The 54,351-nt window shown below is 66.3% G+C and carries 54 protein-coding genes and 1 pseudogene (2 of these 55 only partly in view); 22 read left to right on the forward strand and 33 right to left on the reverse strand.

Annotated features, from left to right (window positions below; translation table 11 throughout):
* The 3 genes in view from kduD to uxaC are tightly spaced (each overlapping or abutting the next) and all read right to left on the reverse strand, a layout consistent with a single transcriptional unit that may run on beyond the window.
* On the reverse strand, nt 1–289 hold the 5' end (the start) of the coding sequence (gene kduD / locus AC3RCC_RS06145) for a 2-dehydro-3-deoxy-D-gluconate 5-dehydrogenase KduD (RefSeq protein ID WP_492257919.1). It extends 476 nt beyond the left edge of the window; the window shows 289 of its 765 coding nt (coding positions 1–289); it begins with the start codon at nt 287–289; the stop codon falls past the left edge of the window.
* The gene (gene kduI, locus AC3RCC_RS06150; RefSeq protein WP_492257920.1) at nt 289–1,140 is read right to left on the reverse strand and encodes a 5-dehydro-4-deoxy-D-glucuronate isomerase; all 852 of its coding nucleotides are present in this window, start codon (nt 1,138–1,140) and stop codon (nt 289–291) included. The genes kduD and kduI overlap by 1 nt, the downstream gene beginning before the upstream one ends.
* Nucleotides 1,137–2,540 (reverse strand): glucuronate isomerase, encoded by a 1,404-nt coding sequence (gene uxaC / locus AC3RCC_RS06155; RefSeq protein ID WP_492257921.1) that lies wholly within the window; start codon nt 2,538–2,540, stop codon nt 1,137–1,139. Before uxaC ends, kduI begins: the two co-directional genes overlap by 4 nt.
* A 126-nt stretch (nt 2,541–2,666) precedes the next feature.
* On the opposite strand from uxaC, the gene AC3RCC_RS06160 reads away from it, so the two are divergent.
* The 3 genes from AC3RCC_RS06160 to AC3RCC_RS06170 all read left to right on the forward strand — a co-directional run bounded on the left by AC3RCC_RS06160 (nt 2,667) and on the right by AC3RCC_RS06170 (nt 6,306).
* On the forward strand, nt 2,667–3,446 hold the full coding sequence (locus AC3RCC_RS06160; RefSeq protein WP_492257922.1) for a GntR family transcriptional regulator: 780 nt from the start codon (nt 2,667–2,669) through the stop codon (nt 3,444–3,446).
* Between the two features lie 307 nt (nt 3,447–3,753).
* Nucleotides 3,754–5,139 (forward strand): ABC transporter substrate-binding protein, encoded by a 1,386-nt coding sequence (locus tag AC3RCC_RS06165; protein WP_492258755.1) that lies wholly within the window; start codon nt 3,754–3,756, stop codon nt 5,137–5,139.
* 228 nt (nt 5,140–5,367) lie between these two features.
* Nucleotides 5,368–6,306, forward strand: a complete 939-nt coding sequence (locus AC3RCC_RS06170) for an ABC transporter permease (RefSeq protein WP_492257923.1) — start codon at nt 5,368–5,370, stop codon at nt 6,304–6,306.
* 25 nt (nt 6,307–6,331) lie between these two features.
* On the opposite strand, the gene AC3RCC_RS06175 is transcribed toward AC3RCC_RS06170, so the two are convergent.
* Nucleotides 6,332–6,658: a type II toxin-antitoxin system HicB family antitoxin gene (locus tag AC3RCC_RS06175; protein ID WP_492257924.1), complete on the reverse strand. Its 327-nt coding sequence runs from the start codon at nt 6,656–6,658 to the stop codon at nt 6,332–6,334.
* A gap of 107 nt (nt 6,659–6,765) precedes the next feature.
* Between AC3RCC_RS06175 and AC3RCC_RS06180 the strand changes: the two genes are divergently transcribed.
* Together AC3RCC_RS06180 and AC3RCC_RS06185 are read left to right on the forward strand one after the other, a co-directional pair.
* Nucleotides 6,766–7,629 carry an ABC transporter permease gene (locus AC3RCC_RS06180; protein WP_492257925.1) on the forward strand — a complete coding sequence of 288 codons (864 nt, stop codon included), beginning with the start codon at nt 6,766–6,768 and terminating at the stop codon, nt 7,627–7,629.
* 286 nt (nt 7,630–7,915) lie between these two features.
* A complete protein-coding gene (locus AC3RCC_RS06185; RefSeq protein WP_492257926.1) occupies nt 7,916–9,313 on the forward strand; it encodes an amidase in 1,398 nt (465 codons plus the stop codon).
* Here the strand turns inward: AC3RCC_RS06185 and AC3RCC_RS06190 are convergent, their stop codons facing one another.
* Genes AC3RCC_RS06190 through AC3RCC_RS06210 form a run of 5 tightly spaced genes read right to left on the reverse strand, consistent with a single transcriptional unit; the run spans nt 9,314 to nt 11,227 of the window.
* Nucleotides 9,314–9,727, reverse strand: coding sequence for a DUF1801 domain-containing protein (locus AC3RCC_RS06190; protein ID WP_291640944.1), 414 nt, complete (start codon nt 9,725–9,727; stop codon nt 9,314–9,316).
* Nucleotides 9,728–9,749: 22 nt separating this feature from the next.
* Nucleotides 9,750–10,202, reverse strand: a complete 453-nt coding sequence (locus tag AC3RCC_RS06195) for a DUF1801 domain-containing protein (RefSeq protein ID WP_492257927.1) — start codon at nt 10,200–10,202, stop codon at nt 9,750–9,752.
* A gap of 10 nt (nt 10,203–10,212) precedes the next feature.
* Nucleotides 10,213–10,470, reverse strand: coding sequence for a hypothetical protein (locus tag AC3RCC_RS06200; RefSeq protein ID WP_452117159.1), 258 nt, complete (start codon nt 10,468–10,470; stop codon nt 10,213–10,215).
* Between the two features lie 2 nt (nt 10,471–10,472).
* A complete protein-coding gene (locus AC3RCC_RS06205) occupies nt 10,473–10,904 on the reverse strand; it encodes an SRPBCC family protein (protein ID WP_291640938.1) in 432 nt (143 codons plus the stop codon).
* The gene (locus AC3RCC_RS06210) at nt 10,901–11,227 is read right to left on the reverse strand and encodes an ArsR/SmtB family transcription factor (protein ID WP_291640936.1); all 327 of its coding nucleotides are present in this window, start codon (nt 11,225–11,227) and stop codon (nt 10,901–10,903) included. Before AC3RCC_RS06210 ends, AC3RCC_RS06205 begins: the two co-directional genes overlap by 4 nt.
* Nucleotides 11,228–11,427: 200 nt before the next feature.
* Here AC3RCC_RS06210 and AC3RCC_RS06215 point away from each other — a divergent pair, with 200 nt between their 5' ends.
* The gene (locus AC3RCC_RS06215) at nt 11,428–12,228 is read left to right on the forward strand and encodes an SDR family NAD(P)-dependent oxidoreductase (RefSeq protein ID WP_492257928.1); all 801 of its coding nucleotides are present in this window, start codon (nt 11,428–11,430) and stop codon (nt 12,226–12,228) included.
* A 60-nt stretch (nt 12,229–12,288) separates the two neighbouring features.
* Here the strand turns inward: AC3RCC_RS06215 and AC3RCC_RS06220 are convergent, their stop codons facing one another.
* Together AC3RCC_RS06220 and AC3RCC_RS06225 are read right to left on the reverse strand one after the other, a co-directional pair.
* Complete coding sequence (locus tag AC3RCC_RS06220; protein WP_492257929.1) at nt 12,289–12,870, reverse strand: DUF4337 domain-containing protein; 582 nt, start codon at nt 12,868–12,870, stop codon at nt 12,289–12,291.
* An 85-nt stretch (nt 12,871–12,955) separates the two neighbouring features.
* Complete coding sequence (locus AC3RCC_RS06225) at nt 12,956–13,879, reverse strand: tyrosine recombinase XerC (RefSeq protein ID WP_492257930.1); 924 nt, start codon at nt 13,877–13,879, stop codon at nt 12,956–12,958.
* A gap of 493 nt (nt 13,880–14,372) precedes the next feature.
* Here AC3RCC_RS06225 and AC3RCC_RS06230 point away from each other — a divergent pair, with 493 nt between their 5' ends.
* The 3 genes from AC3RCC_RS06230 (at nt 14,373) to AC3RCC_RS06240 (ending at nt 17,833) form a co-directional block, all read left to right on the forward strand.
* Nucleotides 14,373–15,428, forward strand: coding sequence for an MBL fold metallo-hydrolase (locus tag AC3RCC_RS06230; RefSeq protein WP_492257931.1), 1,056 nt, complete (start codon nt 14,373–14,375; stop codon nt 15,426–15,428).
* 105 nt (nt 15,429–15,533) lie between these two features.
* Nucleotides 15,534–16,520 carry a UbiA family prenyltransferase gene (locus AC3RCC_RS06235; protein ID WP_492257932.1) on the forward strand — a complete coding sequence of 329 codons (987 nt, stop codon included), beginning with the start codon at nt 15,534–15,536 and terminating at the stop codon, nt 16,518–16,520.
* Between the two features lie 11 nt (nt 16,521–16,531).
* Nucleotides 16,532–17,833, forward strand: coding sequence for an FAD-binding oxidoreductase (locus tag AC3RCC_RS06240; protein WP_492257933.1), 1,302 nt, complete (start codon nt 16,532–16,534; stop codon nt 17,831–17,833).
* A gap of 1 nt (nt 17,834) precedes the next feature.
* On the opposite strand, the gene rnk is transcribed toward AC3RCC_RS06240, so the two are convergent.
* The 5 genes and pseudogenes from rnk to AC3RCC_RS06265 form a co-directional block, all read right to left on the reverse strand.
* Nucleotides 17,835–18,257 carry a nucleoside diphosphate kinase regulator gene (gene rnk / locus AC3RCC_RS06245; protein ID WP_291640920.1) on the reverse strand — a complete coding sequence of 141 codons (423 nt, stop codon included), beginning with the start codon at nt 18,255–18,257 and terminating at the stop codon, nt 17,835–17,837.
* A 321-nt stretch (nt 18,258–18,578) separates the two neighbouring features.
* On the reverse strand, nt 18,579–20,033 hold the full coding sequence (locus AC3RCC_RS06250) for an aspartate aminotransferase family protein (protein ID WP_492257934.1): 1,455 nt from the start codon (nt 20,031–20,033) through the stop codon (nt 18,579–18,581).
* Complete coding sequence (locus AC3RCC_RS06255) at nt 20,030–21,034, reverse strand: NAD-dependent epimerase/dehydratase family protein (RefSeq protein WP_291640915.1); 1,005 nt, start codon at nt 21,032–21,034, stop codon at nt 20,030–20,032. Before AC3RCC_RS06255 ends, AC3RCC_RS06250 begins: the two co-directional genes overlap by 4 nt.
* Nucleotides 21,035–21,071: 37 nt before the next feature.
* Nucleotides 21,072–21,197 carry a hypothetical protein gene (locus AC3RCC_RS06260; protein ID WP_492257935.1) on the reverse strand — a complete coding sequence of 42 codons (126 nt, stop codon included), beginning with the start codon at nt 21,195–21,197 and terminating at the stop codon, nt 21,072–21,074.
* Nucleotides 21,198–21,208: 11 nt separating this feature from the next.
* Nucleotides 21,209–21,574: pseudogene (locus AC3RCC_RS06265) on the reverse strand (DMT family transporter); the annotation flags it as partial.
* A 284-nt stretch (nt 21,575–21,858) separates the two neighbouring features.
* Between AC3RCC_RS06265 and AC3RCC_RS06270 the strand changes: the two are divergent.
* Nucleotides 21,859–22,797 (forward strand): pentapeptide repeat-containing protein, encoded by a 939-nt coding sequence (locus AC3RCC_RS06270; RefSeq protein ID WP_492257936.1) that lies wholly within the window; start codon nt 21,859–21,861, stop codon nt 22,795–22,797.
* A 27-nt stretch (nt 22,798–22,824) separates the two neighbouring features.
* Here the strand turns inward: AC3RCC_RS06270 and AC3RCC_RS06275 are convergent, their stop codons facing one another.
* A complete protein-coding gene (locus tag AC3RCC_RS06275; RefSeq protein WP_492257937.1) occupies nt 22,825–23,430 on the reverse strand; it encodes a glutathione S-transferase family protein in 606 nt (201 codons plus the stop codon).
* A gap of 215 nt (nt 23,431–23,645) precedes the next feature.
* Here AC3RCC_RS06275 and AC3RCC_RS06280 point away from each other — a divergent pair, with 215 nt between their 5' ends.
* Nucleotides 23,646–24,203 carry a L,D-transpeptidase gene (locus AC3RCC_RS06280; protein ID WP_291645693.1) on the forward strand — a complete coding sequence of 186 codons (558 nt, stop codon included), beginning with the start codon at nt 23,646–23,648 and terminating at the stop codon, nt 24,201–24,203.
* Here the strand turns inward: AC3RCC_RS06280 and AC3RCC_RS06285 are convergent.
* Nucleotides 24,200–25,513 carry a DUF3422 family protein gene (locus AC3RCC_RS06285; RefSeq protein WP_291645692.1) on the reverse strand — a complete coding sequence of 438 codons (1,314 nt, stop codon included), beginning with the start codon at nt 25,511–25,513 and terminating at the stop codon, nt 24,200–24,202. The genes AC3RCC_RS06280 and AC3RCC_RS06285 overlap by 4 nt on opposite strands.
* 103 nt (nt 25,514–25,616) lie before the next feature.
* Between AC3RCC_RS06285 and AC3RCC_RS06290 the strand changes: the two genes are divergently transcribed.
* The 4 genes from AC3RCC_RS06290 to AC3RCC_RS06305 all read left to right on the forward strand — a co-directional run bounded on the left by AC3RCC_RS06290 (nt 25,617) and on the right by AC3RCC_RS06305 (nt 28,526).
* Nucleotides 25,617–25,751 carry a hypothetical protein gene (locus AC3RCC_RS06290; RefSeq protein WP_492257938.1) on the forward strand — a complete coding sequence of 45 codons (135 nt, stop codon included), beginning with the start codon at nt 25,617–25,619 and terminating at the stop codon, nt 25,749–25,751.
* A 145-nt stretch (nt 25,752–25,896) separates the two neighbouring features.
* Nucleotides 25,897–26,523 (forward strand): hypothetical protein, encoded by a 627-nt coding sequence (locus AC3RCC_RS06295; RefSeq protein ID WP_492257939.1) that lies wholly within the window; start codon nt 25,897–25,899, stop codon nt 26,521–26,523.
* A 303-nt stretch (nt 26,524–26,826) separates the two neighbouring features.
* Nucleotides 26,827–27,753: an ABC transporter ATP-binding protein gene (locus tag AC3RCC_RS06300; RefSeq protein ID WP_492257940.1), complete on the forward strand. Its 927-nt coding sequence runs from the start codon at nt 26,827–26,829 to the stop codon at nt 27,751–27,753.
* A gap of 11 nt (nt 27,754–27,764) precedes the next feature.
* Nucleotides 27,765–28,526: an ABC transporter permease gene (locus tag AC3RCC_RS06305; protein WP_492258756.1), complete on the forward strand. Its 762-nt coding sequence runs from the start codon at nt 27,765–27,767 to the stop codon at nt 28,524–28,526.
* A gap of 62 nt (nt 28,527–28,588) precedes the next feature.
* Here the strand turns inward: AC3RCC_RS06305 and AC3RCC_RS06310 are convergent, their stop codons facing one another.
* The gene (locus AC3RCC_RS06310) at nt 28,589–29,542 is read right to left on the reverse strand and encodes a carbon-nitrogen hydrolase family protein (RefSeq protein ID WP_492257941.1); all 954 of its coding nucleotides are present in this window, start codon (nt 29,540–29,542) and stop codon (nt 28,589–28,591) included.
* 114 nt (nt 29,543–29,656) lie between these two features.
* Between AC3RCC_RS06310 and AC3RCC_RS06315 the strand changes: the two genes are divergently transcribed.
* A complete protein-coding gene (locus AC3RCC_RS06315) occupies nt 29,657–30,511 on the forward strand; it encodes a LysR family transcriptional regulator (protein ID WP_492257942.1) in 855 nt (284 codons plus the stop codon).
* Nucleotides 30,512–30,630: 119 nt separating this feature from the next.
* On the opposite strand, the gene AC3RCC_RS06320 is transcribed toward AC3RCC_RS06315, so the two are convergent.
* A complete protein-coding gene (locus tag AC3RCC_RS06320; protein ID WP_492257943.1) occupies nt 30,631–32,307 on the reverse strand; it encodes a methyl-accepting chemotaxis protein in 1,677 nt (558 codons plus the stop codon).
* A gap of 174 nt (nt 32,308–32,481) precedes the next feature.
* Between AC3RCC_RS06320 and AC3RCC_RS06325 the strand changes: the two genes are divergently transcribed.
* On the forward strand, nt 32,482–34,104 hold the full coding sequence (locus AC3RCC_RS06325) for a peptide chain release factor 3 (RefSeq protein ID WP_291642256.1): 1,623 nt from the start codon (nt 32,482–32,484) through the stop codon (nt 34,102–34,104).
* 378 nt (nt 34,105–34,482) lie between these two features.
* On the opposite strand, the gene AC3RCC_RS06330 is transcribed toward AC3RCC_RS06325, so the two are convergent.
* The 3 genes from AC3RCC_RS06330 to AC3RCC_RS06340 form a co-directional block, all read right to left on the reverse strand.
* Nucleotides 34,483–35,190 carry a hypothetical protein gene (locus AC3RCC_RS06330; RefSeq protein ID WP_492257944.1) on the reverse strand — a complete coding sequence of 236 codons (708 nt, stop codon included), beginning with the start codon at nt 35,188–35,190 and terminating at the stop codon, nt 34,483–34,485.
* A gap of 134 nt (nt 35,191–35,324) precedes the next feature.
* The gene (locus AC3RCC_RS06335) at nt 35,325–36,557 is read right to left on the reverse strand and encodes a serine/threonine-protein kinase (RefSeq protein ID WP_492257945.1); all 1,233 of its coding nucleotides are present in this window, start codon (nt 36,555–36,557) and stop codon (nt 35,325–35,327) included.
* Nucleotides 36,558–36,588: 31 nt separating this feature from the next.
* Nucleotides 36,589–37,881 carry an adenylosuccinate synthase gene (locus tag AC3RCC_RS06340; protein WP_291642268.1) on the reverse strand — a complete coding sequence of 431 codons (1,293 nt, stop codon included), beginning with the start codon at nt 37,879–37,881 and terminating at the stop codon, nt 36,589–36,591.
* 477 nt (nt 37,882–38,358) lie between these two features.
* Here AC3RCC_RS06340 and AC3RCC_RS06345 point away from each other — a divergent pair, with 477 nt between their 5' ends.
* Complete coding sequence (locus AC3RCC_RS06345; protein ID WP_291642251.1) at nt 38,359–38,937, forward strand: tyrosine phosphatase family protein; 579 nt, start codon at nt 38,359–38,361, stop codon at nt 38,935–38,937.
* An 8-nt stretch (nt 38,938–38,945) separates the two neighbouring features.
* Here AC3RCC_RS06345 and AC3RCC_RS06350 read toward each other — a convergent pair whose 3' ends face one another.
* Nucleotides 38,946–39,689 carry a peptidoglycan-binding domain-containing protein gene (locus AC3RCC_RS06350; RefSeq protein ID WP_291642249.1) on the reverse strand — a complete coding sequence of 248 codons (744 nt, stop codon included), beginning with the start codon at nt 39,687–39,689 and terminating at the stop codon, nt 38,946–38,948.
* Between the two features lie 338 nt (nt 39,690–40,027).
* On the opposite strand from AC3RCC_RS06350, the gene AC3RCC_RS06355 reads away from it, so the two are divergent.
* On the forward strand, nt 40,028–41,239 hold the full coding sequence (locus AC3RCC_RS06355; protein WP_492257946.1) for an amidohydrolase: 1,212 nt from the start codon (nt 40,028–40,030) through the stop codon (nt 41,237–41,239).
* Nucleotides 41,240–41,401: 162 nt separating this feature from the next.
* Here AC3RCC_RS06355 and AC3RCC_RS06360 read toward each other — a convergent pair whose 3' ends face one another.
* The 3 genes from AC3RCC_RS06360 to AC3RCC_RS06370 all read right to left on the reverse strand — a co-directional run bounded on the left by AC3RCC_RS06360 (nt 41,402) and on the right by AC3RCC_RS06370 (nt 45,821).
* On the reverse strand, nt 41,402–43,090 hold the full coding sequence (locus tag AC3RCC_RS06360; RefSeq protein ID WP_492257947.1) for a mucoidy inhibitor MuiA family protein: 1,689 nt from the start codon (nt 43,088–43,090) through the stop codon (nt 41,402–41,404).
* 416 nt (nt 43,091–43,506) lie between these two features.
* A complete protein-coding gene (locus tag AC3RCC_RS06365; RefSeq protein WP_291642303.1) occupies nt 43,507–45,129 on the reverse strand; it encodes an ABC-F family ATP-binding cassette domain-containing protein in 1,623 nt (540 codons plus the stop codon).
* Between the two features lie 83 nt (nt 45,130–45,212).
* The gene (locus tag AC3RCC_RS06370) at nt 45,213–45,821 is read right to left on the reverse strand and encodes a TetR/AcrR family transcriptional regulator (protein WP_492257948.1); all 609 of its coding nucleotides are present in this window, start codon (nt 45,819–45,821) and stop codon (nt 45,213–45,215) included.
* A gap of 76 nt (nt 45,822–45,897) precedes the next feature.
* Between AC3RCC_RS06370 and AC3RCC_RS06375 the strand changes: the two genes are divergently transcribed.
* A complete protein-coding gene (locus AC3RCC_RS06375) occupies nt 45,898–46,503 on the forward strand; it encodes an NAD(P)H-dependent oxidoreductase (protein WP_492257949.1) in 606 nt (201 codons plus the stop codon).
* 126 nt (nt 46,504–46,629) lie between these two features.
* Here AC3RCC_RS06375 and AC3RCC_RS06380 read toward each other — a convergent pair whose 3' ends face one another.
* On the reverse strand, nt 46,630–47,511 hold the full coding sequence (locus AC3RCC_RS06380) for a type 1 glutamine amidotransferase (protein ID WP_492257950.1): 882 nt from the start codon (nt 47,509–47,511) through the stop codon (nt 46,630–46,632).
* A gap of 113 nt (nt 47,512–47,624) precedes the next feature.
* Here AC3RCC_RS06380 and AC3RCC_RS06385 point away from each other — a divergent pair, with 113 nt between their 5' ends.
* Entirely contained in the window at nt 47,625–48,530 is a 906-nt protein-coding gene (locus AC3RCC_RS06385) for a DMT family transporter (protein WP_291642312.1), read from the forward strand.
* Nucleotides 48,531–48,533: 3 nt separating this feature from the next.
* Here the strand turns inward: AC3RCC_RS06385 and bla are convergent, their stop codons facing one another.
* The 5 genes from bla to AC3RCC_RS06410 form a co-directional block, all read right to left on the reverse strand.
* Complete coding sequence (bla, locus tag AC3RCC_RS06390; RefSeq protein ID WP_492257951.1) at nt 48,534–49,550, reverse strand: class A beta-lactamase; 1,017 nt, start codon at nt 49,548–49,550, stop codon at nt 48,534–48,536.
* Between the two features lie 59 nt (nt 49,551–49,609).
* On the reverse strand, nt 49,610–49,804 hold the full coding sequence (locus AC3RCC_RS06395) for a type II toxin-antitoxin system HicA family toxin (RefSeq protein WP_492257952.1): 195 nt from the start codon (nt 49,802–49,804) through the stop codon (nt 49,610–49,612).
* On the reverse strand, nt 49,804–50,016 hold the full coding sequence (locus AC3RCC_RS06400) for a DUF1902 domain-containing protein (RefSeq protein WP_492257953.1): 213 nt from the start codon (nt 50,014–50,016) through the stop codon (nt 49,804–49,806). The genes AC3RCC_RS06395 and AC3RCC_RS06400 overlap by 1 nt, the downstream gene beginning before the upstream one ends.
* Nucleotides 50,017–50,070: 54 nt before the next feature.
* Nucleotides 50,071–51,660, reverse strand: coding sequence for a phosphoglycerate dehydrogenase (serA, locus tag AC3RCC_RS06405; RefSeq protein ID WP_492257954.1), 1,590 nt, complete (start codon nt 51,658–51,660; stop codon nt 50,071–50,073).
* Nucleotides 51,661–51,976: 316 nt separating this feature from the next.
* Complete coding sequence (locus tag AC3RCC_RS06410) at nt 51,977–53,155, reverse strand: phosphoserine transaminase (RefSeq protein ID WP_492257955.1); 1,179 nt, start codon at nt 53,153–53,155, stop codon at nt 51,977–51,979.
* Nucleotides 53,156–53,320: 165 nt separating this feature from the next.
* Between AC3RCC_RS06410 and AC3RCC_RS06415 the strand changes: the two genes are divergently transcribed.
* On the forward strand, nt 53,321–54,351 hold the 5' portion of the coding sequence (locus AC3RCC_RS06415; RefSeq protein ID WP_492257956.1) for an ATP-dependent nuclease. Its footprint extends 628 nt past the window's final position; 1,031 of the gene's 1,659 nt are visible here — the first part of the coding sequence; it begins with the start codon at nt 53,321–53,323; its stop codon lies beyond the right edge, outside the window.

The following is a 54,351-nucleotide window of genomic DNA, read 5'->3' on the forward strand; positions in this document are numbered from 1 at the left end:
TGATGCCGGCATTGTTGACGAGGATGTCGAGCGGGCCGGCGAGCGCCCCGGCCTCGTCGATGACGCGGCTTGCGGTGCCGTTCTGCTGGAGATCGGCCTGGAGCGGCAGGCAGGTTCCGCCGGCATCGGCGATCAGTGTCTGCGTTTCGGCCATGCTCGATCGGCCCGCTGCGATCACGGTCGCGCCGGCCTGCGCCAGCGCCAGGGCGATGCCCTGGCCGATGCCGGTATTGGCGCCTGTGACCAGCGCCCGGCGGCCTTCCAGCGAGAAGGGCGAGCGCGTCGGCATCAGCGCAGGGTCTCCACCGGGGCAGCGTCCATGTCGGTGAACTCGACATTGTCGCCGGCCATCGCCCAGACGAAGGCGTAGTTCGAGGTGCCGCAGCCGCAATGGATCGACCAGTTCGGCGAGATCACCGCCTGCTCGTTGGCGACGAGGATGTGGCGGGTCTGCTGCGGCTCGCCCATGAAGTGGAAGACGCGATGGGCGGGATCGAGGTTGAAGTAGAGATAAGCCTCCATCCGCCGCGTATGGGTGTGGCAGGGCATGGAGTTCCAGACCGAGCCCGGCTCCAGCGCCGTCATGCCCATCACCAGCTGGTTGGTGCCGGTCGAGTTCGGCATGATGTATTGCCGGATGGTGCGCTTGTTCGAGGTCTCCGCCGAGCCGAGATGCAGGGTGTTGGCCTCGTCCTTGCGGATGAGCTGGTGCTTCGCCTCGCGATGCGCCGGGGCGCTGGTCAGGTAGAACTTGGCCGGATCAGCCGGATCGGCGCTGGCGAAGGAGACTGCCCTAGCGCCGAGGCCGACATAGAGCGCGTCGAGGCCCGGCAGGTCGAAGCGCTCGCCGTCGATGTTGACCGCGCCGGCGCCGCCGAGATTGATCACGCCGAGCTCGCGCCGCGCCAGGAAGAAGGGCGTCCCGGTCGGCGCGAACGGGTCGAGCGTCAGGGGCTGGCCGAGCGGCATCGCGCCGCCGACGATCATGCGGTCGTAGTGGCTATAGGTCAGCGCGACCTCGCCTTGCACGAAGATGCGCTCGATCAGGAAATCCTGGCGCAGCGTTTCGGTGTCGTAGCCGCGCACATCGCGCGGATGGGCGGCCTGGCGTTCGTCGATCCTGCTGGTCGCGGCGGTCACAGCTTGTAGGCCTCCTTGGCCAGGCGATAGGCGAGGTCATGGGCGAGTTCCGCCGCCTCGTCCTCGTCGAGCCGGTGCTCGGCGACGAGCTTGGCGAGGTAGTGGCAGTCCATCCGGCGGGCGACGTCGTGGCGCGCCGGGATCGAGAGATAGGCGCGGGTGTCGTCGTTGAAGCCGACGGTGTTGTAGAAGCCGGCCGTCTCGGTGGTGAGCTCGCGGAAGCGCAGCATCGCCTCGGGCGCATCGAGGAACCACCAGCCCGGCCCGAGCTTCAGCGCCGGGTAATGGCCGGCGAGCGGGGCGAGTTCGCGCGAATACACGGTCTCGTCGAGGGTGAAGGCGATGACGGTGAAGCCGGGTTCGTTGCCGACCGCGTCGAGCAGCGGCTTCAGCGCCGAGACATAGTCCAGCCCGCGCGGGATGTCGCAGCCCATGTCGCGGCCGAACTGCTCGAACAGATGCGGGTTGTGGTTGCGGTAGGAGCCGGGATGGATCTGCAGGACGAGCCCGTCATCGAGGCTCATCTTGGCCATCTCGGTCAGCATCTGGCCGCGGAACAGGTCGGCATCCTCGGCCGAGAACTTGCCCTTCAGGATCTTGGCGAAGAGCTTCTCGCATTCGGCCTGGGTGAGGTTGGCGGTGCGGGCCGTGGCGTGGCCATGGTCTGAGGAGGTCGCCCCGCGCGCGATGAAATAGGCGCGGCGCTTGCGGTGGGCCTCGAGATAGCCGTTCCAGCTCGTGACATCCTCGCCGGTCAGCTCGCCGAACTGCTCGAGATTGCCCTTGAATCCCTCGAATTCGGGATCGACGACGCTGTCGGGGCGATAGGCGGTGACGACCTTGCCGCCCCAGCCGGACGCCTTGATCATGTCGTGCCATTTCAGCGGGTCGAGCGCGCCTTCGGTGGTCGCGATCGCCTCGATGTTGAAGCGCTCGAACAAAGCGCGCGGGCGGAGCTCGTCCTGCTCCAGCTGCTCGGCGATGCGGTCATAGATCTTGTCGGCATTGTCGGCGCTGAGCCGCTCGCGGATGCCGAAGATCGTATTGGCGGCATGCTCGAACCAGAGCCGGGTCGGCGTGCCCCTGAACAGGTGCCAGTTGCTGGCGAAGAGCTTCCAGATCTTGCGCGGATCGCTCTCGACCTCGCCGCCATCCTTGCGGGCGATGCCGAGCTGTTCGAGCTTGATGCCCTGGGAATAGAGCATGCGGAAGATGTAGTGGTCGGGCTTGACGAACAGCGTCGCCGGATCGGGAAACGGCTTGTCCTCGGCGAACCAGCGCGGGTCGGTGTGGCCATGCGGCGAGATGATCGGCAGGTCGCGAATGCCGGCATAGAGGCGGCGCGCAATGCCGCGCGTCACCGGTTCGGCAGGCAGAAGACGATCGTCGTGCAGCAGCATCGCTGGCGTTTCCTCTTATGGCCGTGACCATAGGCACGGCGCTGTATCATGGTCAATATACTAATATACTAGTACGTCAAACGGAGTCGTGTTAGTCGATGTCAACGACAGGCGCCGACTCGCGTCATGTCCTATTCGGGAGGCGACAATCATGGCCGGGGCGAGGCGATGTCGGAAGCCGTGAGTGGTCGCGAGGCCGGTGCGGGCCGGCGCGAGCGGCGGCCGCAGCGCATGGCCGCCGTTCCCGCGGGGCGAGCGACCGCCGCCGCGATGGTGCAGGACGAGCTCCGGCGCGAGATCCTCGACATGGAGCTGCGGCCGGGTGCGCCGCTCTCGGAGAAGGATCTGACCGCCCGTTTCGGGATGAGCCGCACGCCGGTGCGCGAGGCGCTGATCCGGCTGAAGGAGGAAGGCCTCGTCGAGATCTTCCCGCAGGCCGGCACTTTCGTCGCGCGCATCCCGGTCGGTGCGATCCCGGAGGCGGTGTTCATTCGCCAGGCGCTGGAATGCGCCACGGTCGAACTGCTGGCGGAGCATGCGAGCGCCGAGGACATCGCCCGGCTGGATGCGACGATTGCCCGCCAGCACGAGGCCTTCGACAGCGGTGACCAGGAGAGCTTCCACCGCGCCGACGAGGCCTTTCACGAGGCGCTGGCGCAGGGCGCCGGCTATCCCGGCGTCTGGAAGCTCGCCCAGGCGGCCAAGAGCCAGATCGACCGCTGCCGGCGCATGACCCTGCCGGTGCCCGGGCGCATGGAGATGGTGATCCGCGAGCACCTCGCCATCGTCGACGAGGTCCGGCGCCATGACGCGCCGGCCGCGATCGCGGCGATGCGCCAGCATCTCGGCACGCTGCTGCCTGATCTCGTCCATCTGCAGGCGAGCAATCCGGATTATTTCGTCTAGAAACCTCCGCGAGCCCTCATCCTGAGGAGCCGCGAAAGCGGCGTCTCGAAGGATGCTCCAGATGACTCCGGCGCCTTATGGGCCATCCTTCGAGATGCGGCCTTGCGGCCGCTCCTCAGGATGAGGGCTGATAGGTAACCCCGCTCTTGCCTCCCGCTTCGTTCCCGCGCCATCTTGCGCCGCCAAATCAGGGAGGCGGACGATGACGACGCGGCGCGATCTTCTGGCGGGGGCGGGTGCCGCCGCGCTCGCCACCCAGTTTCCGCTGCAGGCCTTCGCGCAGGTGAAGGACAGCGTCGTGATCGGCATGACGCTCGAGCCGCCGACGCTCGATCCGACATCGGGCGCGGCGCAGGCGATCCGCGAGGTCGGGCTGCAGAACATCTTCGAGGGCCTCGTCGCCATGGACCGCACCGGCAAGATCGTGCCGGCGCTGGCCGAAAGCTGGACGGTCTCGGCGGACGGGCTGACCTATACCTTCAAGCTGCGGCCCAATGCCCGTTTCCATGACGGCACGCCGTTCTCCGCACGCGACGTGAAGTTCTCGTTCGAGCGTGCGGTGGCGCCCGATTCGACCAATGCGCAGCGCTGGATCTTCACGCCGATCGCCGCGATTGAAGCGCCGGACCCGGTGACGGTTACGATCACGCTGAAGCAGCCGACTGCGAATTTCGTTTACGGCCTCGCCTGGGGCGACGCGATCATCGTCTCGCCGGCGACGGCGGCGGACAACAAGACCAGGCCGGTCGGCACCGGGCCGTTCAAATTCGCGCGCTGGAACCGCGGCGACCGGCTCGAATTCGAACGCAATGTCGAGTATTGGGGGCCGAAGCCGGCGCTCGCCAAAGCGGTGTTCCGCTTCATCGGCGATCCGCAGGCGCAGGTCGCGGCGCTTCGGGCCGGCGACATCGACGCCTTCACCAATCTCTCGGCGCCGGAGGCGATCCCGCAGCTCAAGGCCGACCCCAAGCTCAAGGTTACGCTCGGCAAGACCGAGGGCGAGACCATCCTCGCCATCAACAACGCCAAGGCGCCGTTCAGCGATATCCGGGTGCGCCAGGCGATCTCGCATGTGCTCGACCGCAAGACCATCGCGCTCGGCGTCTACGGCTTCGATCTCGACTATATCGGCAGCCATTTCTCGCCGCTGCACCCGGCCTATGTCGATCTGACCGGCACCTATCCGGTCGACATCGCCAAGGCCAAGAGCCTGCTCGCGGCGGCGGGCTTCCCGAACGGTTTCTCCTGCACGCTGCGCCTGCCGCCGCCGGCCTATGCGCGCCGCGGCGGCGAGATCATCGCGGCCTTGCTGGCGCAGATCGGCATCAACGCCGCGATCGAGCCGCTGGAATTCCCGCAATGGCTGGAGCGGGTGTTCCGGGGGCGGGATTTCGACCTCACGGTGATCGCCCATACCGAGCCGCTCGACATCGGCAACTATGCCCGCGACGACTACTACTTCCAGTACAAGAACCCCGAGTTCAAGGCGCTGATGGCCAGGATCGACACGACGCTCGATGAGGCCGAGCGCAACAGGCTCTATGGCGAGGCGCAGCGCATGCTGGCGCGCGACGCGGTCAACGGCTTCTTGTTCATCCTGCCGAAGCTGACGGTGACCAAGGCTGACCTCGAAGGCATGTGGACGGACTGGCCGCTGCCGCTGACGCCGCTGGCGGAGGTGCGCTGGCGGTAGGTGTTTTTCGATGGCGATCGGGATATCCGCGGGGAACCCCTCTCCCGGATGGGAGAGGGGCAGGGGTGAGGGACCGCCGCTGATCGATAAGTGGAGCGTCGCCGTTGCGCCCTCTGTGGTTAGGGCAGGCCCTCATCCCTGCCCTTCTCCCACACGGGAGAAGGGTTCCCCGCGGCTCTCAGGCCCGTTTCGCGTCGCCTCGTCCGGGCAGAGCCAGCGGAGCGCCCCGTGACCGCCTATCTCCTGCGCCGGCTCCTGGCCCTGGCCGCGACCCTGATCGGCGCTGCGCTGGTGATCTTCCTCGTGCTCGAAATCCTGCCGGGTGATCCGGCGGCGGTGACGCTCGGCCTCAACGCCGCGCCCGAGGCGCTGGCGGCGCTGCGCACCGAGATGGGGCTCGACCGGCCGGCGCCGGTGCGTTTCCTCACCTGGGTTGGCGGGCTCCTCACCGGCGATCTCGGCCTCAGCTACACCTATCGCGTGCCGGTGACGCAACTGATCGGCGAACGCATGGTGGTGACGCTGCCGCTGGCCTCGATGGCGATCCTGCTGGCAATGGCGATCGGCATTCCGCTTGGCGCCGTCGCGGCGGCGCATCACAACCGGCCGGGCGATGCCGCTGTGATGGTCTTCGCGCAGGTGGGTCTCGCCATCCCGAACTTCTGGTTCGGTCTCCTGCTGGTGCTGGTCTTTGCGGTCGGCGCCGGCTGGCTGCCGGCCGGCGGCTTCCCGGGCTGGAGTGCCGGGCTGGTGCCCGCCTTCAAGGCGCTGCTGCTGCCGGCGATCGCGCTCGCCCTGCCGCAGGCGGCGATCCTGGCGCGCGTCACCCGGGCGGCGATGCTGGAGACCATGCAGGAGGATTATGTCCGGACCGCCCGTGCCAAGGGGGTGAGCCGGCGCCGGACCATGCTGCGCCATGTGCTGCGCAATGCGCTGATCCCGGTCGTGACCATTCTCGGGCTGCAGTTCTCGGTGCTGATCGCCGGGGCGATCATCATCGAGAATGTCTTTTCCCTGCCGGGGCTCGGGCGGCTGGTCTTCCAGTCGATCGCCCAGCACGACCTGATCGTGGTCAAGGACCTCGTCATGCTGTTCTGCACGCTGGTCGTGCTGGTCAATTTCCTGGTCGAGCTGCTTTATGGCGTCATCGACCCGCGCCTGCGGTAGGCGGATTGACGCGATGGCGCGACTTTCAATGCCAGCCGAGACCGATGCGGGCGGCGCCGGCCGGGACGAAGGGGCGCGGCTCGGGCACCGGCAGCTCGACCGCCACGATGCGGACAGCCTCGGCGATGTCGTCGGCGAAATCAGGATCGGTGCGCAGCGCCGCCAGCGGGCGCGGCGCGGGGATGGCAAGCCCGTCCGCGACCATCGCCGCCACATGCCGGGTCAGCGCGCGCGTGCCGCGGCGCAGGGCTTCGTCGAGGCTGTCGGCGGAGCAGAGGCAGCCCGGGAAATCCGGGAAGCTGATGCCGAAGACGCCGGCCGACTGGTGAATGAGCGCGATCACGCGCGGCATAGCCTGAACCTCCTCGCGAACGGACGAATGCCCAGCCCATTGGCTTGCCCGAGCATAGCCGAGTTCACCGCGCCGGGGTGGCACTCATGCGGCGGGAGCCGTGCGACATGAGGCCGCCGCCGCTCGTAGTGCCGGGGCGTCCGCGGCGCTGGTGGGCGAGCCCATCCTTCCTTGTCGGTCTTATCCTCGCCGGGCTGGTCGTCGCCGCGGCGCTGATCTCCTATGTCTGGACGCCCTATGATCCCAAGCAGATGGCGATCCTCAAGCGTCTGCGGCAGCCCTCTGCCGAGCACTGGTTCGGCACCGACCAGTTCGGCCGCGACATCTTCTCGATGATCATGGTCGGCGCCCGCAATTCGCTGGCGGTGGGGCTTGGTGCAGTGGGGCTCGGCCTGACCGTCGGCAGCGCGCTCGGCCTGCTCGCGGCGATGCGGCGCGACGGGCTGCTCGACAATCTGATCATGCGCATGGCCGATTTCAGCCACGCCTTCCCGGCGGTGCTCTCGGCGATCATGATCAGCGCAGTCTGGGGACCGGGCATGATGAATGCGGTGATCGCCATCGCGATCTACAGCCTGCCCTATTTCGCGCGGCTGGCACGCGGGGCGGCGCTGCAATGCTGGGCGCTCGACTATGTGCTGGCGGCGCGCGCCGCCGGGCTGAGGGAGATCACCATCACCCGGCTGCACATCCTGCCCAACATTGCCGGCGTGCTGGTGGTGCAGGCGACGATCCAGTTCGCGCTCGCCATCCTCGCCGAGGCCGGTCTGTCCTATCTCGGCCTCGGCACGCAGCCGCCGAACCCGTCCTGGGGGCGGATGCTCAACGAGGCGCAGACCTTCATGGCGGCCCAGCCCTGGCTCGCCATCTTTCCGGGCATGGCGATTGCGCTTTCGGTGCTGGCCTTCAACCTGCTGGGCGACGGCCTGCGCGACGCGGTCGATCCACGCACGCGGCGTTCGCGGGATTGAGGACGATGATCCGGCGTGGAACCTCCTTGTCTTTCCGGGGCAGGCCAAGAGGCCTGAGCATGAAACACCCGAACACGATTTCCCTCCGTCATGGTCGGGCTTGTCCCGGCCATCAACGCCTTCGCTGGCCGAGTGCCGTGTTCAAGACGTGGATGCTCGCCACAAGGGCGAGCATGACGAAATGGAAACCTGTCGTGTTCCTGGGTTTCGGGCTCTTCGCTGGCGCGAAGCCCCGCAATGACTGTCGCGGTTCGTTTGCTTCAACACTGACTGTGGGAATCTCCCGATGATCGAGTTCGCCGATCTCAGCGCCGTCGACATGCTGAACGCCTTTCGCTCGCGCGAGCTCTCGCCGGTCGAGGTCACCGAGGCGGTGATCGCGCGGATCGCGCAATGGGAGCCGTCGCTCAACGCGCTCTATGCCTATGATCCAGAGGGGGCACGCGCCGCCGCCAAGGCGAGCGAGGCGCGCTGGCGCCGGGGCGAGGCGCTGGCGCTCGACGGCGTGCCCTGCACGATCAAGGAGAACATCGCGACGCAGGGTGTACCCGTGCCGCTCGGCACGGCGGCGATGGAACTCGCCCCTGCTGCAGCCGACGCGCCGCCGGCGCAGCGCCTGCGCGAGGCCGGCTGCGTCATCCTGGGCAAGACCACCATGCCCGATTACGGCATGCTCTCCTCGGGCCTGTCGAGCTTCCACAAACTGGCGCGCAACCCGTTCGACCTCTCGAGAAACCCCGGCGGCTCCTCGGCCGGAGCGGGCGCGGCGGGGGCGGCCGGTTACGGCCCCTTGCATGTCGGCACCGATATCGGCGGCTCGATCCGCCTGCCGGCCGGCTGGTGCGGGCTCGTGGGGCTGAAGCCGAGCTTCGGCCGGGTGCCGATCGACCCGACCTATTACGGCCGTGTCGCCGGGCCGATGACGCGCACCGTCACCGATGCGGCCCTGATGATGCGCGAGCTTTCGAAACCGGACGAGCGCGACCCGATGAGCCTGCCGCCGCAGGAGATCGCCTGGCTCGATCTCGAGCGCGAGCCGCGCGGGCTAAAGGTCGGGCTGCAGCTGGAAGCCGGTATCGGCCTGCCGGTCGAGCCGGAGGTAAGGGCTGCGATCGTTCGGGCGGCCGAGGCCTTTCGCCAGGCTGGCGCGATCGTGGAGACAATGCCGCCTTTCCTGACGCAGGATATGCTCGACGGGCTCGACGATTTCTGGCGCCAGCGCGCCTGGGCCGAGATCGGCGGCTTGCCAAAGGAGAGACGAGACAAGGTGCTGCCCTACATCTACGCCTGGGCAGAGCGCGGCAGTGTCCTCAGCGGCGCGCAGGTGCATCGCGGCATGAGCCAGATGCTGGCGATCCGCCATGCGGCGCTGAAGGCGGCCCAGCCCTTCGATTACGTGCTCTCGCCGGTCTCGCCGGTGCCGAGCTTTGCCGCCGAACTCGCTTCGCCGCTCCACGATCCCGAGCGGCCCTTCGAGCACATCGTCTTCACCGTCGCCGCCAACATGTCGGACCAGCCTTCGGTCTCGGTCCATGCCGGCATGACGGCATCGGGCCTGCCGATCGGCCTCCAGATCACCGGGAAACGCTTCGACGATCTCGGCGTGCTGCAGCTGGCGCGGGCCTGGGAACAGCTGCGCGGGCAGGGGCCGGAATGGCCGCGCGCTCCCCAGCATGCGGTTTGATCAGGCCTTTTGCGACTTCTTCCCAGCCGTGTTCAGCGCCACTGCGGCGCGGATCAGCGCAGTAAGTGCCACTTCGTCGATCGTCTCGCCTTCATGAATGTCGATGGCGCGCCTTGTGTTGCCGTCGAGGCTCGCATTGAACAGGCCGGCGGGATCGGGGAGGGAGGCGCCCTTGGCGAAGGTCAGCTTCACCGCGATTTTGTAGGTCTCGCCGGTGCAGAGGATGCCGGCATGCTCCCAGACCGGGACGCCGCGCCATTTCCAGCTCTCGATCACCTGCGGATCGGCCTGCCGGATGATGGCGCGGACTTTTGCCAGCGCCGCACCGCGCCAGTCGGTCAGTTCCGCGATCCGGGCATCGATCAACGCGGAGGCGGAGGCGACATCGCCGGGCTTGTCGTTCTCCTGCTGCATCGACCGATCTCCTTGTCGCGCTTCACATCTTCTCGCCCGGCAAGGCGGCTGCCTGCTTTACCCAGGCGGTGAACTGGGCCTCGTCGAGTTCGTCTTGCTCGTAGATATCGAGATAGCGCACCTCCTTCTGCTTGGAGGGGCCGGGCGGCAGCGGGTCGAGCGAAGCGCCGCGGAAGAAGGAGATTTTCACGTATTTCGCGAAACAGTGCAGGCCGAGGAAAAAGCTCTGTTCGTCGGCGCCGTAGAGCGGCGAGTTCCATTTCACCGCCTTCCTGACGCCGGGGACAGCGGCACTGATCAGCGCATCGAGCCGGGTGCCGAGACCGCTCTTCCAGCCCGGCATGGCGGCGATATAGGCCTGGATCGGCGCCTCGCCATAGCCTTTGGCGATCTGCGGATTGCCGCCCGAAAGGAGCACGGGCTGCGCGTCTTCGGCTTTCGGCTTCGTAGCCGCCTTCGAACTCTTGCCGGCCATAGCTTCGCTCCTAGCCTTCCGCCCGCCGTCCTTGCCGCCGACCGGCAGCATAGGGCAGCACGAACATGTAGAGCCCGGAGACCATCATCAGGAAAAGCGGCAGCAGCGGGGAATAGACGATCCAGGCCGGCGGCTCGCCCAGCGCCATGGCGACGAAGTTGGCGATGACGGTCGCGGTGAAGATGATCGACAGCCAGCGATGGGCCAGCCGAATGGAGCCGTTCAAGGTCAACGAAGCCTCCTTCCTGAAACCGGAGTGGGGCGACATGGCTATTCGGCTTTTGCGAGCAGCTCTTCGAGCTTGTCGAAGAAGCGCGGCCAGCCGCTCCTTGCGCCGCCATAGGCCAGCTTCTGGTCCGGCCGGAAGCCGACCTGTTCCATGCGCAGCAGCGTGCCCTTAGGGGTCGGAGAGAGCGTGAAGGTGACCACGCTCTTCAGGCTGAAGGCCGCCTCCTCATGGGCGAGGTCCCAGCTGTAGGACAGCGTGCGGTTCGGCTCGATGGCGAGGACTTCGCAATCGAGCACGCCACCCCAGTCGCCATGCAGCTTGAAGCGGTGGCCGAGGCTCGGCACGAAATCGTTCCGCATCAGCCATTCCGCGATCAGATGCGGCTGGGTCAGGGCGCGCCAGAGTTTCTCCGGTGGATGGGCGATCTCGCGCTCGACGATGACTGAGCGCGTCTGCGGGGTGGTGGTGCTCACTGGTCCATCCTGTCGAGCAAATTTTCGAGGTCGTCGAAGCGTGCTTCCCAGAAGCCGATCATCTGGCTGGTCCAGTCGATCATGGGGCTGAGCGCCCCGATCTGGGGGCTGTAATGGGTCTGGCGACCTTCCTGGCGGTCGCGCACCAGGCCGGCCTGTTTCAGCACGCCAAGGTGCTTTGACACGGCCGGCTGCGAGACCCCGGCCTGGGCCGTCAGGGCGCCGACGGTCTGTTCGCCGTCGCGGCAGAGGCGTTCGAAGATCGCCCGCCGGGTCGGGTCGGCGAGCGTCCTGAACAGGATGTCGTGAGCAACCGGTGTCATGATATATAACTCATTGGCTATGATTTAATTCATAACCATAGAGATATGAATTGGTCAAGCGCATGCGTCGACGGTGCAGGGCGGAGGCGCGTCGCGGGTGCTGGACCGCATCGTGGCGGTCCAGCACGATGCGCTGGAAAACGCGGGGGCGACGGCGCTGCCGGCGCCGCGCTGCGGTCCGCCTTCTGGGGAACCTCACCATGGATCTGAAGCTCAGCGGCAAGCGTGCCCTCGTTACCGGGGGCAGCAAAGGGATCGGTCGTGCGATTGCGCGGCAATTGGCGCTGGAAGGCGTCGATGTCGTCATCGCCGCCCGCAATCGGGCGGAGCTCGACGCTGCCGCGGCCGAACTGGCGCGGGAGAGCGGGCGCAAGATCGTCGGGCTCGCCGTCGACACGCAGCTCGATGCCTCGGTGAAGGCGCTCGTCGCCGGCACGGTCGCGGCGCTCGGCGGGCTCGACATCCTGGTCAATGCCGCGGCGCGGCCGGCGAGCCAGGCGGCGCCGCCCAAGCTCGCCGAGATCACCGACGCGCTGTTCTGGGACGACGTCAACGTCAAGGTGATGGGCTATCTGCGCACGGCCCGCGAGGCGGCGCCGATCATGGCCGCCAATGGCTGGGGCAGGATCATCAATATCAGCGGCCTCAATGCGCGGATGACCGGCTCGGCCATCGGCTCGATCCGCAATGTCGCCGTGGCGGCGCTGACCAAGAACCTCGCCGACGAGCTCGGCCCGAAGGGGATCAATGTCACCGTGGTGCATCCCGGCGTGACGCGCACCGAGAAGACGGCGGGCATGTTCGCGGCGCGGGCCGCCGATGCCGGCGTCGATGCGGCCGAGATGGAGCGCCGCGCGGCCGCCAATGTCTCGATCGGCCGCCTGGTCGACGCGGCGGAGATCGCCGACCTCGTCGCCTTCCTGGCCTCGCCGCGCAGCGTCGCGGTGAATGGCGACGCCATCGCCGCCGGCGGCGGCACGCGGGGGGCGATCCACTACTGAGCGGCCGCATCCCGGCCCGTCAGCTCCTCAGGATGAGCGGTGAGGGGAGGCGAACGGCCTTCAGAACAGCGCGGTCGGCGCGAGCTCGGCCAGCACCATCAGGCCAAGGCCGAGCAGGCCGAGGGCGCCGCCGGTCCAGGCCAGCATGGCGACGCCGGTGATGATCGCCGCCGAGGAGATCACGATGGCGATCTGGAGCAGGCCGGAGACGATGTCGTATTTGTCGTCGCGGGCGCTGGAGATGTCGCGCCGGGCTTCCGCCGCCTTGGCGCGGGCGATCAGCTCCTTGCGGCCTTCCTGGGTTTCGGGTTCGGTGTCGTAGCGGGCGATGGTCGCCTTCCAGCCATCGATGCGTTTCTGCAACCGCTCGCGGGTGGCCGGCTCGGTCGTGCCGGCGAGCTCGACCTCCATCGCCTCGGCGGCGGTGCGCAAGGTGGTGCCGCGAATGGTCTTGGCCTGGAAGAAGGCCCAGAGATTGGAGGCCTCGATGTTCCTGGCGAGCGCATCCTGCTCGGCGTTCTTGCCGCCGATCTCGGCGAAGGCCAGCATCAGCGCGAGGATCGCGATCAGCAGGGCGATGCGCTTGTTGACCCTGCTCCCGGTCGTGCTCTCCTCGGTGACGTCTTGGGTAGCTGAAGCCATGGACCTGATTCCCCGGGGACCGCGCAGCGCAGATCAGCTGGTTGCGGCGCGGAATCAAGCGGGATTTCCGTAGGGTCAGGCGTTATCAACGGGCGCGGGGGTGGGCGGCGTCATAGGCGGCGAGCAGCCGGCTGGAATCGATGCGGGTGTAGACCTGCGTCGTCGAGAGCGAGGCGTGGCCGAGCAGTTCCTGGATTGCGCGCAGATCGCCGCCGCGGCCGAGCAGATGCGTGGCGAAAGAGTGGCGCAGCGCATGCGGGGTTGCGCTGCCGGGCAGGCCGAGCGAGCCGCGCAGGCCTTCGACCGCGAGCTGGATGATGCGCGGCGAGAGCGGCCCGCCCTTGACCCCGACGAAGAGTGGCCCGTCCGGCTCGAGCCGCCAGGGGCATTGCGCGAGATACTGCGCAACGGCGTCGACGACGACCGGCAGCACCGGCACCATTCTGGTCTTGCCGCCCTTGCCGAGTACGGTCAGGGCGTCGCCGGTGCTCGCCGGGGCTTGGGCGCGCTTCAGGCCGAGGGCCTCGGAAATGCGCAGGCCGCTGCCATAGAGCAGCGAGAGCACGGCGGCGTCGCGCGCCAGCACCCAGTCGGGCCGGTCCTCGCCGATGCGGGAATCCGCCTTGGTGACGGCGGCGGCTGCCCTCGCATCGAGCGGGCGCGGCAGGCCCTTGCCGAGGCGCGGGCCGCGCGTCGCGGCGAAAGCGGCGGCGCTGAGCCGGCCGTCGCGTTCGCCGAAGCGGGCGAGCGAACGCAGGGCCGCGAGCTGGCGCATCAAGGTGCGGTTGCCGGCACCGTCGCGGCGGCGCTGGCCGAGAAAGGCGCGCAGATCGGCGGGCTTCAGCGCCGCGGCGGCCTTGAGGTCGGGCGAAGCACCGAGATGTTCATCGAGGAAGGCGCGGAACTGGTTGAGATCGCGGCCATAGGCTTCGAGCGTCTTCGGCGAAAGCCGGCGCTCATGCCCGAGATGGGCGAGCCAGTCGCGCTGCAAGGTGTCGAAATCGCTCATGCCTTCGGTTCACATCTCGCTGTCATCCCGGGCGACCGCAGGGAGACCCGGGATCCATGCCGGAACGGTTCAGGCATGGATCCCGGATCGGCGCTGCGGAGCCTGTCCTTGGGCCGGCCAAAGGCCGGGCCAGAGGGCGGCTTGTCCGGGATGACAGATCCGGGCCTGTCACTCCGCTTCGATGATGCGCGGCTGAGCCTTAACAAGCGCTATGCGTGGGCTTCGCCGGGCCGGAGTATCGCGAGTTTCCTCAGCCCTCATCCTGAGGAGCCATTCCGCAGGGAATGGCGTCTCGACGGATGTTCGGGAGGCGCGGGAGACATCTGGAACATCCTTCGAGACGCTGCTGCGCAGCTCCTCAGGATGAGGGGAGGCATTCCAGATCGGCTTCCCGCAGCCTCTTCATAACCAGGAGCGATGGCCGCCATCGTGTTTGCCGGCATTCCCGCGGCCTGCGACCGCTGCTATGAGCCAGAGCGGAGATTGTTCAGGGGTGACCATTTTGAACGCGATCGACAGCCAGGGCCTGAGCTTTCCCTTTCCCGAACCGCCGGCTCCGGGGCAGGTGATCGAGGTCGCGCCCGGCGTGCTCTGGGCCCGCATCGCGCTGCCTTTCCGGCTCGACCACGTCAACATCTACCTGATCGAGGACGGTGACGGCTGGGCGGTGATCGATACCGGCATCGGCGATGCCGCGACCAAGGCCGCCTGGCTCGCCTTGACCTCCGGCCCGCTCGCCGGAAGGCGCCTGACGCGGCTCTTCGTGACGCATTACCATCCGGACCATATCGGCCTCGCCGGCTGGCTTCACGAGCAGTTCGATACCCCGCTCCTGACCAGCCAGACCAGCTATCTCGGCTGCCTCAACATCTCGCTGAGCCCGGGCGCCTCCGAGGCACCGGTCTACAAGGATTTCTACCTGCGCCATGGTCTCGACGCGCAGGTCACCGAAGTCGTCTCGACGCTGGGCCACGGCTATCTGCGCATGGTGACGCCGCTGCCGCCGACCTTCACCCGCGTCGTCGCCGGCGATGTGCTGAGGATCGGCGGGCGCGATTTCTCGGTGCTGGCGGGCGACGGGCATGCGCCGGAGCAGTTGATGTTCCATTGCGCCGAGGCCGGCATCTTCCTCGCCGCCGACCAGGTCCTGGCCAAGATCACGCCGAACATCAGCGTCTGGGCGGTCGACCCCGAGGGCGATCCGCTCGGGCTCTATCTGCGCTCGCTACGCGCCATCGCGGCGGCGATCCCGCCGGAGACGCTGGTCCTGCCCGGGCATCAATTGCCGTTCCGTGGCCTGCAGGCACGCTGCGCCGAGCTCGCAGAGCATCATGGCGAACGCTGCCGGCTGATCGAGGAAGCCGTGGCGCACGGGCCGCATTCGGTCGCCGCGCTCGTGCCGGTGATGTTCACGCGCCCGCTCGATCCGCACCAGCTCAGCTTCGCCTTCAGCGAGGTCTTCGCCCATGTGAATGCGATGCTGCGGCTGGGCGAGCTGCGCTGGGCGGCGCCGAAGGACGGCATCATGCGGGTCGAGCCCGGTCGCTGAGCCATCTCCGGCTGCGGCCGTTCGGGCAAAAACATTAAGTATGATGGCCGAAGCTTGACCGCTGACGGTTGGTCACTACGTGGAATTAGGATTTTCTCGCCATTGATGCACGCCAATGGAGGCGTGATTTCGGTGGGTACTGACGCTGTTGGACCGTCGGAGGCGCGGAATGCCGCGAAAACGACGGGAAAAAACAGAGCCATGGCGATTCCGGCGATCATCCGGGCGATGCGACCGCATCACTGGCTCAAGAACGGCCTCGTCTTCGTCCCGATCCTGCTCAATCACGACGTCTTCGACGTCCACGCCGTCGCCTATGGCGCAATCGCCTTCATCTCGTTCTCGCTGCTGGCCTCCTCGATCTACCTCCTGAACGACATCGTCGACGTCGAGGCCGACCGGCGCCACCCGACCAAGTGCAAGCGCCCGCTCGCAGCCGGCGAGATCACCAAGGCGCAGGCCTATGCGATGGTGCCAGGCCTGATGATCGTGGCCTTCGGGCTCGCCTGGTTCCTGCCGCGCCCGGATCTCTATCTTTTAGCGCTCGGCGCCTATCTCGTGCTGGCGCTGACCTATCTGTTCTTCCTCAAGCGCAAGCTGCTCGTCGATGTGCTCGGCCTCGCGGCGTTGCACACGCTGCGCATCCTTGCCGGCAATGCGGCGGCTGCTATCCCGCTCTCGTCCTGGCTGCTCGCCTTCTCGATGTTCCTTTTCCTCAGCCTGGCGCTGGTGAAGCGCTATGCCGAATTGCGCATCACCCAGGACCAGTCCGGGTTGAAGAAGGCCGGGCGTGGCTATCATGCCGAGGATGTCGAGGCGCTCTCCCAGCTCGGCATGGCCTCGGGCTGCACCTGTGCGCTGATCATGGCGCTCTATGTCGACAGTGCCGCGGTCAAGGAGCTCTACCGCTATCCGCAGCTGATCTGGCTGATCTGCCCGATCGTGCTCTACCAGATGGCGCGGATCTGGTTCATGGCCCGGCGCGGCCAGATGCCGGACGATCCGCTGGTGTTCATGATCCGTGACTGGCGCAGCCAGCTGATGGGGGCGGTCGTCGTCGTCATCATGGTCGCCGCCTCGGTCCTGCCGTGAGCCGAAAAGCTGTGGAGCTGCGTTCCTGGGGCGGCTTGCGCGCCCGGGGCTCGGTGCTTGTCGAGCCGGGGGACTGGCTCGCCGCTCCGGCCGCACAGGAAGGCCAGGTACTGGCTTATGGCAATGGCCGCTCCTATGGCGATTCCTGCCTGAACGATGGTGGCGGGCTGATCGCGGCGCGCCGGCTCGGGCAGATCCTCTCCTTCGACACGACGAGCGGCGTCATGGTCTGCGAGGCCGGCGTCCTGCTCGACGAGGTGTTGGAGCGCGCAGTGCCCCTCGGCTGGTTCCCGCCGGTGACGCCGGGCACCTGCTTCGTCACCATCGGCGGGGCGCTCGCCAACGACGTCCACGGCAAGAACCACCACCGCGCCGGAACCTTCGGCCGGCATGTGCTGTCCTTCGAACTTGCCCGCTCGGACGGGGCGCGCCTGACCTGCTCGCCGGCCGAGCACGCCGACCTTTTCGCCGCGACCATCGGCGGCATGGGGCTGACCGGCCTCGTCACGCAGGTGACGCTGCAATTGATGAGGGTCGAATCCGGCGAGATGCTGCAGGAGGCGATCCGTTTCGAGGGGCTGGAGCGCTTCTTCGAGATCGCGGCGGAATCGGATGCGACGCATGACTACACCGTCGCCTGGATCGATTCAGCTGCCGGCGGCCGGAGCTTCGGGCGCGGGGTGTTCTTCCGGGCCAATCATGCTCCGGCCTCTTCGGCGCCGCCGCCCAAGGCTGCGCGGACACTGCCTTTCCCGATCACGCCGCCGGTCTCGCTGATCAACCGGCTGACGCTCAGCGCCTTCAATGCGCTGTACCTCGCCGCCCAGCCGAAGACGGCAGAGTCCCGGCGCATTCCCTACCGGCCGTTCTTCTACCCGCTCGACCGGGTGAGCAACTGGAACCGGGCCTATGGGCCGAAGGGGCTGCGCCAGTTCCAGTGCGCCGTGCCGATGGCCGATGCCCGCGCCGCCGTCGAGGCGATGCTGCGCCGGACGCTCGACGCCGGCGAGAGCTCATTCCTGACGGTGCTGAAGCTGTTCGGCGACGTGCCGTCGCCGGGGATGATGTCGTTTCCGGTCGCCGGGGCGACGCTGACGCTCGACTTTCCGCATCGCGGCGAGCGTACCTTGCGATTGCTCGACGAGCTCGACCGCATCGCGATCTCGGCCGGCGGGCGTGTCAACCCTTACAAGGATGCGCGCATGTCGCCGGCCACTTTTGCAGCGTCCTTCCCGCACTGGCGGGATTTCGCCCGCCATATCGATCCCGGCTTTTCCTCCGGGTTCTGGCGGCGGGTGACCGAGGGCGTCTGAGTCAGGCCGGGGTCTTCTCCGGCGTGGCGGCCGGCTGCTCGACCGTCAGCACGGTCAGGGTGTGCTGGCGCCCGTCGCGCGCCGTCCAGGCGATGGACTGGCCGGCCGCGAGCCCGATCAGGGCGGTGCCGATCGGGGTCAGGATCGAGATCCGGCCCTGCTCGATATCGGCCTCTCCGGGGAAGACGAGCTGGACGCGGCGCTGCTGGGCCGTGTCGGAGCTGAACTCGACGATCGAGCCCATGCGCACGACATCGGCCGGCATCTGCTTGGGGCTGACGACCTTGGCGCGGTCCATTTCGTTCAGCAGTTCCTCGGCGACCTCGGGAATGCGCTCGAGGGCGGCGGTAGCGAGACCGGTCAGGCGCTCGAGATCGCTTTCCGTGACGACGATCTTGGGCTTGCGGGGCGGCTTCTGGGTCATGATGACGCGAATGTCCTGTGGTGGCGCATGCCGACGCGCGGCGCTGCTTCGAAAAACGTGAATGTGGAGGTTGCGCCTGTAAGATCGTGCTGCGGACAGCGTAGACAGCACCCCTGAACTCGGGGCGCGTAAGGCCGAGTCCGGGGCTAAACGTCCGCGATCGGGAGGATCCGGAGAACGGTGCTGCGCAGCGTGGTCATGCCTATAAAGTTGGTTTGTTCCGAGGTTCTGTCAAGCCTCGCTTGGGGATGAGACGGCGCACGGCAAAAAGGGCCGGCTTTCGCCGGCCCTCAGGCATCCGGGAGATGTCGTCGCAGCGTCTCAGCCCTTGCTGACGGCGACCTTGCGCAGATAGTCGGTGACGATCCGGGTGATGCCACGCGAGAGCAGGTCGTCGAGTGCCGTGATGAACTGGTCGCACTGCTCGCGGGTGACGATCAACGGCGGTTCGAGCCGGATGACGTTGCGGTTGTACTCGGTGAAGGCGACGAGCACGTCGTAATCCTTCAGCAGCAGCGCCCCGATGAAGCCGCAGAGCGAGCCCTTCAGCTTGTCGTCGAGCAGCGCGACCATGTGCTTCAGCCCGAAGGGCATGGTCTCGCTGATGTCCTGGAACTCGACGCCGATCATCAGCCCGCGGCCGCGAATCTCCTTGAGCAGGCTGGGGTGCTTGGCGCGCAGCTCGTTCAACCTTGCGAGCAGATAATCGCCCTGGCGCTGCGCATTGCCCATGAGGTCTTCCTCATAGAGCACGTTGAGCCCCTCGATCGCGCTGATGCAGGCCTCGCCCATGCCGCCGAACGTGGCCTGGGCGTGGATCAGCGCAGCCTTCGGCTTGCCATAGGCCTTCATGTAGATCTCGCGGCGGGCGATCATCGCGCCGACCGCGGCCTTGGAGCCGCCGAGCGCCTTGGCGAGGGCGGTCACGTCCGGCACGACGCCGTCACGCTCGAAGGCGAAGAACTGGCCGGTGCGGCCGAGCCCGCACTGGACCTCGTCGGCGACCCAGAGCACGCCATGCTTGTCGCAGAGCGCACGCAGCTCGCGCCAGAAGCCGAGAGGCGCCTCGACGATGCCGCCGCCGCCCTGGATCGTCTCCATCACGACGATGCCGATCGCCGGATCGCTCTCCAGTGCCAGCCGCACCGCCTCGATATCGCCGAAGGGCACCTTGACCCGGTTGTCGACGAGCTTGAACTGCGACTGGTAGAGGTTGGAGTCGGTGACCGAGAGCACGCCCTTGGTCTTGCCGTGGAAGGAGTTTGCGGCGTGCAGGATCTTCGATCTGCCGGGCCCCTGAGCCTGTTCGGCGACCTTCAGCGCCGCTTCCATCGCCTCGGAGCCGGTCGAGCCGAGGAAGACCATGTCGAGATCGCCGGGCGCGATCTGGGCGAGGTTGTGGGCGAGCGCCGAAGCATATTGCGACATGAACGCCATGCAGATCTCATGGCGATTCTCGGCCTGGAACTTCTGCCGGGCCGCGATGATGCGCGGATGGTTGTGGCCGAAGGCGACCGAGCAGAAGCCGCCGAAGAAATCGAGGATCTTGCGGCCGTCCCTGGTGATGTAGTGCATGCCCTCGGCGCGATCGACGATGATCTTGTCGAAGCCGAGCAGCTTCAGGAAATGCACCTGGCCGGGATTGATATGGCTGGTGAAGAGGTCCTTCACCTGGGTGGCGCCGAGCTGCTTGGCGGCCTCGACGCTGATCAGCTTCGGGCGGGCGGGAGTGGCGGGGGCCATGTCGTCCTCGTTCCGGTAAGCGGGCATGCTCATGCTGCGAGGCTCCTTTCGGCCTTGGTCCCTGCGGTCTTTGCTTTGCGGTATTCGGTGTAGGCGGCGAGCAGCATGTCCTCGTCGCGGTATCTGGGCGTCCAGCCGAGCTCGCGCTTGGCCTTGCTGGTGTCGAGGATGCAGACCTCGTTGGCGATCTTGTACTGCTCCGGGTCCATGATCGGCAGGTTGACCGCGTCCAGCGTGTCGAGCGCGAACTTGACCAGAGGCGCCGGGGTCGGCAGCAGGATCGATTTCGAGCCGGCATGCCTGATCAGGTCGCCGAGCAGCTTCTTCACCGGCGGCGGATCATCCGAGCCGAGATTATAGGCGCTGTTGGGGAAGTCCGCCTTCCAGGCCGCGATGCAGGCGCTGGCGCAGTCGAAGACCGAGATGAACTGATAGGGGTTGGTGCCTGCGCCGATCATCGGCACCGGCAGGTTGAGGTCGATCAGCCGGAAGAGCTTGACCAGGATGCCGAGCCGGCCCGGCCCGATGATCAGGCGCGGCCGGAAGATCGGGATCTGGAAGCCCCGGTCGCGATAGCCCTGGGCGAGCTTCTCGGTGGCGAGCTTGCTCTCGCCATATTCGCCGAGCGGGTTCGCCGGATGGGTCTCGTCTTGCGGCACGGTCACGGCATGGCCGTAGATCATGTCGGTGGTGAAGTGGACGAGCTTGCGGGCGCCGTTCTTCTCCATCCATTTCAGGATGTTCTCGGTGCCATGATAGTTCACCGGCCAGAAGAAATCGTGGCGTTCCTTGCGGGTCACGATCGGCGACAGCATCTTGGCCGAGAGGTTGTAGACGAGGTCGTCCGCAGTCAGCGCGATGCTCTCGACGCTGCCGGCGTCGGTGACGTCGATCTTCTGGAACGGCACCTTGTCGTAATGGGCGTGGCCGCTCTTGTGGATGTCGCAGACGAGGACCTCCTCGCCCATGGCGGCGAGGTCGGCGGCCAGATGCGAGCCGACGAAGCCGTCGCCGCCGATGATGATGTGTTTCATGTCCGGGGAGCCGCTGGTTCGAAGATCAAGGGCTGCATCAACGCGGCGCGTCGGGCAGGCGAGGGCGGGTGCGCGTCGGCACCGGGATCGGCTTCAGCGACGGCTCGGCCGGCGGGACGAGGAAGGTGCCGAGGCGCAGAATGAAACGGGCGATCAGGTCCATGGTTTCCCTCAGCTTTGTGCGATGAAGACCGTGCCCAGGACGATGAGGCCGATGCCGGCGATGCGGGCCGGGCTCAGATCCTCCTGGAAGACGAAATAGGCGTAGACCGCGACCACGACGTAGGCGAGGCTCAGGAACGGGTAGGCGTAGCTGATCTGCACCTTCGACAGCACGATCAGATGCGAGGCCATGCTGACCACGAAGGTGCACAGGCCGGCGAAGACGAAGGGGTTGAAGACGACGCGGAAGACCGTCGCGATCAGTCCATCGCCGCCGATATCGAGATGGCCGACCCCGGTCATGCCGCGTTTCAGCATCAGTTGCGCCGCGGCATTGGTCAGCACCGTGAACAGGATCAAAGGCAGGTAGGCATTCATCGAAACGGGATTTTCCGCGTGGCTGATGCCGCCCTGAATGGCGCGGAAAATACTTCGAATGCCTTACGCTACGGGACCTTATCGGCCCGTAACCTTAAAAGTGTACTGCATCGACCACGGAAAGACGCCGGCTTCCCTTCGGCCATGCCTTCGCAGCCTCGGCCGCCGGCATGCTGAGATGCGGGGCGCAGGCGCGAAATCATGGCGGGAATGTGCGCCGGATTGATCCTGAGGCTGCGCTGCTCTAAGGTTAATCATTCCTTAACCTGGATTTCCAACCCGCCATGGCCGACCTGCTCCGGCTCGCGTCCCGTACTCGCTCCGAGCTCCTGCAGGCCAGCCCCTGGGCGTGGCCGTACGAGCCCGTGCTCAACGCGGCCGAGGTGCTGCCGCAGCACGATTCGGAGGAGCTTCGTGCGATCCATGCGGCACGGCGCGAGGCGACCTTGCGTCGCCTTGGATCGGGAGTGGCGGCCTGGAATTCCTGGGCGGCGACCATGACGAGCCTGCGTCGCAAGGTGGGCGCCGATCCGGCCCTGACCTCGCTCTGGCAATTGCTCGCCGGTGTCGAGCTGGTCGACGAGAGCTTCGACGGGGAATTCGATGTCGCCGGCTTCCACTTTCCGGGTGCCGCGCGCTTCGCCGGGTCGGCCTTCGGCAGCGATGTGTGGTTCACCGATGCCAGGTTCTCCGGGCCGGCCGATTTCCGCGACGCGACGTTCGCGGGCGATGCCTTCTTCGAACGCACGCGTTTCGCGGCCGGGGCCGATTTCGGGGCGGCGCATTTCCAGCGCGGCGCGGAGTTTCGCGAAATTTCCTGTGCCGGCACGCTCGGCTTCGTCGAGGCCGAGTTCTCCGGCAGCGTCTGGTTTCGCAGTTCGTTCTTCGAGGGGCCGGTGCGCTTCCGCGGCGCCAGGTTCGGATGGGAGGCGGGACTGGGCGATTGCCGCTACCGCGGACCGGCGGATTTCGTCGAGGTCGATTTCGCCGATAATGCCGGCTTCGAGAATGCGATCTTCGAGCAGAGCGCGACCTTCGCGCAGGCGCGCTTCTGCCAGGCGGCCTGGTTCAGCGGGGCCCAGTTCCGTGGCGAGGCGGTGTTCGACCGCACCCGTTTTCTCGGCCGCCGGCATTTCGACGGCATCGCGGTCTCGGTGCCGCAGACCCCGGTGGCGACGCAGGCCGCCGTCCTCGAACGGTTGCGCGCCGCCTTCTCGGGCTGAGCCGCGCGAGGACGCGCCTTATCCCGGTCAGATCGGGAGCGCGTCGTCCTTGGCGATGGTCTGCTGCAGGGCCGGCCTCGCCAGCATCCGCTCCATATAGGCTTCGAAGGCCGGCAGGCGCGGCAGGGCGCCGATGATGTTCATGCCGAAATGGATGCCGCTGCCGAGCTGGGTATCGGCGGCGGTAAAGCGCTCGCCGGCGGCATAGGGATGGGCGGAAAGCCGTTTCTCGAGATTGGCGACGGTATCGGCATGCGAGCCGAAGGAGAAGCCGCGCGGTTCATAGGCGAAGTCGTGGACCTTGGTGGCGATGATCGGGTCGAGCACTGCGTCGGCATAGACCAGCGCGGTCAGGAAGGCGGCCCGGTCGGTATCGCCGATGGCGGGGGCGAGCCCGGCCTCCGGAAACCGCTCGGTGAGATAGAGGCAGATCGCGGCGCGCTCGGTGACGACGGTGCCGTCCTGGACGATCGCCGGTACCTTCTTGTGCGGCTGGATGGCTCGGTAGCTCTCGGGCGGACCATCCTTCGCGCGGATGTCGACGAGCTCCATGGTGTAGGGCTGGCCGAGTTCCTCCAGCAGCCAGAGCACGGAGAAGGAGCGCGATTGCGGAGCGTGATAGAAGGTCAGCATGGCGATGTCCCTTTCGGCGTTTCCTCAAGCGATGGGCGGGCTGATAGGGGCGCCCAGGGTCGGTCGTTGTCAGGATCGATGCGCTGGTGCTGCCGCAGGCTCATGGATTCCGACCGGGCCCTGCTGTCGCTGCTCCGCCGCCGCCGGGGAGCCAGGGTTGACCCGGCTTTCCCAATTCCGGTTAAATCCCGGCGGGGGGCGTTGCAGGGATGATCATGCTGCGCGCCATTGTCTTGACTGCCGCCGCTCTGGCTTTCGCTACGCCTGCGTCGGCCTATTCCAACCCGATCAGCCGCGGGCTCGCGGACTTCCTCAACATCTTCAGCGAACAGCCGGTGCCGCGCCAGCTCGTTGCCTGGAATGGCAAGCAGGCGCCCGGTACGGTCGTGGTCTCGACCAGCCAGAGGCGGCTCTATTACGTGCTCGGCCAGGGGCGGGCGATCCGCTACGGCGTCGGTGTCGGCCGGCAGGGTTTCAGCTGGTCGGGCACGAAGATCGTCTCGCGCAAGCGCGAATGGCCGGACTGGCGTCCGCCCGCGGCGATGCTGAAGCGCCGACCCGACCTGCCGCGCTACATGGCGGGCGGAATGGAGAACCCGCTCGGTGCGCGGGCGATCTATCTGGGATCGAGCCTCTATCGAATCCATGGTTCGAACGAGCCCGACACGATCGGAGCGGCGGTTTCCTCGGGCTGCATCCGGATGACCAATCGCGACGTGATGGACCTCTATGATCGCGTCAGGCCCGGGACCAAGGTCATCGTGCAGCGCTAGCCGTCGCTGTGGCCGCGCCTGATCCGGCGGACCATGCTCCAGACCAGCAGCAGGGCGATGGGAACGAAGAGTGCGGTCGCGATGCCGACATCGACAGGCAGGTAGCCGGCATCCTTGGCGCCCTTGGCGAGATAGCCGAACAGGCTGACGACATAATAGCCGATGGCGGCGACCGAGAGCCCCTCGACCGTCTGCTGCAGGCGCAGCTGCAGCCGGGTGCGCTCGTTCATTGCCGCCAGCAGGTCGCGGTTCTGCTGCTCGAGCGCGACGTCGACGCGGGTGCGCAGCAGGTTGGCGGCACGGGCGAGTTTGCGCGAGAGATCGGCCTGGCGCTCCTGCAGCATCTGACAGGTGCGCATCGCCGGCGCCATCCGCCGGGAGAGGAAGGCGGCGATGGTCGGCCAGCCCCGGTACGGCGCTTCACCGATCGCGGTGAGGCGCTGACCGACGATGTTGTCATAGGCGCGGCTGGCGCCGAACCGGTAGTTCGACGAAGCGGCTTCCGATTCCATCGGCGCGGCGAGCGCCGTCATCTCGTCGAGCAGGGCATTGTCGGCGGCGAGCCCGTCGGTCTGCGTCATCGTGCCGGCGATACGGACCAGCGCCTCCTCGGTCGCCCGCACGGAAGGGGCGAGGCGTTGCGCCTCCGGCAGGCCGAGCAAAGCGAGGACCCGATAGGTCTCGATCTCGAGCAGGCGCTGCGCCAGCGCCCCGGCCCGCGAGGGCGTCAGCGACCGGTCGAGGAGGAGGATGCGCACGAAGCCGTCGGGATCGGGCTGGAAATCCGCCGCTGCGATCGCGCCCTCGCTGTCGACCAGCGAGGCTGCGAGGCTCGCCGGATCGAAGATCTCCTCGAGCGGCGGCGCTGCTCGCTCGGGTAGCAGATGCAGGTCGACCGCGACCAGATGCGGTCCCGGCTGCGGTAGCTCCAGCATGAAATGCGGCAACTCCCTGCCGGCGGGAGTGAACGGCGCATTGCCATTGCCCGGCAGCTCCCAGCTATAGGTGGTGAACTCGCTGTGCTGCTCCCAGCGCAGTCCGATCTCGCCGAGCCGGGCGCGATGATGTTTGGCGCCCTCGGCGGGGCCTGCGACGCCTCGCCCGGCGCAGAAGCCGGCGAGCGCCTCGCGGTCGGCACTGGCCTGCGCCTGGTCGGTCATGAAGGCGAAATGCAGCAGGCGCTGTGGCGTCTCCAGCGGGGCGAAGGGCCGGGCATGGATCTCGGCGAGGATCGCGCCGCGCGCGGGATGCGGGCTGAGCGTCGGGGCCGGCCTTGCCTCGCTGCGATCCATGCTGTCCTGCCCTGCCATGACCGGCTCTGCGGCTCGGTTCCGCGCCCATCACCGAACTTGCAGCAAAGCCCCGGAGACGGAAAGATCGGCATGGCGTCGCATCGTCTGGGAGGGGTTCGTCATGGCTTCGAAGATCGGCCCCGATGACGCGCACAGCTGCCCGACGCCGGAGGAACACCTGACGATCGCGAGTTCGGGCGTCACGCGGCCGCGCGCCAGAGCATTCTTCGAGCGACGCGGACACCGGCTCGCGTGAGAACAAGCGATGAAACAAGGAAACGGAGCATCCGCGCTGCAAAGGGGCGCGGATGCTCTGGAGCCGACAGGTTCAGCGCTGCTGACGCGATCCGGCGGCGGCCGGCCTAGATTGTGCTGATCGCCGGAAAGCTTCGCTGCCAGCCATGCCCCTGCCAAACCGCATCCGTCCCGATGGCACGCTGTTCGCCGACCCGGCGCGCGGCACGCTGTTCGGCAATCGCGGCGGCAGGTTCCACGATCCGGAGACCAGGGCCCTGCCGCGACGGCTCTATGCGACGCAGCAATGGATCTGCTGTGTCCTGTCCTTCAAGGGTCGGCAGCGCGATGTCTGGGGGCGCTACTATACCGAGCTGTTCTTCTGCGACGAGGTCACGGCCCTGGCGGCTGGCCATCGCCCCTGCATGGAATGCCGGCGCGGCGATGCGCTGGCCTACCGTGCCGCGCTGGTCGCCGGGCTCGGCCTCGGGCGCGTGCCGAGCTTCCCGGAGATCGACGAAAGGCTCGACGGGGAGCGCCGCCGCGGGCGCGAGAAGCGCCTGCACCGGCTCGACGCCACGGGACTGCCTGACGGTGCGATGATCATCGGCGACGATACGACATTCCTGGCCCTGCGTGGCGATGCGGCGCTGCTCTGGTCGCCGGCCGGCTATGTCGCGCGGCGGTCGCGGCCGACCGGGCCGGTGCCTGTCTGCACGCCGCCCGCGAGCCTGGCCGCGCTGGCCCATGGCTTTCAGCCGCGCTGGCATGCGAGCGTGACGGCGCTGGTCTGAACCGGACGGGGAACCTTCTCGGCGCCTGCGACGTTGTCCCGCCATCAACAATCGTGGCAATCAAGGGGGCAATGTCATGCGCTCGATCGCATTGTGGCTGCTTGGAATTCCGATCCCGATCATCATCCTGATCTGGCTCTTCGTCCGCTGATCTTGGTCCGCTGACAGGAACTGACAGAATAAATTGCTATGGCCGGGCGCGTCCCGGCCATATTCTTTTGCTGTGGGGAATCGCGCAGGCTGGGCGGAGCTGCGCGGCGCCGCCTTGATCAGATCGCCTCGTCCCTCCAGCAGCGTTCCGCCATGCAGCCGATCATCCAGATTTCCGGTCTCTCGAAGACCTATGCCTCGGGCTTCCAGGCGCTGAAAAGCGTCACGCTCGACATCAGGCGCGGCGAGATCTTCGCCCTGCTCGGGCCCAACGGCGCCGGCAAGACGACGCTGATCAGCATCGTCTGCGGCATCGTCAATCCGAGCACCGGGACGGTGCTCGCCGACGGTCACGACATCATCGCCGATTACCGCGCCGCGCGCAGCCGCATCGGCCTCGTGCCGCAGGAGCTGACCACCGACGCCTTCGAGACCGTATGGGCGACGGTCTCCTTCAGCCGCGGCCTGTTCGGCAAGCCGAAGAACCCTGAGATCGTCGAGCAGGTGCTGCGCGATCTCTCACTCTGGGACAAGCGCGACAACAAGATCATGACGCTGTCGGGCGGGATGAAGCGGCGCGTGCTGATCGCCAAGGCGCTGGCGCACGAGCCTCAGATCCTGTTCCTCGACGAGCCGACGGCGGGCGTCGACGTCGAACTGCGCCAGGACATGTGGAAGCTGGTGCGGCGCCTGCGCGACAGCGGCGTCACCATCATCCTGACGACGCACTATATCGAGGAGGCCGAGGAGATGGCCGATCGGGTCGGCGTGATCAGCAAGGGCGAGATCATCCTGGTCGAGGACAAGGCCGAGCTGATGCGCAAGCTCGGCCAGAAGCAGCTGACCCTGCATCTGCAATCGCCGCTTGCGGCGGTGCCGGAGGCGCTGGCGGGCTATGGGCTGACCCTGCGCGCCGAAGGGGAGGAGCTGGTCTACAGCTACGACACCAAGGCCGAGCGCACCGGCATCACGGCGTTGCTCAGCGATCTCGCCGCGGCCGGCATCCGTTTCAACGACCTGCAGACCAGCCAGTCCTCGCTCGAGGACATCTTCGTCGGCCTGCTGAGGGCGAACGCATGAGCGCTGCGACCATGAACCTGCACGCGATCAAGGCGATCTACCTGTTCGAGATGGCGCGGACCTGGCGTACGCCGCTGCAGAGCATCCTCTCGCCGGTAATCTCGACCTCGCTCTATTTCGTCGTCTTCGGCGCGGCGATCGGCTCGCGCATGCAGGCGATCGACGGGGTGCCCTATGGCGCCTTCATCGTGCCCGGCCTGATCATGCTCTCTCTGCTGACGCAGAGCATCGCCAACGCTTCCTTCGCGATCTATTTCCCGAAATTCACCGGGACGATCTTCGAGCTGCTTTCGGCACCGGTCGCCTGGTGGGAGGCTGTCTTCGCCTATGTCGCGGCCGCGGCGACGAAATCGGTGATGCTCGGGCTGATCATCCTCGTCACTGCCTTCCTGTTCGTGCCACTCAAGATCGAGCACCCGCTCTGGATGCTGCTCTTCCTGGTGCTGACGGCGACGACCTTCAGCCTGTTCGGCTTCATCATCGGCGTCTGGGCCGATGGTTTCGAGAAGCTGCAGGTGGTGCCGCTCCTGATCGTGACGCCGCTCGCCTTTCTCGGGGGCTCGTTCTACTCGATCGACATGCTGCCGCCCTTCTGGCGGGCGGTGACGCTGTTCAATCCGGTCGTCTACCTGATCAGCGGCTTCCGCTGGAGCTTCTTCGGCTTCGCCGATGTCGGGATCGTGGTGAGCCTCGGCATGACGCTGGTCTTCCTCGTTGCCTGCATCGCGGCGGTCGCCTGGATATTCAAGACCGGCTACCGGCTGAAGAACTAGGCTCCATGCGAAGCTTGCCACATCGGTTCTCGCGCTGATGGCAGGCAAGGCGCGGCGCTGACCTAGCCATGGTTCTGCACCGGTCCTTCGAGCGGATCCCGGCTGACGACCAGCCGAAGCAGGTCGGGGCGGGAATAGTGCCCGCCGGCATCGACGGCGGACTTCGCGGCGAGAACGGCTTCCATCGAGCCTTCCGCAAGCAGGATGGTTTCGCCTTCGGCCGGGCCCGCGATGATCTCGCCGCGCGGGTCGATGATGCAGCTCTGGCCGGTATGCTCGTAGGTGGCGAGCTCACGGTAGCGCTCGGGCACATCCTCGGTCGTCCGGATGCCGGCGGCGCAGATGACATAGCAGGCTGCCTTCGAGGCGAAGGCACGTGAGAGCAGATGCTGGCGGGGCCAGATGATGTCGGGATAGCGCGGCGCCTGGGCGGGCTCCCGGCCCGGCCAGGCCGCGACATGAATCTGGGTGCCCTGGGCTGCGAGGGCATGGCCCGGCAGGAAGACATTGTGCTCCCAGCAGTTCAGCCCGCTGATCCGGCCATAGGAGCGCTGGTACGCCCTCAGCCCTTCGGCATCGCCATCGCCCCAGACGGCGCGCTCGACATGCGTGCCCTTCAGCTTGCGGTGCCGCCCGAGGATAAGTCCCTCCCGCCCGATGAAGAGCAGCGTGCAATAGACGGTCCCGAGCGTCGCCGTATCGCGTTCGACCATGCCGATGACCACGTCGATGCCGCCCTCCCTGGCGGCGGCACAAAGCCGATCCGTCGTCGGCCCGGGGATTTCGACGGCGTTGGCCTGATACTCAGCCATCGCCTGCCAGCTCAGCGGGCGGAATTCCGCGTCGGCGAAGAACGGATAGCCGTGGAGCCAAGCCTCGCCGAAGGCCGCGATCGTGGCTCCTGCCGCTGCGGCCTCGGCGATCAGCCGGCAGGCCTTTTCCGTAGCGGCGTCGCGGTCGAACAGGATCTGGCGCGCCTGGATCGCCGCGAGCGTGAAACACCCTTCGACCGGCATGTTCGTCTCCCGTTTCGCTGCCTGCACGCCTCCAACGCGATGTTAGTTGCCTGCTGACATAACGAAATCAAAACTGCATTATTCCCGGCATAAGCGACCGTTATCGAGGCGGACATGCCGCGAAACCTCGACATCGCCTTGCTTCGTGCTTTCGATGCGGTCGTCGCAGCCGGCGGCATCACCGCTGCCGCGCGGCTTCTCAACCTGACGCAGGCCGCGGTCAGCCTTCAGCTGAAGCGGCTCGAGGAGAGTTTCGGCTGTCGCCTCGTCGAGCGCGATCGTGCCGGTATCCGCCTGACCCCGCAGGGAGAACGCCTGATCGGTCAGGCGCGCCGGTTGCTGCGCCAGAACGACGAGGTCTGGGCTGCGATCGGCAGGCCTGCCTTTGCCGGCGAGGTTAGGCTCGGTATGCCGTCCGATCTCGTCCGGCCGCTGGGAACGCCGATCCTGCAGCGTTTCGACCGGGCCTGGCCGCAGGTTCGGGTTGTCATCGTTTGCGACAGCAGCGGCCGTCTGCTCGCGCAACTCGACCGCGGGGAGATCGATCTTGCGGTCGTTGTCCAAAGCTGCGAGGCGACGGGTGGCGAGACGTTGCGGGCCGAGCGTCTCGCCTGGGTCGGCGCGCGCAATGGAACGGCGCATCGGCGCGAACCATTGCCGCTTTCGACCGGTGATGACACCTGCCCGCATCGCCCGGTCGCGTTGAAGGCGTTGGCGGCGGCGGGGCGGGACTGGCGCTTTGTCTGCGAGGTTGCGAGTTTCGAAGCGATCTGCGCTCCGGTCGAGGCCGATATTGCCGTCTCGCCGATGCTGCCTTCGACTGTTCCGGAAGCGCTGGTCGTGCTGAAGGGTTCGGCCGGCCTTCCGCCATTGACCGAGTTCCTGATCAAGCTCTACCTCCCGCGTGCGGGCGCAAGCGACGCTGCGTTGGAACTGGCCCGCAACATCCGCGAGCTGCACAGCGTATAGCCCCGGCGGTCGTTCCGGTGCTCCCGCGCGGTCTCCGATGCTTCGCGCAGCGCAACTCTTGGTGCTGCCGGCGCGCAATAGGGCCGTCTGCCGGCGGCGGCAGGACCGGGGCAGCCCGCTCAGGCCGCCTTGATCTGCTTGAAGAAGGTGTCGAGCTCGCCGCGTAGCGTCGCCGCCTCGCGGGCGAGATGCTCGGCGGTGCGCAGGACCTCGGCGGCCGAGCGCATCGCCTCGTCGGAGGCCGCCGTGACGCCGGCGAGACGCTGCGCCACGGTTGCCGCGCCATGCGCCGTCGCCTGGGCGTTGCGGGCGATCTCGGAGGTGGTCGCGCGCTGCTCCTCGGTCGCGTCAGCGATGGCGGCGGTCTGGTGCGAGACGTCGCTCATCGTGCGCGTGATGATGCCGATGGCGCTGACTGCGCCCTCCGCCTCGCCGTGGAAGGCCTCGATCTGGCTGGCGATACCGTTGGTCGCCTCGGCGGTGCGGTTCGCCAATGTCTTGACCTCGGCGGCGACGACCGCGAAGCCGCGCCCGGCCTCGCCGGCGCGGGCGGCCTCGATGGTGGCGTTGAGGGCGAGCAGATTGGTCTGCTCGGCGATGTCGCGGATCAGGTCGATGACGGTGACGATCTGTTCGGAGGCACGGGCGAGATTGCCGACATGGCGGCTGGCGCCGAGCGCCTCGTGGCTGGCGCCGCCGACCATCGCATTGGCGCGGGCCAGGCGAGCGGAAATCTCGGTGATCGAATCGGTCAGGTTGTCGGCGGCGTTCGCGACCTGCTGGACATTGCCCGACGCCTCCTGCGAGGCCGTCTCGGCGCGGCCGATCTCGGAGGTGGCGGCGACTGCAAGCCCGTTCAGCATGCGCGCGGCGGTCTCCAGCGTCTGGACGCCGCCGCCGACCGTCTGCAGCGCGTCGGCGAGCCTTGCATCGAAGGCGGTCACGATCTCGTCGATCCGCCGCTGCCGGGCAAGGCGTGCCGCCTCGTCGCCGGCGGCGGCGCTCTCGAGCGCGGCGCGCGCTCTGGCATTGTCGCGGAAGACCGCGACGGAGCGTGCCATGTCACCGATCTCGTCGCCACGCTCGACCAGCGGAATCTCCTCGACCGGCTCGGCGGCTGCGAGGCGGCGCATCGTCGCCGAGAGCCGCAGCAGGGGACCGGCGATCCGGCGCTGGACGAGCAGCAAGGCCAAGGCGAGGCCGCCGGCCAGGGCGAGGGCGCCGGTTCCGATGAGCAGATCGGCGCTGCTCTGCTGCATATGGACAAGCTCGGTATCGAGCGAGGCACTGCGGGCATCGTTGGTGCCGGCGATCCGCTTCAGGGCTTCGTTCAGAGCCTTGCGGTTGCTGCGGTTGCCTTCTTCATCGCCCATCGTCCGGGCGGCGGCGATCGAGCGCTCGCGCGCCAGGCGGACCATTTCGCGACGGAAGGCGACGAACTCCTCGACGCGTCGGGCGACGTTGGCGAAGCTGTCCTGGTCGCCCGGGCCGATCAGCGGCCGCCAGTCCTGCATCAGCACTTCGATCTCGCGCAGACCCTGCAGCAGCAGCGGGATGAAGCGCTCGGCACCGGCGAGGTCCTCGCTCATATAGATGCCGCGCGATTCCATCACGACGCCGTTGACCAGCCCGTTGATACGCTCGGCGATGGCGGCGCGGTGCGAAGCGGACTGCATCTCCTTCGTCGTCGTCGCATAGCGTTCGAGTGTCTTGACGCCGAACGCGATCGCCAGCGCTGCTGCTATGGCGAGCAGCAGCACGGCTGCGAGGATCTGACGCGATATGGTGCGCAGCATTGGCAGGGCGATCTTGAGCGCGCGAGCCGCGACTTTCCCCCTGGCGCGCGGCGTGAAACCGCCGTCAGGCTAGGCGCGGGTCGGTTAATTTTGCGTTGGGCCCGTCAAAAAACGCCGGCTCAGGCCGGGGCAGGGCGATTGACTCAGGAGCCGGCATCCTGTCTCAACCACGCCATGACCGATCTTCAGACACTCGACGGCGCCGTGGCCGCCGCCGCGCCGCATGCGCGCCGCCGGACCTTCGCGATCATCTCGCATCCGGACGCCGGCAAGACCACGCTGACCGAGAAACTGCTGTATTTCGGCGGCGCGATCCAGCTCGCCGGCGAGGTCAGGGCCAAGGCCGGCCGGCGCCAGACCTCCTCCGACTGGATGAAGATCGAGCGCCAGCGCGGCATCTCGGTTGTCACTTCGGTGATGACCTTCGAATATGGCGGGCATGTCTTCAACCTGCTGGACACGCCGGGCCACGAGGACTTCTCGGAGGATACCTACCGGACGCTGACGGCGGTCGACAGCGCGGTGATGGTGATCGACGCCGCCAAGGGCATCGAGGCACGCACCAAGAAGCTCTTCGAGGTCTGCCGTCTCAGAGACATCCCGATCGTCACCTTCATCAACAAGGTCGATCGCGAGACGCGCGACCCGTTCGACCTGATCAACGAGATCGAGACGACGCTGGCGCTCGACGTCGCGCCGATGACCTGGCCGGTCGGGCGCGGGCGCGAATTCGTCGGCACGCTGGATTTCGCCTCGAACACCTTCCGCCGCAACCAGAAGGGCGACGAGACCGATGCCGGCACGGCCGTCGCCGGCGAGGACGATCCGCTCTTCGACGAATTGCTGCCGAACGGTGCGGTCGACAGCTGGCGCGAAGAGGTCTTCCTGGCGCGCGAGGGGCTGAAGCCGTTCGATCTCACGGCCTTCCGCGAGGGGCATCTGACGCCGCTCTATTTCGGCGCGGCGCTGCGCGATTACGGCGTGCGTGACCTGATCGACGCGCTCGGCCGCCATGCGCCGAGCCCGCGCGCCCAGATCGCCGACAAGCGTGCGGTCGAGGCGGACGAGCCGAAGATGACCGGCTTCGTCTTCAAGATCCAGGCGAACATGGATCCGAACCATCGCGACCGGATCGCCTTCATGCGCGTCTGCTCGGGCAAGCTCTCGCGCGGCATGAAGGCGAAGCTGGTGCGCACCGGCAAGCCGATGCCGCTGAACGCGCCGCAGTTCTTCTTCGCCCGCGACCGCTCGATCGCCGAGGAGGCCTATGCCGGCGACATTGTCGGCCTGCCGAACCACGGCACGCTGCGCATTGGCGACACGCTGACCGAGGGGGAGGAGATCATCTTCAAGGGCGTGCCGTCCTTCGCTCCGGAAATCCTGCGCCGCGTCAAGCTGAAGGACGCGATGAAGGCCAAGAAGCTGCGCGAGGCGCTGCAGCAGATGGCCGAGGAGGGCGTCGTCCAGCTCTTCCTGCCGCATGACGGGGCGCCCGCCATTGTCGGTGTCGTCGGCGCGCTGCAGCTCGACGTGCTGAAGGAGCGGATGGAGGTGGAGTATTCGCTGCCCGTCGACTTCGAGCCCTGTCAGTTCGCGATCGCGCGCTGGGTCTCGAGCGATGACAAGCTCGCGCTGCAGAAGTTCATCGCTCTGAAGCCGTCCTCGATGGCCGATGATCTCGACGGCGACCCGGTGTTCATGGCCTCGTCGCAGTTCACGCTGAAATACGATGCCGAGCGCTCACCGGATATCAGCTTCTCGGATGTGAAGGACTACCAGAAGGTCGCCGGCGGCTGAGGCTGGCGGCCGAGGATCGTATCGTCGCCGCAGGCATGAATCACGACATCACCTGATGCCGTGAATGATGCCCGTGGCGGAGATGATACGCATGACCGTAATTCTCGACGATGAACTCGTCGAAAAGGCGCAGGCGCGGCCTGTGGCATCGGGCCGAAAAGTGGAATCCACTTATCGGAAAATTCCGATGCGATGACAGTGAGATAGATCACGCGTGACCGCGTCCGAACGGAGGCGCGGCGATCCAGCGCTTCTGCAAGCCGCGCAGATTATTCGAGGCCCCGTCCTGAAATCCGGGGATATCCGGCGCGATCACGCTGAAGTCGGTCGATCGCGCATGGGGAGGATGAAAATGCAGGGCTGCTGATGGCCGGTCGGTTAAAAGGCGCTGCCCTTGCAGAAATTGGATTTGATGTATTGGTGTGCGGCCAAGATACGTTTCGTATGATCGTTCATGTCCATTGGCGAATTTGAATTAAATTCGTGATATATTGTTTCATGTGTTTCGCATATATTTGCTTCGCTGTTATTTAGTATTTTTGCTACGCCGCCTACGTGTCCAAAGCATTGCATTTTATCCGATCCGCTTATATCTATAGTATACTTTGTTCTAATTATATTAGAGTTTTCAATTTTATAATTTAATTTATCAGAAACGGTTATTTTCATGATCTTGTTAAGATCAATTTTAACAATGTCTGTCATGTTCATGTTCGTATCTTTTTTATTTGTATGAATATGATTGATATAGAGAATACAATTCTCCAATTTATAATGAGATCTACTGTATTTATCTTTAGTCTCCCCGTCGTCTAAGGTGATAAATGTATTTTCTTTTATATCTTCAAGTTTTTTTACAGTTTCAAAGTTGCTGTAATTTTCGCCCTCGAACAAAAATTTAACAGCTTCAATCAACGTCTGCGATTGAGCGGGGTAGTCGATACTCCAATTAGCCAGAGTGCTGGAGTCATGACATTGAGAAGCTTTTTCATGCTTGCCTGCCCCAAGGATACCGTCGACGAAAAATCGATGATTGATACTGACTACACGATGAATGACGGAATGAACATATTGTCCAATAAACATGGACTTTGGACAGAGACTAAGCGTCTGGGCAGCCAGCGCTCCTCTGGTCAATAGATCCGGGCGCGTGACCAGAGGGCTGCACTCTGCCGCCGAGAAGCTCGGCCCGGCGGCTGGGTAGGCGCTCGTAGCGGGGCTCAGCCGCGCCAGCGCGCGAGCGCGTCGGCGATGGTCTGGCTGCCGGAGACGCCCTTCTCGAAGGTGATGATGCCGCGGCGGCCGGAGGCGAAGCGAATCGGCAGGTCGATCCAGGACCTCGTCTGGAGCAGGTCGAGATTGCGGTCGGCCTCGACCTGGACATTCGACAAGGCCGCGACGAAGAGATTCTCGCCCAGTGCCGAAGAAATCGCCGAGAGCGGCGCGCCACGCTCGCCCTCATCGGTCTTGAACTGCGGCACGCCGACTTCCCGGACCGTGTCGCTCGCCGCTTCGCCGGTGGTGGTGAAGCGCATGCCGATGATATGCGAGGCCGGGAAGGCCTGGTCGGTGTTGCGGCGGATGGTGAAGTCGAGCGCGAGGCCGGCGTCGGGAATCTCGACGGTGGCGCGCACGATCGTCTCGACCGGCTGGCCCTGGCCGACGGTGTCGCTATCGAGCCGCCAGAAGACGCGGCCGGGGACGGTGCGCGGCTGCTGCGGCGCGTCCGGCACCTCGATATAGAGCACGGCGCGCTGGGCGACGGCGACGTCGCTGGCGGCGCCGGGAACGGCCGGTCCGCGCTGCGTGCCGCCCTGCGGCGAGGCGGGCGCCTCGGCTCCGGCCCGTTCGCTGATCTTGCCGGACTGCTCGGCCGGCGGCTGGGCCGACGCTTCGGCGCGGGGCCTGACGGTCGGCTCCGGTGGCGGATTGATCTTGTTGACGTAATAGGCGGCGCCGGCGATCACCGCGACGGCGAGTGCGACACCGGCACCGACGACGGCGGTGCGGACATGGCCGGGGTTGACGCCGCGCGCACGGGGCGGGGCGACGCGCGGCCGGGTCGGGACCGCCTCTTCGCGTATCGCCGGACGCTCGTCGAAGATCTGTTCGGCCGCCGGAGCGGGAGCAGGGGAGGGGCGTGGCTCTGGCGGGTCTCGCTCCGGCACCGGGAGCGGTGCGGGAGCGGGGTCGCGCCGCTCGTCCGCGGGCAGCGGCGGAAAGCTCGGTTCGATCGCCTCGGCGAGCGCGATCTCGGCCTCGATGCGCGAGACCGCCTCGTCGAGCGAAAGCCGCTCACGGGTGATGTCGGCCTCCGAAAGCGGAGGATCGAGGCTGCGCAGCTGTGAGAGCAGAGCGGCGCGGGCCCGGTCATAGACCGCCCGACGCGCCTCGGGCGACTTGTCGGTCAGCCCGGCAATCGCCCGCGCCAGAATGGGGTGGAAATCGGCCATTGGCCTCAAATGTCCGTGTTGTTCCGGTCCGTCAACCCTCGAACGGATTCTGGACCAGGATCGTGTCGTCGCGCTCCGGGCTGGTCGAAAGCACCGAGACGGATGCTCCGATCAGTTCCTCGATGCGGCGCACATATTTGATCGCCTGGGCGGGAAGGTCGGCCCAGGAGCGAGCGCCGGCGGTCGAGCCTTCCCAGCCGGGAATGGTCTCGTAGATCGGCTCGACGCGGGCCTGATCGCGCTGCCCGGCGGGCAGATGCTCGAGGACCTGCCCGTCGAGACGATAGCCGATGCAGACCTTGATCTCGGCGAAGCCGTCGAGAATGTCGAGCTTGGTCAGCGCGATGCCGTCGATGCCCGAGGTCTTGACGGTCTGGCGGACGAGGCAGGCGTCGAACCAGCCGCAGCGGCGCTTGCGGCCGGTGACGACGCCGAATTCCTTGCCCTTCTGGCCGATCAGCTCGCCGATCTCGTCGTGGAGCTCGGTCGGGAACGGTCCTTCGCCGACGCGGGTCGTATAGGCCTTGGCGATGCCCAGCACATAGCCGACGGCGGAGGGGCCGAGGCCCGAGCCGGTCGCGGCCTGGCCGGCGACGATGTTGGAGGAGGTGACGAAGGGATAGGTGCCGTGGTCGACATCGAGCAGGGCACCCTGGGCGCCCTCGAACAGGATGCGCTTGCCGGCGCGGCGCTCGGTGTCGAGCAGGGCCCAGACCGTGTCGGCGAAGGGCAGGATCTCGTCGGCGATGCCGAGCAGTTGCGCGAGCAATTCCTTGCCGTCGATCTCGGCGATGCCGAGGCCGCGGCGCAGCGCGTTGTGATGGGCCAGCAGCCGCTCGATCTTGGCTTCGAGGATCGTGCGGTCCTTGAGGTCGACGACACGGATGGCGCGGCGGCCGACCTTGTCTTCATAGGCGGGGCCGATGCCACGCTTGGTCGTGCCGATCTTCAGCGTGGTGTTCGAGGTCTCGCGGAAATGGTCGAGTTCACGATGCAGCGGCAGGATCAGCGTCGCATTGTCGGCGATCCGCAGATTCGCAGGGCTGATCTCGACGCCCTGGGCGCGCAGCCGGGCGATCTCCTCGACGAGATGCCAGGGATCGACGACGACGCCGTTGCCGATGACCGAGAGCTTGCCGGGGCGCACGATGCCCGAGGGCAGCAAGGAGAGCTTGTAGACCACGCCGTCGATGACGAGCGTGTGGCCGGCATTATGGCCACCCTGGAACCTGACGACCACATCGGCCTGGCTCGACAGCCAGTCGACGATCTTGCCCTTGCCTTCGTCGCCCCACTGGGCGCCGACCACGACCACGTTCGCCATGGCGGTGACCTTTCTCTCGCTGCCGAAGCCCGACGGCGGAAGTGGCATCACTTCCGCGACCGGGCCATGCTCCAGAACGGGCCGGCGCGAAACTCGCTTCGGACAGCCGATTCGGGCCGAAGCGAAAGCACACCGACGCAAGGCGCCCGCACAAACGAAAACCCCGGCGCAAGGCCGGGGTTTCGGGGAGGTCCTTGCAACCCCTCTTCCTCCAAGAGCATGGCGAGGTCAAGGCTGAGACCGGGAAAACCGGGGAAGAATTGGCCGCGCACCGGTCGATTCCGCCCGTCGCCAGGCGCTGACCGGTCGATAAGGGCGGCGTTTGGTCGCCCCTTCGCGGCAATATCCCGTGCTGTGGTTCCGCCCGGTGCGGGCGCTCGTGCCGGCGGGTGAGGGGCAGCCCTGCGGCTATCGCTGTTGCCCGGGCGGGCGAGGAGGATTAACCCGGGCTCATCCGTCATGCAGGGGCCCGCTACGATGCAACCGATCGCCATTTCGACGCTGACCATTTGCGGCATCGAAGAGCTGCCGGCGCAGAGCCAGCGCAAGGTCAGCCATGTGCTCTCGCTGCTCGATCCGGACCTGCCGGAGCTCGAATCCTTCCTGGCCTATGAGGCGCATGAACGCACGACCCTGCGCTTCCACGACATCATCACGCCGCAGGAAGGCCGCGTGCACCCGACGCAGGCGCATGTCGACGAGATCCTCGGTTTCGGCGCGAAGCTGCGCGAATCGGCGGAGCAGCGCCACGAGGGACATCTGCTGGTCCACTGCCATATGGGCATTTCGCGCTCGACCGCGGCGATGCTCTCGCTGATCGCGCAGGTCCACGCCGACGAGAGCGAGGATGCGCTGTTCGCGCGCCTCCGCGCGATCCGGCCGCAGGCCTGGCCGAATTCGGTGATGATCGGCTTCGCGGATCAGGCGCTGAAGCGTCGCGGCCGGCTCACGGACGCGCTGCGCCGGCATTATGCGCTCCAGCTCGAGGCGCAGCCGCGCTACCGCCAGTGGATGGCCGATCTCGGCCGCAGCGCCGAGGTCGAGATGGCGGGCTGAGCGGCCGGCTATTTCCACATCACCAGCGCTGCCCCGCCCGTGCGGATATCGGCCAACGGCATCATCTGCCGGCCGATCCGCCATGGGTTCATGCACCAGACGCGATAGCCGCGGAAATTGGGATTGTCTTCGCTGAAGCCGATGAAGACGCCATAGGCGACGATGGTGTGGGCGACCTCGCCATCCGTGTCGGGGAGGTTATAGGCGATCAGCATCGGGCCCCGCGCCTTCGCCTGGCGCCAGATCTTGTCGATCGTCAGATCGTCGATATCGGCGCCCTTGCTGCCGCCATAGGCCTTGAATTGCAGCCCCCAGCGCTTGACGACCTGGGTCCAGCCACGCGTCGTCATCCCTTCATTGTCCTCGTCGAGCGCTCCGGCGACCTTCCTGTAGTCCTCCAGCGCCTGCCAGAGGCTGATCGTCTTCACCCGGGGGATGGCCTGGGTCCAGGAGGAGAGGGCGGCTGCCCAGCAATGATAGCGGCTCGTGTTCTGCAGGATGACGATCGGACGCGGGATAGCTTCGTACTCGAATGAAGACTGGGTGATCACCGCAGAGGTGACGTCGTCGACGATGCCCGTGACCGTCAGGTTCATCATCGCCTGGAATTCCCTGACGCGCTTTTCGGTTGCGGCGTCGAACTGACCATTGGTCTTCAGCGCGGCGCGGTTGGCGTTCGCCGGCATGCGCAGATTGAGCTGTTCCTGGATCGTGAAGACAAGGGGCCCGGTCGAGCCCTTCTTCTGGATCATCGCCGCCTCCTGCATCGCTCAGGGGAGACCGGCCGGCGCCCGCACGGCCGCTTCGGCGAGCAGCTTGGCAGCGGCATTTGCGGAGTCAATTCAAGGTTGCGCCATGACCGGGCTGGGCCTCCCGATCGCGAGACAAGCCTGTGTCCCGCTTCGTCGCGGGGTAGTCGGATCGCGTTGGGCGAACGGTGTCGAAAGGGGCGTCAGTCTTCCGAAGCATGGCTGTTTTGCCGCGTTTGCAGAGTGATCTGGCGGCGAACGGCCCTATGACTTCAAGGGACGGCGGATGGCGATGGCACGGGCCATGCTTCAAAAACAGCCGCAAGCAGGGGAACGTGACCATGACGAAGCTCGACGACTGGCTCGGCCAGAACCATGCCGTGTTCACGACGATCCGCCGCGACATCCATGCCCATCCCGAGCTCGGCCTGGAAGAGCATCGCACGGCCAAGCTCGTCGCCGACAAGCTGCGCGAATGGGGCGTCGAGGTCACCGAGAATATCGGCCAGACCGGTGTCGTCGGCGTCATCCGCGGCAAGGGGCCTGGCCAGCGCGCCATCGGCCTGCGGGCCGACATGGACTGCCTCGCCCTCGAGGAGCTGACCGGGCTGCCGCATGCCTCGAAATTTCCCGGCCGGATGCATGCCTGCGGCCATGACGGGCATACTACCATGCTGCTCGCGGCCGGGCGCTATCTCGCCGAGAACCGGGATTTCGGCGGCACGGTCAACCTGATCTTCCAGCCGGCCGAGGAGGGCCGTGGCGGCGCCAATGCCATGCTCGCGGACGGGCTGTTCGAGCGCTTCCCCTGCGACGCCATCTACGGTCTGCACAACACGCCGGGCGTGCCGGCCTCGCATTTCGGCACGGCCGTCGGCCCGTTCCTGGCGGCGGCCGATTCCTGGAAGGTGAGCTTCCGCGGCGTCGGCGGTCATGGCGGCTCGCAGCCGCACCGCTCGACCGACATCACTTATGCGCAGGCGCATTTCGTGCTCGGCCTGCAGGGCATCATCGGCCGCAATGTCGCGCCGCTCGACACCGCCGTGATCAGCGTCGGCTTCATCCATGGCGGCGACGAGAACGCCTCGAACGTCATCCCCTCGGAACTGGTCATCGGCGGCACGGCGCGGACCTATTCGCAGGATGTGCGGGCTCTGGTGGAGCGGCGCATCGCCGAGCTCGCGGCTGCGACGGCGCAGGCCTGGGGCTGCGAGGCGGACGCCCATTACCATCGCGGCACCAGCCCGCTGGTCAACGCGGCCGAGCAGGTCAAGGTCGCTGTCGCAGCGGCCTCGTCCGCCGTCGATCCCGCGCATGTCAACGGCCAGATGCTGCGCGGCACGGGCGGCGAGGACTTCGCCGAGATGATGCTGGTCTGCCCCGGCGCCTTCATGCGCATCGGCAACGGCGTCGAGGCGGACGGCTCCTTCAAGGGCCTGCACACCCCGCTCTACGACTTCAACGACGCGATCATCCCGGCCGGCGTGCGCTACTGGGTCGGCCTCGTCGAACAGGAACTCGGCCAGGGCTGGCAGGTCGCCGCTGCGGAATAGGGCGGGACCTGTCCCCTCTCCCCCTGCGGGAGAGGGCTAGGGTGAGGGGTCTCGCGACGCGGATCGTTGGCTCGGCTGGCGGCCTGCCAATTTCGCCGAGCTGCGCGACCCCTCATCCGCCCCTTCGGGGCACCTTCTCCCGCAAGGGGAGAAGGGAGCGAGCTACCGCCGCGTCTGGTCGAAGACGACCTCGCGGTCGCCGGGATACTTGATCCGGTAGGCGAGGCGGATCTCCTTCTGCGCGCCGGGAGCGAGCTCGAAGCTCCAGGCCGAGACGCCGCGCTTGTCGCCGACCTGCTTCTCGGTCGGCGGCGTGCTCTGCGACAACAGCTCGACGGTGATCGCGCTGTTCTCCGAGAAGGGCACGCGCTCGATCACGGTGAGCTTCACCGGCTGGGCGTGCAGGCTCTTCACCACCGTCTTGAACTCACGCTGGTCGGTGCGGGTCGAACCGAGCCAGCCGGAATCGTTTTCGCGCCGGCGCACCGGCGCGCGCGTCACCTTGATGCGGTCATCGGCGCCGAAGCCGAGCTCGACCTTGTCGCCGGGCGCGACCTGCCGGAGGCGCCCCTTGCCGATATAGGCGCCGTCACGGTGCAGATAGACCTCGCCGGCGAGCAGCGGCGCCTCGTCCTCATGGCTGAAGCTCGCCTCGAGATAGGCCTTCTCCTCCAGTTCCGGCGTGGCGCGGGCGGCGAGCTCGGGCTTGAGCTTGCCTTGCGTCAGCACCACCGCCTTGCTGGAGCCGTCCGGCGGGATGGAGACCCGGCCCGGGACCATGAAGCTCGCCTGATAGGCGCCGGCGCTGATGCCGGCGGTCTGCACCTCGGCCTGCTGCTTCTGGAGGGCGTCGGCGGCGGGCTCCGGCGAGGCGGGGACGGGGGCTATCGCCAGAGCGGGCGGCCGGCCCGCGCGTTCGGCTTCCTGCCGCAGGGCACGCGCCCGCTCCTCATAGACCACCGGCGGCTCGTAGAAAGCGATGCGCAAGGGGCTCAACTCCGGCGCCCGCGTTCCTTGCGCCGAGCGTGTCGTCGAGAGTTCGACAGCGACCTCGCTCCAGTCCTCGCCGGTGCGCTGGCGCAGTTCGGCGCGGCGGGTGAAGACGATCTCGGCGCCGCCATTGGCGTTGCCGGTGGTCAGCCTCGCCTCGTAGACCGGCAGCCAGCTCGCGCCCGAGACGCGGTAGCTGACCGCGATCTCGGCCGCGACCGGCGCCTTCGCCTCGACGGCGATGGCGACCTCGCGCCTGGGCTGGCCGGCGCGGGCGCCATGCGGGCGGGCCTTCTCCAGCGCCGCGATCTCGGCGTCGAGATCGGAAATGCGGTTGCGCAGGGTCAGCAATTCGCCCTGCACCTTGACCAGAGCGGTGCCGATCGCATCGAAGATCGCCGGCCAGTCGGTGACCGGCAGCGCCTTGCCGTCGGGGCCGAGCTTGTCGGGGCCGGTCCTGCCGAAATTCTCGATCGTCGCGCGTTTGGCCTCGACGGCGCTGACCTCGCCCGAGAGCTTCGCCTTCTCGCCTTGCAGGGCCCTGATCTTGCCTTCCAGGGCGGCGTCGACGGCAGGGCGGGCCTCGCCGGGAATCTGGCGGACATCGACCGCGCCGATCGTGAAGGGGCCGTCGCCTTCCGCCTCGACCCGGATCGAGGCGGGATCGACGGTCGCCGGCAGGCCACGCAGCACGATCTGCGAGACGCCCTGCAGGAGGGTGGCCTTGCCGAGGCGGGTTACCACGGCGCCGTCCGGATAGACGGTGACGCGGTCGATCTGCGAGGCGAGCTCGATCTCGGCGGCGCCGGCCAGGCCCGGGGCGAGAAACAAGGCTGCGGCCAATCCGGTCTTCATCATCATGCTGTCCCCCGACAAATCACGCGGCCGCGATTTGCCCGAGGGATTTCGGCGCGGCGAGGGCGGAATTGGGCCGGAAGGTGGAAAGGCGCCGCGAGGGCATGACCACCGCCCGGCGACGATGGCAGCCCCTTGCCGTCGCCAGGATGGTTTTCGCTGCGTCAGGGGAGCGAGGGATGCATGAGTTCGAAACGCGAGGAGGCGCGGAAAACCCCCCGCCCTTGCGGGGACGGGCAGGGGCGGGGGGCGCGTGATCTTTCCGTCGTGCTCGCCCTTGCGGCGAGCATCCATGTCCTGGAGTACGACACTCGACCAGCGAAGACGTGGATGGTCGGGACGAGCCCGACCACGACGTGAAAGGCCTGTGCGACGCCTCATCCGGCCCTGCGGGCCACCTTCGCCCGCAAGGGGGAAGGAAATCAGCTGCGCAGCCCCGGCGCCTCCTGGCCGGTGCTGGCGACATATTCGGTGTAGCCGCCGCCATAGAGATGGACGCCGTCCGGGGTCAGCTCGAGCACCCGGTTCGAGAGCGCCGCCAGGAAATGCCGGTCGTGGCTGACGAAGAGCATGGTGCCCTCGTACTGCGCGAGCGCCGTGATCAGCATCTCCTTGGTGGCGATGTCGAGATGGTTGGTCGGCTCGTCCAGCACGAGGAAGTTCGGCGGGTCGTAGAGCATTTTCGCCATGACGAGCCTTGCCTTCTCGCCGCCGGAGAGGAAACGACAGCGCTTCTCGACATCGTCGCCCGAGAAGCCGAAGCAGCCGGCGAGCGCCCGCAGCGAGCCCTGGCCGGCCTGCGGGAAGGAGCCTTCCAGCGACTCGAAGACGGTGGCGTCGCCGTCGAGCAGCTCCATGGCGTGCTGGGCAAAATAGCCCATCTTGACGCTCGCGCCGATGGCGACGGATCCGTCATCGGGCTTCGATGAGCCGGCGACGAGCTTCAGCAGCGTCGATTTGCCGGCGCCGTTGACGCCCATCACGCACCAGCGCTCCTTGCGACGGACCTGGAAGTCGAGCCCCTCATAGATGCTGCGGCTGCCATAGCGGACATGGACGTTCTTCAGCGTGGCGACGTCCTCGCCGGAGCGCGGCGCCGGCTGGAACTCGAACTGCACGGTCTGGCGGCGGCGCGGCGGCTCGACCCGGTCGATCTTGTCGAGCTTCTTGACGCGGCTCTGCACCTGCGCGGCATGCGAGGCGCGGGCCTTGAAACGCTCGATGAAGGCGATCTCCTTGGCGAGCATCGCCTGCTGGCGCTCGAACTGCGCCTGCTGCTGCTTCTCGGCCAGAGCCCGCTGCTGCTGGTAGAATTCGTAATCGCCGGAATAGCTGGTGAGGGTGCCACCGTCGATCTCGACGATCTTGCCGACGATGCGGTTCATGAACTCGCGGTCGTGCGAGGTCATCAAGAGGGCGCCGTCATAGCCTTTGAGGAAGCTCTCCAGCCAGATCAGGCTTTCGAGGTCGAGATGGTTGCTCGGCTCGTCGAGCAGCATGGCGTCCGGGCGCATCAGCAGGATGCGGGCGAGCGCGACGCGCATCTTCCAGCCGCCGGAGAGCGCGCCGACATCGCCCTCCATCATCTCCTGGCTGAAGCCGAGGCCGGCGAGCACCTCGCGGGCGCGGCCGTCGAGCGCGTAGCCGTCAAGCTCCTCGAAACGGCCCTGCACCTCGCCATAGCGGGCGATGAGATCCTCCATCTCGTCGGCCCGGTCGGGATCGCCGAGCGCCGCCTCGAGCTCCTTCAGCTCGGCCGCGACAGAGCTGACCGGGCCGGCGCCGTCCATCACCTCGGAGACGGCGCTACGGCCGGCCATATCGCCGACATCCTGGCTGAAATAGCCGATGGTGGTGCCGCGATCGACCGAGACCTGGCCCTCATCCGGGAGTTCCTCACCGGTGATCATCCGGAACAGGGTGGTCTTGCCGGCACCGTTTGGGCCGACCAGGCCGATCTTCTCGCCCCTCTGCAAGGCGGCCGAGGCCTCGATGAAGATGATCTGGCGGCCGTTCTGCTTGCCGATGCTTTCGAGGCGAATCATGGGGTCCGGGAGGTTTTCGAGATCTGGAATTGCCGCGCGTTTACAGGCTGCGGGACGCGCACGGAACCCCGCAGCGTGCCGGATCAGCCCCTTGCGCTGCGCGCGACCATGGCGGCGATCGTCTCGAACAGCTCGCGCTTCGCCTCGTCGGCGCCGATCTCTTGCGTCGCTGCGGCGTGCGCCAGGGCTTCGGCGGCGCCGAGCATGGCGCGCAAGCCGGCGGTCTTGATCGTCCTGCCGGCGGCGAAAGGCGCCAGCAGGCCCCGGCATTTCTCCAGGAAAATCAGGTCGCAATCGCGCTTGACGGCGGCGAGCTCGGGCGAGCCGGCAAGCGCTGCCATGACGCCGGGGATCTCGCGCCCCTGAGCCAGCACGCAGTCGACATAGGAGGAGGCGATCGCGCCCGCCTTGCCCGCGAGGCTGGCCTCGCTGCTTTCGAGCGCCGCCTCCATGACCGCGTATTCGCGCATGTCGAAGTCGCGATAGAGCGCGATCAACAGGGCGCTGCGGGTCGGGAAGTGGCTGTAGACCACCGGCTTGGTCACCCCGGCCCATTCGGCCAGGCGCCCGAGCGTCAGGGCGTCCGTCCCTTCCTCGCCGACGATCCGCCAGGCGGTCTCGATCAGCTGGCGCTGGCGCTCCTCGCGCGTCAGGCGCTGACGGCGTGGCAGGCTGGGTTCCGTGCTTGACATGTTTTATATACCAAAAGTAACTTACTGAAAGTATATAGCGATCGACCGCCGATCGCAATCACAGCGGAGATTTCGCATGCACGCCCTCGTCGTCGTCGCCCATCCCGATCCCGCCTCGCTCAGCCAAGCCGTGGCGCAGAAGCTGGCCGAGGGCGTCTCCGGCGCCGGTCACAGCGCCGAGATCGCCGATCTCGCCAGGGAGGGCTTCGATCCGAGCTTCACGCTGAACGACCTCGCGGCCCATCGCCGCGAGATCGCCCAGCCCGCCGACATCGCCTTCGAGCAGATGCGGGTCGACCGGGCCGATGCGCTGGTGCTGGTCTACCCGGTCTATTGGTGGTCGATGCCGGCGCTGATGAAGGGCTGGATCGAGCGCGTCTTCGCCAATGGCTGGGCCTATGATGAGCTGGAAGGTGGGAAGACGGTGAGGAAGCTGCAGCACCTGCCGGTCCATCTCGTCGCGGTCGCCGGGGCCGACATGCGCACCTATGCCCGCCACGGCTATTTCGGCGCGATGCGGACCCAGATCGACCACGGCATCTTCGGCTATTGCGGCGCGCCGGTGGTGACCTCGGAACTCTTGGTGCCGGTGCCGGAGATGTCGGAGCATCTCGATACGGCGCGCGTGCTCGGCGGCAGGGTGTTCGGGACGGCCGTGAGCAAGGTGGCCGACGCTGCGTAATCTATCGTTCCAGGCGTCGCGATGTCCGTCATGGTCGGGCCTGTCCCGACCATCCACGTCTTCTTCGTGCGAATGAGGTGTTCAAAACGTGGATGCTCGCCACAAGGGCGAGCATGACGGAGAAATTCAAGCCCGCCCGCGCAGGCTCGCCTCTGGCTTCACCCGCATCTCCAGGAAGTTCCTGAGCTCGGTCACGCGCCTGACCGGGTCGAGCACCTCTTCGTCCAGCCCATGCGCCCAGGCGAGGTCGCGGCGGGCGGGATCGGCGTCGAGCGCATCGAGATCGGCGATCCAGGAGATCGTTTCGGCCTCGTCGCGGCGGAAGCCGCGCTCGATCAGCGCCTTGCTATGCCGACGCAGGATCGTGGCGATCAGGCGCAGCGAGAATTCCGGATGGTACTGCACGCCCCAGAAGGTGCCGCCGTCCTGGCGGAACTCGGCCGCCTGGATCGGGCTCATCGTGTTCGCGGCGAGGATGGTGGCGTCGTCCGGCGGGGCGACGATGCTGTCGAAATGGATCGCCGGTGCGTCGAAGGCGGCCGGACGGCCGGCGAGCAGCGGATGCGCGGTGCCGGCCTCAGTCTTGGCGATGCGGCGGGCGAAGCCGATCTCCAGCCCGTTCGGATTGAGCGCGACGCTGCCGCCGGCGGCGACGGCCGCGATCTGGATGCCCCAGCAGGAGCCGAAGCAGGGCGTAGCGCTCGGGTAGATCGCCCGCATCAATTCGATCTGCCGGGTCACTGCCGGTTCCGGGCTGTGGATGTGCAGGGACGAGCCGGTCAGGGCGATGCCGTCATAGGAGGCGAGCCCGCTGCCATCGGGCAGATTGGCGCCCTCGTCGGCGGGCAGGCAGATGTCCGTGACCAGAGAGGGCTCGATCCGCCGGAGCTCGGCGGCATAGGCCTCGCCCGGTGTCGCGCCGCTGTCGCGCGCGTACTCCTCGCGCTGTGCGCGCTTGTAGCCGTCGACGACGAGGACGCGGAGCGGCTTGGGGGCGAACAGATTCATGGCTTCCTCGGCACGATTGCGTGTGGCGACGGGCTGTGTTGCGCCTCCTCTCATAGGAGAAGCGCTGCCTGCAAGGCTATGCAAGCGCTCCGCAGATATGAGGATCGTGCATCTTGCAGCCGGCCGCCTCCCTTCCTCAGCGAATCTGGGCCAATGCCTATCTTCTGCTGACGCTGACCACCCTGCTCTGGGCCGGCAACGCCGTAGCCAGCCGGCTCGCTGTCGGCCATATCGCGCCGATGACGCTGACCTCGCTGCGCTGGGTCCTGGTCTGCGCCGTCATGCCCTATCTGTTCCGGCAGGGGCTGCGCGAGCACTGGCCGGTGCTGAAGGCGAACTGGCTCAAGGTGACGCTGCTCGGTACCTTCGGCTTCACCGCCTTCAATACGCTGATGTACATCGCGGCCTACTCGACCACCGCGATCAATATCGGCATTCTGCAGGGCTCGATCCCGGTCTTCGTGTTGCTCGGCGCCTTTCTCGCCTTTCGGACCCCGATCGGCGGGCTGCAGGCGCTCGGCGTCTCCGTCACCATTCTGGGCGTGCTCGTCACGGCGAGCCGCGGCGACTGGCATACCCTGCTTCAGCTCAGCTTCGTGCCCGGCGATCTCTGGATGATCATCGCCTGCCTGCTCTATGCCGGCTATACCGTCGGCATCCGCACGCGCCCGCCCATGCCCGGGCTGATCTTTTTCACCGCGATGGCGATGGTCGCCTGCCTGGTTTCGCTGCCGCTTCTCGCGGCCGAGATCGCCACCGGCGAGGCCTTTTGGCCGACACTGACAGGCTGGCTGATCCTGATCTATGTCGTGGTGGGCCCCTCGCTGGCGTCGCAGCTCTTCTTCATGCGGGCGATCGAATTGATCGGCCCCGGCCGCGCCGGTGTCTTCGTCAACCTCGTGCCGGTGTTCGCGCCGGTGCTCGCGGTGCTCATTCTCGGCGAGCACCTCGCGCTCTATCACGGGCTGGCACTGGCGCTGGTGCTCGGCGGGATCTGGATCGCCGAGCGCAGGCGCTGAGCCTCAGCGCAGACTCTCCACCGCCAGCCGCGCGACCGCCGCATGGGCGGCTTCGCGAGCCTTGGCATCGGCCTGTGACCCGGCGAGATAGACCGCGATGGCGAAGCGGCGGCCATCCGGCAATGTGACGATGCCGATATCGTTGGTGGCGTGGTTGAGCCCGTCGGCGCTCGGGCCGAGCCCGGTCTTGTGGGCAAAGCGCGCGCCGTCGGGCAGACCGGCCCGGATCCGCTGCGGTCCCGTCTTGGTTTCCAGCATGATCTTGTCGAGGAGGGCGGTGTGCGCGGGCTCGCGCAGCCAGTTGCCCTTGGCGAACGCCTCGAGAAAGGCGGCCGAGGCATCGGGGCTGGCGGCGTCGCGCCTGTCCTTGAGCGAGGCTTCCAGCGTCTTGCGTCGCTGGGCAGCCGGGATCGCCTGGATCGCCTTGTAGAAGGCGGCGGTGTCGATCGCCGCGTCCCAGCGATAGCCGGGCAGGCCGAGAATCTCCGGCTGGAAGACGCGCTCATAGCGGTCGACCGAGATGCCGGGAACGCCGCCATCCCGCAGCATCGCGGTCAGCACCTGCGGCCCGCCGATCAGGCGCAGCAAGAGATCGGCGGCGGTGTTGTCGCTCTCGGCCGTCGAGCGGGTGAGGAGATCGCGCAGCGTGTAGTCGTTGCGCTCGCCCTTGAAGCCCTTCGCCAGCGGGCTGTGATAGAGCGAGAGATCGTTGCGGGTGACGCTGATCTTCTGGTCGAGCTTCAGCTTTCCGGCCTCGACCGCCTGCAGCACCGCGACCGCGAGCGGCAGCTTGAACACGCTCTGCATCGGGAAGGGCTCGGTGCCGCGATGCGACCAGCTCTTGCGATCCCTGAGGTCGAGGAGCGCGACGCCGAGGCGCCCTTTCGCCATTTGCTCGATCGATTTGATCCCGGCATCGAGCCTTGCCTTGTCCCAGTCGGCGAAGGCGGGCGAGGCGGCGAGAAGGATGAGGGCGGCGGAGCAGGCGAAGGCTTGGGCGAAGGCTCGGCGGGTCGGCATGAAAAATCCCCTGTGGCGGGCTGCCACAGGGGAGGGTGATTGCGGCGCCGTTTGGGCGCTCAGAACGCTTTCGGCAGGCCGGCCTGCTTGAGAATCTCATTCGCCGTGTGGCGGGATTTCGTGCCGGCGTCGAGCGAGACCTGCTTCTGGGTTTCCGGATGGCGCCAGATCTCATGGTCGCCCTTGGCTGATCGGTAATACTCGTAGCCAGCCTTGCGCAGGATACGTTTCAGCCGCGGGCCGATCTCGACCATCAAGCCGCCTGAACGATGTCCGAGACCTTGATGTCGAGGTCGAGCCGGAGTTCTTCCTCGGTCTCCAGGAAATCCGGCACGAGCAGTTTCAGCCGCTCGCGCAGGTCCTCGATCGTCGCGGCCTCCGTGACGATGCCGGCATCGCTGGTCGAACTGGCGTACCAGACGCCGGCATCGTCGTCACGGCGGACGTCGAAGGTGACGATGCGCATGCGCAATTCTCCGTTCCGGAGAGATATAGCATGCGCACCACCATTGCGCAGCCTTCAGAACTTCAGGCGGCGAGCCCGCTTGACCATCGGGATCTCGTGGATCTTGGCGAGCAGCTCGTCCGAGATCGCCTCGTCGACGGCGACATAGCAGATCGCGTCGCCGCCCGGCTTGTCGCGGCCGAGATTGAAGGTCGCGACATTGACGCCGGCCTCGCCGAGCACGGAGCCGAACTGGCCGATGAAGCCCGGCTTGTCGGCATTGCGGACATAGAGCATGTGCGGCGCGAATTCGGCGTCGACCTGGATGTCGCGGATCTCGATGATGCGCGGCTTGCCGTCATGGAAGACGGTGCCGGAGGCGTGGCGCGGCATGTCCTGCGCCTCGACGACGATGCGGATGACGCTTTCGAGATTGCCGGCGACCTCGCGGGTCAGCTCCTCGACGACGATGCCCTTCTCCTTGGCGATCATGGTCGCGTTGACCATGTTGATCTCCGGCAGGAAGGGGCGCAGCACGCCGGTGATGGCGGCGGCCGAGATCGCCTTCAGGTTGAGCTTGGCGACCGCGCCTTCGTACTCGATGCGGATGCCCTTGACCTGCGCCTCGGTGAGCTGGCCGAGGAAGGAGCCGAGCTTTTCGGCGAGATCGACGAAGGGCTTGATCCGCGGCGCTTCCTCGGCCGAGATCGAGGGGAAGTTCACCGCATTGGTGATCGCGCCCTTGAGCAGATAGTCGCTCATCTGCTCGGCGACCTGGAGGGCGACGTTCTCCTGCGCCTCGTTGGTGCTCGCGCCGAGATGCGGCGTGCAGACGACGTTCTCCAGACCGAAGAGCGGGTTCGTCTCGGCCGGCTCCTGCGAAAACACGTCGAAGGCGGCGCCGGCGACATGGCCGGACTTGATGAGATCGGCGAGGGCCGCCTCGTCGACGAGACCGCCACGGGCGCAGTTGATGATGCGCACGCCCTTCCTGGTCTTGGCGAGGTTTTCCGCCGAGAGGATGTTCCTGGTCTTCTCGGTCATCGGGACGTGGAGGGTGATGAAGTCGGCGCGCTTCAGGAGCTCGTCGAGCTCGACCTTCTCGACGCCGAGTTGCACGGCGCGTTCCGGCGAGAGATAGGGGTCGAAGGCGATGACGCGCATGCGCAGGCCGATGGCGCGCTCGGCGACGATCGAGCCGATATTGCCGCAGCCGATCAGGCCGAGCGTCTTGGCGGTGATCTCGACGCCCATGAAGCGGTTCTTCTCCCACTTCCCGGCCTGGGTCGAGAGGTCGGCGGCCGGGATCTGGCGGGCGAGCGCGAACATCATGGCGATGGCGTGCTCGGCGGTGGTGATCGAATTGCCGAAGGGCGTGTTCATCACGATGATGCCGCGCGCCGTGGCGGCCGGGATCTCGACATTGTCGACGCCGATGCCGGCGCGGCCGATCACCTTGAGGTTCTTCGCCTCGGCGAGCAGCTTTGCGGTGGCCTTGGTCGCCGAGCGGATGGCGAGGCCGTCATAGTCGCCGATCACGGCGGCGAGCCTGTCCTTGTCCTTGCCGAGGGCCGGATCGAAGGTCACGTCGATGCCGCGATCCCGAAAGATCTGCACGGCGGCGGGGGAGAGGGCGTCCGAAATCAGGACTTTGGGGGCGGTCATGATGATGGCTCCGGCGGCGCCGCGCTGCACGAGGAGCGTTTCGGCGCTGAGAAGGGGGAGGGGACCCCGCCGGTCATTCCGGGGCGGCGAAGCCGAACCCGGAACCCATGACGGGTATAACGCTGCGGTTCTAGAGCGGTTTCGCGATTCTCGTGAAACTGCTCCAAGTTTTTGTTTTATCGTATTTTCTTCACGCGAACCGGTGTCCACTTCGCTCGAAAATACTCTGGATGAAGCGGTGGAGAGAGCTCGCCCGGTCGTGGGTTCCGGGTTCGCGGGCCAAAGCCCGCGCCCCGGAATGACAGGGCGAAGCGCCTCAGGCCGCCTTCTTGCCCAGCGAAGCCTTGGCCTCGTTGAAGGCATAGGTGATCCAGGGCAGCAGCGCCTTGAGGTCGCGGCTCTGGACGGTGGCGCCGCACCAGATGCGCAGGCCGGGAGGGGCGTCGCGGTAATGGCCGAGATCGTAGCCGGCGCCGGCCTTCTCGATGATCGACACCACCTGCTTGGCGAAGGCGGCCTGCTGCTCGGCCGGCAGCGCGGTCACGGCCGGGTCGGTGAACTTCAGGCACACCGAGGTGTTCGAGCGCGTCTTCGGCTTGACTGCGAGGAAGTCGATCCAGTCGTTCTCGCGCACGAACTTGGCGATGACGCGGGCATTGCCCTCGGCGCGCTTCACCAGGCCATCGAGCCCGCCGACCTTCTTCGCCCAGAGCAGCGCGTCGACATAGTCCTCGACGCAGAGCATGGACGGGGTGTTGATGGTCTCGCCGACGAAGATGCCCTCGGAGAGCTTGCCGCCGCTCGTCATGCGGAAGACCTTCGGCAGCGGCCAGGCCGGCTTGTAGGTCACGAGCCGTTCGACGGCGCGCGGCGAGAGGATGATCATGCCGTGCGCGCCTTCGCCGCCGAGCACCTTCTGCCAGGAGAAGGTGACGACATCGAGTTTTTGCCAGTCGAGGCGCTGGGCGAAGGCGGCCGAGGTCGCGTCGCAGATCGTCAGGCCTTCGCGGTCATCGGCGATCCAGCTGGCGTCGGTGACGCGCACGCCGGAGGTGGTGCCGTTCCAGGTGAAGACGACGTCGCGGTTCTTGGTGTCGACCTTCTTCAGGTTCGGCAATTCGCCATACGGCGCCTCGAACAGGCGGACATCCTGCAGCTTGAGCTGCTTGACGACATCGGTGATCCAGCCGGAGCCAAAACTCTCCCAGGCCAGCATGTCGACGCCGCGCGCGCCGAGCATCGACCACATCGCCATTTCCATGGCGCCGGTGTCGGAAGCGGGCACGATGCCGATGCGGTAATCGGCCGGGACCTGCAGCACCTCGCGGGTCAGGTCGATCGCGAGCTTCAGTTTGTCCTTGCCGATCTTGGCGCGGTGCGAGCGGCCGAGCGGCGCGTCACTGAGGGCTTTGAGGGTCCAGCCGGGGCGCTTGGCGCAGGGGCCGGACGAGAAATTGGGCACGCGCGGACGCGCTGCCGGAATCGTATTCGCCATCGATGTCTCCATCCTTGCAGATGGGCGCGCCTCGGTGGGGAGGCGTGTCCCGTCGACGGGGGTAGGATGGAGGGGCGGGGGGAGTCAAGCGGGAGGCTGATCGATTGGCCTGTGAATGCTGATTGGGTAATATGATGGAATTGTTCGGATTCGGTTGAGGCTATTATGTTTTCTTCCGTTACTTTGAAATTTACGGAAACTCCGGAAAAGATAAAAATAGATACTAAAGGTATTACCATATTTGTTGGTCCGAACAGCTCTGGTAAGAGTCTTGTTCTTCGCGAATTAGAAATTCAATCTCAAAATCATTTGAAAGTTGGTGATCTAAAAATACTCGACGATCTTGAGATAGAGTGGCCGTCTCCAGATGATATTTCTAACATTGAACAGTCTTCGAAGCTGAACAGGCCCCCCGGTATTCCGGAGAGCCATGTTTTTGTAGGACGTTTTAGCCCATTTGGAGGGTTTGAAGGAAATTCCTTGGATCGTAGGACTTTAACTAGCCGCTGCCAAGTTAAATCTGATAAGCTTTGGATGCTGTCTCAGTTTATGAAGTATTATATGATTAAACTTGATGGCCGAACACGTTTTGAGCTCACCAACGACAAGAATCAAGGCGATCTTTCCGCTGCCACACCTGCAAATTCTTTAGCAAATATTTTTTCAGACGATTCGTTGAGGGGTTCAATTAGAAAGATTATTTATGATGCTATTGGAGCATACTTCGTTCTCGACCCAACCAATGGTGGTATGCTGAGGATTCGTTTGTCAGCGTTACCGCCAGCGGAAGATGAGCAGTCACTCAATGCGTCGGCAAGGAATTTTCATAAGAGTGCTATATATATTAAAGATTCAAGTGATGGAGTTCAGGCGTATGTTGGCATCGTGACCGCAGTATATGCAGGTGAATTTAAATCAATTCTGATTGACGAGCCGGAAGCATTTTTGCCCCCGCCCTTGGCGAGAAAACTAGGTTTTACGTTAGCATCTGCTGCGGCGACGGCAGGAAAATGCCTCTTAGCGTCAACCCACAGCCCTGATTTTCTTATTGGATGCTTGCAGGCGTCTGATTCTGTAAGAGTTGTTCGGTTAGAATATTCTAATGGTAAATCGAAGGGAAGAGTAGTAAATTCTGATGTTTTATCCAGGATGTACAAATCCCCCCTTATGCGAAGCGCCAATGTATTTTCTTCTTT

This window comes from Allobosea sp. GW823-FHT01F03 (assembly GCF_058798075.1).

Excerpts from the sequence above, each read along its gene's own strand:
- AC3RCC_RS06195 (WP_492257927.1), bottom strand. The coding sequence starts at position 10,202 with ATGGCCGGCAAGAGTTCGAAGGCGGCTACGAAGCCGAAAGCCGAAGAC.
- AC3RCC_RS06380 (WP_492257950.1), bottom strand. The coding sequence starts at position 47,511 with ATGAATCTGTTCGCCCCCAAGCCGCTCCGCGTCCTCGTCGTCGACGGC.
- AC3RCC_RS06360 (WP_492257947.1), bottom strand. The coding sequence starts at position 43,090 with ATGATGATGAAGACCGGATTGGCCGCAGCCTTGTTTCTCGCCCCGGGC.
- AC3RCC_RS06235 (WP_492257932.1), top strand. The coding sequence starts at position 15,534 with ATGCACGCCAATGGAGGCGTGATTTCGGTGGGTACTGACGCTGTTGGA.
- AC3RCC_RS06325 (WP_291642256.1), top strand. The coding sequence starts at position 32,482 with ATGACCGATCTTCAGACACTCGACGGCGCCGTGGCCGCCGCCGCGCCG.
- AC3RCC_RS06225 (WP_492257930.1), bottom strand. The coding sequence starts at position 13,879 with ATGAGCGATTTCGACACCTTGCAGCGCGACTGGCTCGCCCATCTCGGG.
- AC3RCC_RS06260 (WP_492257935.1), bottom strand. The coding sequence starts at position 21,197 with ATGGACCTGATCGCCCGTTTCATTCTGCGCCTCGGCACCTTCCTCGTC.
- AC3RCC_RS06280 (WP_291645693.1), top strand. The coding sequence starts at position 23,646 with ATGCTGCGCGCCATTGTCTTGACTGCCGCCGCTCTGGCTTTCGCTACG.
- AC3RCC_RS06365 (WP_291642303.1), bottom strand. The coding sequence starts at position 45,129 with ATGATTCGCCTCGAAAGCATCGGCAAGCAGAACGGCCGCCAGATCATC.
- uxaC (WP_492257921.1), bottom strand. The coding sequence starts at position 2,540 with ATGCTGCTGCACGACGATCGTCTTCTGCCTGCCGAACCGGTGACGCGC.
- AC3RCC_RS06335 (WP_492257945.1), bottom strand. The coding sequence starts at position 36,557 with ATGGCCGATTTCCACCCCATTCTGGCGCGGGCGATTGCCGGGCTGACC.
- serA (WP_492257954.1), bottom strand. The coding sequence starts at position 51,660 with ATGACCGCCCCCAAAGTCCTGATTTCGGACGCCCTCTCCCCCGCCGCC.
- AC3RCC_RS06305 (WP_492258756.1), top strand. The coding sequence starts at position 27,765 with ATGAACCTGCACGCGATCAAGGCGATCTACCTGTTCGAGATGGCGCGG.
- AC3RCC_RS06400 (WP_492257953.1), bottom strand. The coding sequence starts at position 50,016 with ATGCGCATCGTCACCTTCGACGTCCGCCGTGACGACGATGCCGGCGTC.
- AC3RCC_RS06210 (WP_291640936.1), bottom strand. The coding sequence starts at position 11,227 with ATGACACCGGTTGCTCACGACATCCTGTTCAGGACGCTCGCCGACCCG.
- AC3RCC_RS06190 (WP_291640944.1), bottom strand. The coding sequence starts at position 9,727 with ATGCAGCAGGAGAACGACAAGCCCGGCGATGTCGCCTCCGCCTCCGCG.
- AC3RCC_RS06270 (WP_492257936.1), top strand. The coding sequence starts at position 21,859 with ATGGCCGACCTGCTCCGGCTCGCGTCCCGTACTCGCTCCGAGCTCCTG.
- AC3RCC_RS06350 (WP_291642249.1), bottom strand. The coding sequence starts at position 39,689 with ATGATCCAGAAGAAGGGCTCGACCGGGCCCCTTGTCTTCACGATCCAG.
- AC3RCC_RS06300 (WP_492257940.1), top strand. The coding sequence starts at position 26,827 with ATGCAGCCGATCATCCAGATTTCCGGTCTCTCGAAGACCTATGCCTCG.
- AC3RCC_RS06310 (WP_492257941.1), bottom strand. The coding sequence starts at position 29,542 with ATGCCGGTCGAAGGGTGTTTCACGCTCGCGGCGATCCAGGCGCGCCAG.
- AC3RCC_RS06340 (WP_291642268.1), bottom strand. The coding sequence starts at position 37,881 with ATGGCGAACGTGGTCGTGGTCGGCGCCCAGTGGGGCGACGAAGGCAAG.
- AC3RCC_RS06295 (WP_492257939.1), top strand. The coding sequence starts at position 25,897 with ATGCCCCTGCCAAACCGCATCCGTCCCGATGGCACGCTGTTCGCCGAC.
- AC3RCC_RS06395 (WP_492257952.1), bottom strand. The coding sequence starts at position 49,804 with ATGGTCGAGATCGGCCCGCGGCTGAAACGTATCCTGCGCAAGGCTGGC.
- AC3RCC_RS06200 (WP_452117159.1), bottom strand. The coding sequence starts at position 10,470 with ATGTCGCCCCACTCCGGTTTCAGGAAGGAGGCTTCGTTGACCTTGAAC.
- AC3RCC_RS06345 (WP_291642251.1), top strand. The coding sequence starts at position 38,359 with ATGCAACCGATCGCCATTTCGACGCTGACCATTTGCGGCATCGAAGAG.
- AC3RCC_RS06275 (WP_492257937.1), bottom strand. The coding sequence starts at position 23,430 with ATGCTGACCTTCTATCACGCTCCGCAATCGCGCTCCTTCTCCGTGCTC.
- AC3RCC_RS06255 (WP_291640915.1), bottom strand. The coding sequence starts at position 21,034 with ATGAAACACATCATCATCGGCGGCGACGGCTTCGTCGGCTCGCATCTG.
- bla (WP_492257951.1), bottom strand. The coding sequence starts at position 49,550 with ATGCCGACCCGCCGAGCCTTCGCCCAAGCCTTCGCCTGCTCCGCCGCC.
- AC3RCC_RS06370 (WP_492257948.1), bottom strand. The coding sequence starts at position 45,821 with ATGTCAAGCACGGAACCCAGCCTGCCACGCCGTCAGCGCCTGACGCGC.
- AC3RCC_RS06180 (WP_492257925.1), top strand. The coding sequence starts at position 6,766 with ATGAGGCCGCCGCCGCTCGTAGTGCCGGGGCGTCCGCGGCGCTGGTGG.
- AC3RCC_RS06160 (WP_492257922.1), top strand. The coding sequence starts at position 2,667 with ATGTCCTATTCGGGAGGCGACAATCATGGCCGGGGCGAGGCGATGTCG.
- AC3RCC_RS06175 (WP_492257924.1), bottom strand. The coding sequence starts at position 6,658 with ATGCCGCGCGTGATCGCGCTCATTCACCAGTCGGCCGGCGTCTTCGGC.
- AC3RCC_RS06410 (WP_492257955.1), bottom strand. The coding sequence starts at position 53,155 with ATGGCGAATACGATTCCGGCAGCGCGTCCGCGCGTGCCCAATTTCTCG.
- AC3RCC_RS06290 (WP_492257938.1), top strand. The coding sequence starts at position 25,617 with ATGGCTTCGAAGATCGGCCCCGATGACGCGCACAGCTGCCCGACGCCG.
- AC3RCC_RS06220 (WP_492257929.1), bottom strand. The coding sequence starts at position 12,870 with ATGGCTTCAGCTACCCAAGACGTCACCGAGGAGAGCACGACCGGGAGC.
- AC3RCC_RS06355 (WP_492257946.1), top strand. The coding sequence starts at position 40,028 with ATGACGAAGCTCGACGACTGGCTCGGCCAGAACCATGCCGTGTTCACG.
- AC3RCC_RS06285 (WP_291645692.1), bottom strand. The coding sequence starts at position 25,513 with ATGGCAGGGCAGGACAGCATGGATCGCAGCGAGGCAAGGCCGGCCCCG.
- AC3RCC_RS06330 (WP_492257944.1), bottom strand. The coding sequence starts at position 35,190 with ATGTTTATTGGACAATATGTTCATTCCGTCATTCATCGTGTAGTCAGT.
- AC3RCC_RS06375 (WP_492257949.1), top strand. The coding sequence starts at position 45,898 with ATGCACGCCCTCGTCGTCGTCGCCCATCCCGATCCCGCCTCGCTCAGC.
- AC3RCC_RS06185 (WP_492257926.1), top strand. The coding sequence starts at position 7,916 with ATGATCGAGTTCGCCGATCTCAGCGCCGTCGACATGCTGAACGCCTTT.
- AC3RCC_RS06320 (WP_492257943.1), bottom strand. The coding sequence starts at position 32,307 with ATGCTGCGCACCATATCGCGTCAGATCCTCGCAGCCGTGCTGCTGCTC.
- AC3RCC_RS06165 (WP_492258755.1), top strand. The coding sequence starts at position 3,754 with ATGACGCTCGAGCCGCCGACGCTCGATCCGACATCGGGCGCGGCGCAG.
- AC3RCC_RS06250 (WP_492257934.1), bottom strand. The coding sequence starts at position 20,033 with ATGAGCATGCCCGCTTACCGGAACGAGGACGACATGGCCCCCGCCACT.
- AC3RCC_RS06215 (WP_492257928.1), top strand. The coding sequence starts at position 11,428 with ATGGATCTGAAGCTCAGCGGCAAGCGTGCCCTCGTTACCGGGGGCAGC.
- AC3RCC_RS06315 (WP_492257942.1), top strand. The coding sequence starts at position 29,657 with ATGCCGCGAAACCTCGACATCGCCTTGCTTCGTGCTTTCGATGCGGTC.
- rnk (WP_291640920.1), bottom strand. The coding sequence starts at position 18,257 with ATGACCCAGAAGCCGCCCCGCAAGCCCAAGATCGTCGTCACGGAAAGC.